Genomic DNA, 57,671 nt, shown 5'->3' on the forward strand with positions numbered 1-57,671 from the left:
CATCATGGAGAAATACTCTTTAAGGGAAAAGAAACATAAAACCATTAACGAAAACATGGATATAACAGGATTAAATAAAGTCGCCAAACAAAATACCACGAACATTCCCCACCATGTTTTCACTCTTAGGGAAATCCCTGAGAAGTCTTTTCCCCTTTGATTTCTTTTGATTTGTAAGAACAATACGTTGACAAGGACCAATCCTATAAAAATAATAAATAAAGTCCAAATGGCCGAATCCATTTTCATCCCCCTTCTCAAATGACCGTATTCAAACGGTGCATTTATTGTATAATTAAGCATATGGGAAATTCTACTACTTTAAAAGAGGGAATGAGCTATGGAGAGTAAATATATTTTTATTTTACTGACGGATACAGGAACCCTGTTTACAAAGTCCATCAAAAAGTACACGAAAGCCCCATACAATCATGCGTCCATTTCCTTCGACCGTGAACTGACCGAGTTATACAGCTTTGGTCGGAAACATCCTAACAACCCCATAAATGGAGGATTTGTCAAAGAGGATATCTTTCATGGTACATACAGCAAATACCCACATACCACTTGCGTGATTTATCAATTGGAGGTAACGGATAGGGATATTGAAAAAATGAAGCGGGTATTAAACGTCTTTAAAAGGAGCCGCAAAAAATTCCTCTATAACATCCTAGGGGTATTCGGTGTATCCATGAATGAACCAGTTGAATTCAGCAACTCCTACTTTTGTTCCCAGTTCGTAGCAGAGATTCTTCAACGTTCCGGTATCAAACTTTGGGATAAGCTGCCTGCGCTGATCACTCCGGAAGATTTCAGAAAGTACCCCCAATTCCACCTGGTCTATGAAGGAAAGTTGTTCGATTACGAGCCGGTCAAACAAAAAAGGGCAAAATAAAATCCCCCTCGGATTTGTTCGAGAGGGATCGTTCTTTTAGGACTCATCCACAGTTTGAAGAAGGTTGAATAGAAAATCATAAATAAGCTCGTAAACCGTAAGCATGGTCTGACTTTCATCAAAATCACGGTGGTCATTCAAAGTGAAATTCAAGTCCCATAACCCATCTTCTCCATTAAACAACAGATCATAAGATGATTCACCTTCAAGAGACCCGTCTAAATAACTCTCTATCTGACTCCGATACTTCTTTTGCAGTTTTAACCCCAACATCGCATCATACGTACCAAATACGTCATCCACTTCCACAGAAACGGCGTCCACTCCAATCAAAGCGAACCATTTGGATTCAAGGTAAATGAACTCGTTTTTATGTTCTTTCAAATAAGTCATGTGCTGACCCAGAAAGTCATCAGATTCTTCCCCGATCAGTTCTTCGGTTTCTTTATCACAACGCTCGATATATGCATCCCGAAAACGTGAATCCGCTTCCGGGACGGCAACCTCGTCAGCATCCAGTAAACCGTGATTCAACACATAGTCTCTCTCTTGTTTAAACAGGTGAACAGGAATGTCTGATCCTTTCATTTCATCAATATACTGCTGTACTCTTTTCTGTAACATTCAATTCCCTCCACATGGATTACTTCTATATTTCCTTTATGTACTACTCTAACTCCAAGTATACAGGACAATGATCACTTCCGTGAATATCCGAGTGAATTTCGGCTTTTGCTATAGAAGGGGCTAATTGTTCGGAGACGATAAAGTAATCAATCCTCCAGCCGATATTTCGTTCACGTACTTTACTCATATAAGACCACCAACTGAAAGCGTCATCCTTTTCAGGGTATAGATAACGAAAACTATCGACAAAGCCTTCCTTTAGCAACAGTCCCATTTTCCCCCTTTCTTCATCGGTGAAACCTGAATTTCCACGGTTTGACTTATCATTTTTCAGATCAATTTCCGTATGCGCAACATTTAAGTCCCCACATAGAATGACCGGTTTATGAAGATTCAAATCCGCGAGATAGTCTCTCAAGGCATCCTCCCATTCAAGACGTTCCTTGATCCTCGAAAGATCTCTTTTCGAGTTAGGTGTATAGACATTCACCAAGTAAAAAGAACCATATTCACATGTAATGATTCTCCCTTCAGGTTCCATATGATTTTGATTGAAACCATACGAGACTGTCATAGGTTTCTTTTTAGTGAACACGGCAGTGCCTGAATATCCCTTCCGTAATGCATAATTCCAATATTGGTGGTACCCCTTTAAATCCAAGGAGATTTGCCCTTCTTGAAGCTTGGTTTCCTGAAGACAGAAAATATCTGCATCTATGCTGTGAAAATAATCTAAAAACCCTTTTTTCACACACGCTCTAATTCCGTTTACATTCCATGATACTAATTTCATAGTAATCTATTTAACTCCTTTATACATAACTTTCATCCCTTATTATCCTACCATAAAATCAATACACGTTATTCATTATACTGATATAACATACCGTTTTACCCAATACTATTTCAATATAACTATGGTCTTCCGTTGAAACTTTTGCATAATAAAAACCATGCTTCCGCATGGTTTTTATCGTTTATACTGATTTATTTCAATGGATTAGAATGTTAATGTGACATCTGCGTCCTTTGCGAATTCAAGGAATGTGACTGCTCCACCCACTTCGATTCCATCCACAAATGCTTCTTTATCCAAGCCCATTACATCCATCGTCATTTGGCAACCAATAAAGGAAACCCCCATCTCTTGTGCCATTTCCACTAACTCGGGAATACCGGGTACATTGGCCTTGGCAAATCCCTCTTGGAAGTGTTCTTTTCCTTCGGGCATCGGAAGCTGTTTGTGACCTTCTTTATGGATAAGATTTAATCCTTCAAATGTAAAGAAAATGGCTACTTCCTGATCGGTGGCTGCCGCCGCAGTTGCAATATTAAATACTTTATACGCATCAAATAATCCACCGTTACTTGCGATGATCGCTACTTTTTTACTCATTTTCCATTCCTCCAGATTTCGGTTTTATTCTTCCTATTTTTGTTGTGACCCATGTGGTTTCAATAAAGAAGATTATTTCGTAGGACCTTCCCAAGACATCATTCCACCGGTCATATTAATGACATTGAACCCCTGACTCTCAAGAAATTGTGAAGCTTGTCCACTTCTTCCTCCAGAGCGGCATACCATGATATATTCTTTCGTCTTATCTAACTCACCCATACGACTTTCAATCGAACCCAACGGAATATGTTTAGCAGCCGGAATCATTCCTGAAGCGACTTCTTCATCTTCACGAACGTCTATTATGTTTAAAGATTGATTGCCTTCAGTTACTAATTCTTCAACTTGTTTGGCGGTTAATTCTTTCATAATGATTCCTCCCAATTCTCTGATATGAATAACTGTATGTACATATAATATACCTGCATGGGTATTTTGTCAACCAAATAAAAACGTGATGACATAATGATCACCACGCATGGCCCTTTCCTCTACACACTACTTCTTTATATACTCACTTATTTCCTGAAAAATCTCTTCTCTAATCATATTCACCTTTGCAAAGTCCATGGCCCCTATATAGATGGATTCGAGTTGTTCACGAAGCTTCTTAGCTTCTTTTAGATATGAGATTGCTTCATTCATTTTATCCTTATAAGCTTTTGTCGTCCGTTCGATATCGACAGCATATTTTTCATCTGTCCCCTCGGTAATGCACCTTTCATACATATCGATGATTTCGTCTGATTCACGATCGGGAAAATATTCATGTGGTGCTGTGCTATCAAATATAGCGATCCCTTTTTCTCTGATGATCAGCATATCAAGACTATTGGGGTCAAATCCGCAATGATAAACTTCTACGTCAAATCCTTTCTCTTCTGCAGCAGAAGCAATTTTCTTTAACATCGTTGACTTTCCGGAACCTGCTCGCCCTTTGATAAAGTAGCGCTTCCCGACATCCTCCGTTAAATTCTGAATGTAGTCAACTGCCCCATCAGGAGTAGCGGCACCCAAGAACCGATGTTTGACTGTGGAGGATTTAGGAAGGCTGTTTTCTTCAAAAAAGAGTGAAGTTAACTCGTTTGTCAATTCATTGGCTTTTTCGAAGTCCATGTTCGCAATGTAGATGTCTTCAATGTCATCATGGGCACTCAGGGATGACGCAAAGGTATGATAAGCTTTCTGAAAGAGTGAGGCAATGTGATCATTTAAGGCAAGGATTTCTTCCTTGTGCCCGGTCAGTTCATCACGGTCCCATGCCACTCCTACATTCACATACTCTTCGATCACACCGGGTGCTTTTGGTTCAATAATATGAGGAGCTGTCCCATCTACAATCCCCACACCGAATTCAGGGAGGAGAACACCGTCGATTGATTGATTATCGGAAGCACAATGTAAATAGTCCACGTTTAACCCATTTTCTTCAAAACGTTTTCCAATCGTTTTCATCAATGAGGATTTACCTGTTCCAGGACCACCCTTTAAGATATATATCCGCTCTAATCCATCGAGTACTGAATCATATAGACTGTAGAATCCTTTTGCCGTATTCCCTCCAGCATAGTAATGACGAATCTTCCCTGTCATGAAATCACCCTTTCACATCATTTATTTAAACATATGAAGCGGGAGCTAAATAGGTGAATACCCACAACTAAAGCGGAAACGGCTTGAACAGAGGCGACCAGCATAAGATGAACATGCCGGAAAGGCGCCCTTTGCCTTTTTGGCATGTTCACCTTATGACCTCGAGCCTCTAGCCGCTGGAGCTGGATGAAACAAAAGCGGAAGCGGCTTGCACGTAAAAAAAAGCACTTCCACGAATGGAAATGCTCTTTTATATGATTATGCGTGAATCAATCATCTCCGTTTAGGAAATCCCCGATTCCACCAAGTATACTTCCCTCACCCGTCGAACGCCCTCCACCTGGAGCGTTTGCATAGATCCGTTCCGCTAACCGGCTGAACGGAAGAGACTGTATCCATACCGTACCCGGTCCACGGACAGTAGCAAAAAACAGACCCTCTCCACCAAGGAAAGCCGACTTGATTTTGCCGACATATTCAATGTTGTAGTCCACTTCTTTTGTCATTGCCACTAAACAACCCGTATCCACCCGCAGCACTTCCCCCGGCTGGAGCTCTCTTCTATAAATCGTCCCCCCTGCATGAAGAAAGGCTAAACCGTCCCCTTCAAGTTTCTGCATAATGAAACCTTCTCCACCAAAGAAGCCGGTTCCCAATTTCTTTTGAAAATCGATTCCGACAGACACTCCTTTAGCCGCACAAAGAAAGGCATCCTTTTGACAAATCACTTTACCGCCTAATTCACTTAAATCGACCGGAATGATTTTTCCCGGATAAGGAGCTGCGAAAGATACATGCTTTTTTCCCATTCCCTCATTGGTGAAGACGGTCATGAATAAGCTTTCCCCTGTCAATATACGTTTTCCTGCTCCCACAAGCTTCCCAAGAAAACCTCCAGTCCCGCCTCCTTGAGAGCCATCACCAAAGATTGTTTCCATACCGATACCATCTTCCATCATCATCATACCACCAGCTTCAGCCACTGCACTTTCTCCCGGATCTAATTCTATCTCGACAAATTGCATATCATCCCCGTGCAATTTGTATTCTATTTCATGTGAATTCATTCCTTTTTCCTCCTCTATAAACATGCATATTTACCTATTCTTCAAGAGGGAGGGATTTCCCTTCTCAAATCCCATTTTCATAATAATTAGAAATCATGAAGAAAACCCCTTTGCGCATATGATCGCAAAGGGGGTTTCAATAATCACTTTTACGGTCGGGGAATATTCTTACCATAAAAGATTTCATCCATTTCCATTTTTAGTTTGTCTGTAATTTCTTCGACCTCATTCTCTTCCAGTCTGTCCTTTGTATAGCCAAATAAGTAATTGTTCAAATCAAATTCTTTCAATTTACATTTTGTGTGGAAAATGTTTTGAGGATAGACATTCACATCGATCATGTCATACTCATCCTTAATTTCTTCCGGAATATAATTCTGAATGGAATTGATGTCATGGTCGATGAATAGTTTCCTTCCATTAATATCCCTGGTGAATCCTCTTACGCGATAATCCATTGTCATGATATCGGTGTCGAAGGAGTGAATTAAATAATTCAATGCCTTCAGGGGAGAAATTTCCCCGCATGTAGAAACATCGATATCTGCCCTGAATGTAGAGATCCCTTCATGTGGATGATACTCCGGGTAGGTATGGACCGTAATATGGCTTTTATCAAGATGCATCGTCACAGTTGAAGGCAAAGGACCGGGTGATTCATCAAAATGCTCCGTCGGCACTTCGACAATCGGCCCTTCCGATACCAGGATGGTGACACTTGCCCCCTGTGGAACATAGTCCTGTTTCGATACGTTCAGTACATGTGCCCCGATGATATCCGAAACATGGGTGAGGATTTTCGTCAATCTATCGGCGTTGTATTGCTCATCAATGTATTCAATATAGGCTTCCCGTTCTTCACGGGTCTTTGTATAACAGATATCATACATATTAAAACTCAACGACTTCGTTAAGTTATTGAATTCATGCAGTTGAATCCGTTCTTCATGAGATAATTTCATTGCTATTTTCCCCCTTTATGTAAATGGTGAAGATACCCTATTTAATTATCTTACCCAGAGCCATCCAAACTAAAACAGGCAGAACTGATTGAAAATGGTGTAGAATGGGTACTGAGCAAAGAGAGTAGCCTTTCTCTTTTTACTTCTATATTATTTTGGATACAATGGAAGGTAGAATGGAGTGTTAGCATTTGAGACGATTATTTATACTTATCATGATTATTGTGGTTGCCTATATATCAAAACCCGTCTGGGAAGAGAAAGTGGAAGCGTCAGGTTTTGACACTGTCCTCTCCAAAATCGAAGAAATGAAGAACAACCCTAAGGTTCAGGATGCCTTTGATCAACTCTATCAGGAAGTGAACCTGCTCCTGGTAAAGCTGGACGAGTCGTTCCGTGACCTCGAGAACACCTCTGATACGAAGAAAGAAGACCCTGTGGAGAAGCCGGCTTTAACAGTCCCAAGCGATCAAACGTTTTCTATCTATAATATTGAACTCGGGGATTCCAAAAAAAGTGTCGAGGAAGAAGTCGGCGATGCCAAGAGAAAATCCAGCAATGAATACGGGGTTTCATGGTATGCCTATCATGAAAATTACCGGAACTTCTTCATGGTCTCCTATGATCAAAACCAACAGGTTAATGGACTGTTCACCAATCAAGATCTTCTCTCCTCTGATTCAGGGATCAAGATGGGCGTTTCCAAAGAGGTGGTACAGAATGAACTGGGTGAGCCACTGACCAATATCCGGAAAGGACTGACATTATATCAGTTGCAAAATAATGGGGAACAGGATGTGTACCAGATCGATGGGAGCTATGTGACGATCTTTTATGATAAGCATGAAAATGATACCGTCACCGCCATCCAGATCATCGAGGGGAACCTGGAAGCGAATAAGAAAAACTTCTATACCAAGGCAAGCTCTGAATTGAAAGAAGGGTTTGAATTCCAACTGTTCGACCTTACGAATGCCACCCGTGTAGAGAAAGGACTGAATGTCCTTTCATGGGACAGTCTAGTGAGGGATACAGCACGTAAACATAGTCTGGATATGGCGGAACAGGACTATTTCAGTCACACGAACCTTGATGGTCAGTCACCATTTGATCGCATGGAAGAAGATCAGGTAGCCTTTCGCACTGCTGGGGAAAACCTCGCCTACGGTCAGTTAAGTTCGATCTTCGCCCACGAAGGACTGATGAATTCCAAAGGTCACAGAGAAAATATCCTCCAGCCACACTACGAACATTTAGGTATAGGGGTAGCCTTTAACGAAAAGTCCCAGCCTTATTATACAGAGAATTTTTATAGTAACTGACAATATCTCCAGCGCCTTGCCGCCCATGGCCGCTGGAATTTCATGAAAACCAAAAAAACAAGCGGGTGCTTTCTCCCGCTTGTTTTTTTGGTTTATTAAATGTGCACTGTAAGGATCATGACTTGGATGGAGGAATCTCACATCCGTTTTCATCACATGCCATTCCATCCGTTCCAAGGGGCTGAAGAGCTGAAGGTTCATTTTCCTCTTCCCACACCTTTTGTATGGAATTCAAAAATACATCACTTGGTTGAGCACCTGAAATGGCATACTTACGATTGATAACAAAGAACGGCACACCTTGGACACCGATTTGCCTCGCCTCTTCCTCATCCCGGCGAACCTCTTCTGAGAAATCACTGCCTTCAAGGACGGAAACCGTCTCCGCTTCATCCAGTCCAGCCTGTTTCGCTAATTCCACGAGCGTTTCTTTGTCACCAATATGTTTAGAAAGAGTAAAGTGGGCATATAACAGGATTTCAGTCATCTCTGCTTCTTTCCCTGCTGTTTTCGCATATTTAGTCAGGCGGTGGGCATCAAACGTATTAGTCGGTATGCTTGAGTCAAACCGGAAATCAAGTCCCACAGAAGCTGCTTGCCGGCTCATGCCATCGGTCATGTTTTTAGCTTCCTCAAGAGATGTTCCGTACTTTTTGGAAAGGAGTTCTTGAATACTATATTCTGTGTTGACCGGAGCGCCGGGATCGAGTTCAAAGCTTTTAAATTCAATTTGAACAGTATCCCTCTGAGGGAAATGCTCCAGAGCCTTCTCTAAATGACGTTTTCCTATATAGCAGAATGGACATACATAATCTGACCATACTTCAATTTTCAATCTTACCACCTCAATCATCGTTTTCAGTTCGTACTAGATCGTATCACATAACCTTTCATCTTACATATGATTTGCTCACGATTCACTAATATCGCGGTTTCCCCTTCGTCCTTCTTTTAACCCTCGCAGCATGACAGCGATCACAGATAGGAAAACCGAAGTTCGGAGGAAGTTTTTTTCCGCATTGCCTGCACGACTGTGTTAAACTGGTGACTTCCGTCCGCAGACTTTCATGAACGCCATCGGCAATTTCACTCCTGATCCGTTCCCAATAGTAAGCCTCAGTCTGTCTGCCCAATCGGTATAAAAATAAAAGATGAAGCCCGACAGCTTTATACGAAACTTCTTTTTGCTCTAAGTTCGTACTCTTCAACTGTGGTTCAGGCAGTTCTTCACCCTCTACAATCGCTTGCATGCACTGTAGCCACTGCTCCGTTAACTGTGTTTCCTTCTTGGAGAAAGGAAGATGAAGAAAGCCGTAAAGGTCATTTAATGAAAGTTTGGCCTCGATGTCGGTTCCCCGGATCAATTCATATAGTTCCCTTTCTTCAAAAAGGGTCGCTTTTTCCGTACCGAGTGGACTTTTGAACTTATCCCATAAAAAGAAGAACGTGTCCATGTCATGGTAATGTCTTTGAAAACGTTCAAACACACCACTCGTTGGGGCGATGGCAAATGTTTCGAGGGCTTGATCAGGCTTTTCGAGGAGCTGCTTCATCACCTTAATATCCTTTGAGAACGCAACTTTCCCCTCATTGTAAATTCCTTTTCTCCCTGCCCGGCCGGCAATTTGCTTAACTTCCTGTGAAGTCAGCCTTCTCCTCCTCGTCCCATCAAATTTATCCGTTTCCAGGAAGACGATTCTGCGTATCGGCAGGTTCAGTCCCATCCCGATTGCATCGGTCGCAACAATCATATTCGTTTTCCCATTAATGAACTGCATCATCTGCCTCTTCCTCGTTTCAGGAGGCATACTTCCGTAGATCATACTGACTTTATGTCCATTATTTTGTAGTCTTGAAGCGGTATCCAACACTTTCTTCCTTGAAAAACAAACCACTGCGTCTCCTTTTTTAGCATGTCTCAATTGGAATTCTTTTGATTCGACTTCAAGGGGGATGTCTCTTTTGTAATGATGAATCTCGACGTTGCCTTCCCCGACCAATCCCATTAATAGATCCCGGACGTTTTCACTCCCGATGATATGGACCTCTTTGGCTCTTGCCTTCGTAATGGCACGATACCAGGAGAAGCCTCTATCCTGATCGGCAAGCATTTGGGCCTCATCGATCACGATCACTTCATATTCATCTTTTTCACGAAACATTTCAACCGTAGATGAAACATGGCGTGCAGAAGGAACTTCTTTCTCTTCTTCACCTGTTTTCAGATTACACGGGACGCCGTCTGCATTCAATGTATCGAATACTTCCAGAGCTAGTAAACGAAGGGGGGCCAAATACATACCGCTTCTGGCTTCTTTCATCCGGCTGATTGCATGATGCGTTTTCCCTGTATTGGTTTCACCGATATGGAGGATATAGTGGATATCACCTCTGAACGAAGGGCTGTATTCCCTTCCAAAGATTTCTTCCAGTATTCGTTCCTCTTCCTCTTGCTTCCGTTTTAATTCAGCAAGTTCAGCTGCTTTTCTTTCCTCGCGCTTCTTGAGATCTTTTTCATATAATGAAAGATGAACATCTGTATCAAAAGGAATTTCTGTCAGTCTGTATAAATCATCCATATACTCCTCTTGAATCATGCTGAAAAAGTTGGATTTCAGCGTCAGGAGAAAATGGTGACTGAGCCTGCTCAACCTTTCTTCTGTAAGTTCCTGGCCGTACACCGCCTCATATCCCTTCCTTAATTCTTCGGGCATAAGCTCGGATAAAGACCGATAAACCACCTGCTCTATGTGATAAAAGACAAAGCGTTCATAGGGATAGAAATAGGTTTCATATTCCCACACATGTCCATCCCAATGCTCACTCTTTTTGTGAATCGAACCTGTGAATTCCGTAAGAAAATCGGAAACGTTGACAAAGGAGTCCTTTGTATAGCGTCCTTCTTCTTCTAATTTCACTTCCAACATATACGGTTCGACCGATCGGAATTTGGTTTTGGTCCGGATATCACTCATCCATTTATTGGCGAATAAAAATCGCAATTCCACATACCAATGAGTCTCTAGCTTGTCTATTTGTTGGCTGATGAAAGAAAGAATCTTTTTTTGACTCTCTTTTTGAAGGACAGCCTTCTTTTTTTCTTCTTGATTCTTAACAAATGTCTTTCGGACCTCACGATGTCGTTCTGTCCAATCTTCTTCGGATATAGGATGATCCTGTATCCAGTTTAAAATATGGAAAGGTTGATACTCTCTGATTTCATTCCGGAACAATTTGTTGATCAATTTTTTATCCGTACCTTCAATATCGTACCCTTTATCTCGCAAAAATGCTTTTTTATGACTCCGCAAGACATCATTCGTTACTTTATTAAGCCAAATATTCAGCCATATTTGATGAAAGAAAGCACTCCTTTCCTTCAAATAATCCTGAAATGAAGGACATTTTTCGTGTTTCTCCAGGAAAAGTGTCATATCCTCCTCGATTTTTCGTTTCGTTTCCTCTATTGCTTCTTCTCGAAGTATGTGAAGCTTTTGCATGGTAAGACCCCTTTTTATCGTAATACAGATTCCGCTACTATTTATTTTATAGTGTATGTATTTCTTCTCCATCTAACAAATCACTTGCTCAAATAAGTCATTATATCACATATGCAAATCTTCTATCATGACTAATTGGGAGTTCGGGTGTAGGTTGACGCGAATCAATTTTCACTTCTTTCAATGGCTTCTCCTACGGCAATCGTTAAATCCCTGGTAAGTTCGGCAACCATTTTATCGAATGCATGTTGAAGCACCTTTGCAACAGGGCTTGTGGATACAATGGATAAGCTTCCTGTCATTCTTGTTAAACAGGTGTCTACTTCATCCGCTTTGAAAAATCCTGAACCCGTGAACCTTTGATTTACGCCCTTTAACGTGAACTTCACTTCAGATGGTTCCTTCCAATCTGTAATTCTCACATTCACATGGATCTTTTTTGTCACCATCCCATAATGAACGGTGAATTTCCACGTTGATTGATTATTGGAATAAATAGTATGCTCCTTGTAGCCGGGCACCAGTGGAGCCCAAGCATTCATATCACGAATAAAAGTCCATACATCTGATCGCGATGCATGGACATTCACTTGATGTATTCCATTCCCCATAAGTCATCTCCCCTTTATATAATGAGATCATTGCCTCATTCACCTCATTTTTCCCGTATATGTTGCCGGGACTTTGATGAATAGTATGAATGGGAATGGATCATTATGACTGGTGAACCTACTAAATAGAGAGGCACCGACAAATCGGAGCCTCTCTATTTGTTATTTGATGATGTTCCGGACAATGCGGGGCACTTCTTTCAGTGCCTTCACTTCATAATCCGGGACAACCTTTTGTGGTGTTTGCCCCCGTCGATTAATCCATATCGTTTTGATACCGATCCTTGAAGCCCCCAGGATATCCGTGTTTAAGTTATCTCCAACCATAATCACTTCATCCTTATGAAGCTTCAGCCTCTCTAATGCATGATGGAACATGGCAGGATCCGGTTTTCCTTTACCGATATCCCCAGAGATGATGATTTCTTTGAAATAAGGGAGAAGTTCAGGAGTTTTATCGAGCTTTGTATTTTGTAAATGAGGGGAACCATTCGTTAATAATAACAGTTGGTAGTTTTCCTTCATTTCATTTAAAACCAGGAACGTATCTTCATATACATATGGTCTTTGTTTTCGTTCTTGTCGAAATTTCTCGGATAATTCTTCACCAAATACGGAATCCGTGATACCCATAGAATTCAATCCCCTGGTCCATGATTCTTTGCGGTAGGAAGGGACGGTTTCTTTCATCTTCAGGAAATTCTCATCATGTTCATCGAGGAAATCCCCCCAAAGGCCTTCAAAAGGGTTAATTCCAATATCCTGCGTGAACTCATATGTATCATATGTGGCATACAGCTCCCTGGCTGCTTCCCTGACGCTTGACTCCAGAGCTTCTGGATCGGTCCCCGCCTTCTGGTGTGCATAGTGGCACGTTGCTTTGAAGGCTTCTTCAATGCTTTTCGAATCCCATAGTAAAGTGTCATCTAAATCAAACAGGATGGCTTTGATCACTCTCATCTCTCCCTTAGCGTATTCAACTTATCATTTAGATTACTAGCTAAATGTGAAATAGTAAACCAGAAGGATAAAATAATTTATTGCGTTATTTTCAAAAGTAATAGGGAATATAACTAAAAACAGAGTAAAACGAGGTGAAATCAATATGTGGATCGTTTATGCAAGCATTGCCTTATTTGTCATTTCCCTGATTATGCTGGGTGTATCATTGATGAGGACCCTCAAGACCACACGTCCCATTGTGAATGAAATGAATCAAAGGGTAGCCACTATTCAATCGAGGATGGAAAAAATCTCTTCAGAATCAACTCAGCTACAGGAAACCCAGGGAGAGATTCAACATGATATCGAATATAAAAAGTCCACTTTTACAGATACCATCCAAGAGGTAAAACGTACGCCTGAAGTATTAAAAGAATTTGTTAAGAGTATGAAAAGATAGTGTTCTGTCACCTTGCTTGATGCAGGGTGATTTTTATTCCACATAAAGTTTACATAATATTATTATGATTGATAGAGTTCCTTTCCTCCCCCCACGTATTCATGATACAATCGACTACATTCGTTACGAGGAGGAAAAGCTGTGAAAAAATGGGCATTTGTTTCAGACTTCGATGGAACCATTTCAAAAAAAGATTTCTACCATCTCGTCATGGAGAAATATTTTCATGAAGGAGAGGCCTTATTTACCAAATGGAAGGCTGGTGAAATGAAGGACATCGATTTTTTGTCTACCGTCTTTTCATCGATTCATCAAGACGAAACTCAAATCATTGAGGATATCCATTCATTAGAAATCGATGAACATGTCACTGCCTTCATCCGTAAAGTCCAGGCTCAAGGAGGGGATTTCTATATCCTCAGTGCGGGAACGGATTATTATATCCACCATATTCTTCAAAAATACGGAATCACGGATGTGAATGTTTTCTCAAATGAAGGCTATTATATGGAAAAGAATGTACACATGAAGATCGATCCGGATCATCCCCATTACTCAGAGCGTTATGGGATTGACAAGTCCACAGTGATTTCTGAGCTTAAAGAAGAGTATGAGACGATTTACTTTGCCGGTGATAGCGAGCCGGATAGCCACCCGGCTGAAGTGGCGGATGTCACCTTTGCCATGGAAGCACTGCAGGGGATCCTTGAGGAACGCGGGACCCCATTTATTAAAGTAAATGATTTCTATGACATAGACCGTCATTTAACAGATAGAGGTGTATTAAAGTAAACCACTTTGCACTTTTATTTCATGCATGATACACTTAATCTGCCTCTCCCGGACATTCGCTTGTTGCGGGACACTTAACCATGTACGGACGGGAGGGGCCTCGATATACTAAAAACAAAGACTGAGTCCATCATTTTTGGATTCAGTCTTTTTTAGGTTGAATAGTGTTCTTGTTATGGTGATGCTGGCATTTAACGCAATAAAATAAAAAAGCCAGCCCCCGATTGGGAACTGACTTGAGATACTAAGGTTTGAGCCACAGTTGCCGTAATGTGATATAAGAAAGTTTTAAACCACCACTCCTCAAAGTGGGTGTTTGCAGAAGGTTTCCTGTCGTCCTCAGTCGTGGAGGCTTGACATTCCAACTTCGATGTAAAACTCCCTATTACAGTTTAAAGGTTAAAACTTCGTTATGATTACGAACAACGCAGCCTGTATTAGTATGATACAACATCAATTAAATTATTTCAACTGTTGTTTTTCTTCTAGTTGATTCAGAGTGATGCGAACGAAGCAAGGTCCGTCCCTCAACAATTATGCATCAAATACTTCGACTTTCTCCATTACGTCGCCGTTTTTCATTGATTTGGCGATGTCGATCCCTGAAGTCACTTTTCCGAAGACAGTATGAACGCCGTTAAGGTGAGGCTGTGGCTCATGTACGATGAAGAATTGGCTGCCTCCTGTATCTTTACCGGCATGGGCCATTGATAAAGAACCTTCTTCATGCTTATGCGGATTCCCTTCTGTTTCACATTTGATTGTGTAACCAGGACCACCCATACCGTTACCGTTCGGGCATCCTCCTTGGCTTACGAAACCAGGGATGACACGGTGAAAGCTTAAACCGTTGTAAAAACCTTCGTTTGCCAATTTTTCGAAGTTTGCCACTGTTCCAGGTGCTTCATTTGGAAATAAATCAAATTCAATTTTTTCACCTGTTTGGAATTGTATGTATCCTTTTTTCGCCATATTAAACAGCTCCTTTTTTATTATAGGTCAATCAATATAATATCATTGAACATTTCTCATGTCACTTTAAAGGTTAGCCTGTACCCTATCCTTTTTATTTTTCCTTACAGCGTAACTGGTTGTCATGAAGCTCCCGGGGGTGTGAATAAGCTATATAGAAGTCATTTATCATTATAGGGAGTGGACCATATGATTGAAAACTTATTAAGCGGCATTTCCATTGATCCTCAAGTCACCGTGCTCGTTCCCGTGTTATGGGTACTTGGGTATGCTTTGAAGCGGACCCCCCATATCCCGGACTGGCTCATCATCTGGATTCTTTTACTGGTGGGTGTTGGAGCGAGCGGATGGACGTTAGGATTTGACTTTAACGGGATCGCAAATGGATTTATCGCAACGGGGGCTGCCATCACCACCCATCAATCAGTCAAACAGACCTTTTTCGAAAGGGTGAATGATCGAAATAAGAGAGACAAGAAGAAATAAAGAAAAAAAGACTGGCCTACAGGGAACGATCAGAGTTCCCCCGGCCAGTCCTTTTTCATCATTTAGCCAGCGTGTCAATGAATTCTCTCATATAATCAGGCAGATCAGGTGGTCTTCGACTGGAAACGATATGGCCGTCTGTCACGACCGGTTCATTCATCCAGATAGCCCCTGCATTTTCCATGTCGTCCTTTATTCCAGGTGTGCTTGTGACTTTTACACCCTGAAGAATCTTCGCTGAAATCAAGACCCATCCTGCATGGCAGATTTGGCCGATTGGTTTCTTACGTTCATCCATGGATTTCACCATGGCAATGACCTCTTCATACCGACGAAGCTTATCCGGGGACCAGCCTCCCGGAACAAGAATGGCATCATAATTTTCCGGATTTATGTCTTTAAATGCATATTCAGAAACAATCGGCACTCCATATTTGCCGATATACTCCTCATTGGCCTTTTCTCCGACAATATGAACCGTCGCTCCCTCTTCCCTCAAACGCAGGACCGGATACCATAGTTCCAGGTCCTCGAAGTCTGCACTGACCAATTGGATGATTTTTTTTCCGACTAACTTCATTTTGATTCCCTCCTCTATTATGTACACGATTATTGTCTAAGGAATCAACCCATATTGCAACCGATAACCTTAATTGTATGGACTATATTTCTTTATCGCGTTAATGATGGTCTTCGTTTGGAAATAGGAGACAAAGAAGGCAACCACGGTCATTATGGTACCAAATATGTATATCAATCTGGAAAATTGCCTGAATGAATTTTTTTTCAAGATAATCACCATACTTTCAGTAAATTTATGCATGCTCACCTATTATTCCCATATTGGATTGAAATATAAAGGGAAACAGACAATGTTTTCAAGCATATAGTGCAGCCCACTAGAATCCTGACTTTTTCGGAAAAATTCAAAAAACACCCCATAAAAGTTAGATTGGTTTCTAACTTTTATGGGGCAGTTCATTTCCTGAAACGTTTTATATTAAGCTTCCAATAGTTTGATTAATGCTTGAGTGCCACTATTTTCTTCGCCTTCTGCAGCAAGCTGCTCATATAATGAGAGAGCAAGTTCAAGACCGGGTGTCCGGAGTTCCATCTCTTTAGCTGAATGCAGGGCAATCTTAAGGTCCTTGATAAAATGTTTAACGTAAAACCCTGGAGCATAATCCTGCTCGATCATGCGGGGAACCAGGTTACTGAGGGACCAGCTGCCCGCTGCCCCTGATGTAATGCTTTTCAGTACAGTGTCTGGATCCAAGCCAGATTTCTTTGCGTAAAGTAATGCTTCACTTACTCCCATCATGTTCGAAGCAATGGTGATTTGGTTACACATCTTTGTATGCTGACCCGCTCCTGGTTTTCCTTGATAGACAACATTCGTACCCAGGAGTTCCAAAAGTGGTTTTGCCAGATTGAACGTGTTTTCTTCCCCTCCCACCATAATGGAAAGCCTGGCTTCTTTAGCTCCGATATCCCCTCCCGAAACGGGAGCATCCAATGTCGATATGCCCTTCTCCTTCCCCGATTTAAAGATTGCATCTGCGAGTGCCGGTGAAGAAGTGGTCATATCAATGGCAACCGATCCCTGTCTTAAATGGTGCAGTATACCGTCCTCACCAAGGTACAGTTCTTCAACATCTGAAGGGTATCCTACAATCGTGATTACGAGATCTGAAGCTTCAGCAAGATCCTTTGGTGTGTCTGCCCATTTTGCACCACGATCTATGAGATCCGAGGCTTTATGTTTTGTGCGGTTATAAATAACCAGCGGAAATCCTGCCTCCAGAATATGACCAGCCATACTTTTCCCCATTACTCCTGTTCCAATAAATCCGATGACCGTCTCTTTCGTCAGTCTTTTCATTCCATCCACCCTCTCTTTGTCTACCATCCATGTTTATTTTCATCCATATTGAGAGGATTGTCCACTCCTTCATTATTTTGGCACCCCTTCCCTATGTTTAAATTCATGTGCGTCGGGAATACAAAGAACATACTAAATAAACGAATCACTTGAATGGAGGAGAATGAATATGAAAGTAAATAAAACGTTACTTGTTGGTGCAACCGTTACGGCTGGTTCACTTGGATGGATTCTATCATCGAAAGAAAAGCGTAATCAGCTGCACAATGTGAAAGAAGGATTGGTTACGAAGTTTAAAAAGAAAAGAAAAGAAGATCTACCTGTTGATAAAGGCGGAAATCCGGATCCTTCAAATATTGAAGACAACTCCATGGTAAGTGAAGGAGCCATGACATCCGTTCAATACTACAATGAACAAAAACAGGATTAAAATAAGCTGAACGCAGGGATTTATCCTTTTGCGTTCAGCTTATTTAATTTAATGAAAAGAAATAAACAGTCACAAGTAAAAGAACGATGGTGGCCACTACTGTCATCATTTTGATAAAGACATCTGCTGACACGAATGTTTGTGTATTGATGTGTCTTCTTGTCCTGTAATAATTGATGGTAGAGCCAATGATGATGGCAAACCCGATGAAAATCGAAATCACACTTATTCCGGCGGCAATCCGGTCTTGAACAGGGTTCCCTTGAAGGGAATTAAAATGTAAACTTGTCGTTAAAAATCCAATTCCGATTATGGCAATGGCTGTACGGATCCAAGCCAAGAACGTCCGTTCATTAGCCAGGTGCTGCTGTATATATTTTGATTCATTTATCTCATTCATGTTGTTCACTTCCTCAATTATACCATTGCAGCAAACATCCCATTATGTTAGGATGTTTGCCTTCTTTACTTATGACGTATGAATCTCATCAGCGCACGGCACATCTATTTGGGCCTGTTTCCATTTCACGTTTTTCATCTTCATCAGGATTGATTTTACCCATATTCGTTTCACGGATTTTCTCATAGCTGTTTGGTTGAGGAGGGAGGTTTTCTGTGACTGTTTTTCTGAATTCCTCTTCATCCTCTATGTTCAATCCATGATTCTCATCATATAAGTCTCTCAGACGATGTGAGATTGAACCGTCATCATTCATTTCATCTATCGTCATATAGTGGGCTGGCAGGACAATCAAGTCATCGTTAAGGTTTTTATATCTTGAATACAATGTTTCCCGCAAGTCCCCTACCCAGTCCTCTGCTTTACCGGCTAAATCAGGTCTACCAATGGAATCAATAAAGAGAATGTCCCCAGTGAGTAAATAATGCCGATCGACAATAAAAGAGGTACTTCCGATCGTATGCCCTGGTGAGTATACCGCTTCGATCATTGTATCACCCACCTTGATGCCCGTTTCATCTTTGACTTCTTTATAGGTATACTGTACTTCTTCTGCATCTTTCGGTGGCAAATAATATGGTGCATCAAATTCGTTACTTAAGGATCGGCCACCGGAAATGTGATCTGCATGGAGATGGGTATCCAGTACTGCTTTTACTGATAGATCGTGATGTTGAATGAACTTCTTATAAGGCTCTATCAGGCGGCTTGGATCAATGAAAGCAACCTCGCCTTTGGATACAATCGCATAAGATAAGCACCCTTTCCCTATCCGTATGAATTGATAAAGGACACCCCCAGACACATCACCGATTTTTACAGGTTCAAGGTATTCGCTCCATGCCTGCATACCACCTTCAACTGAATAGATATTATTCATTCCTGCACCGGCAAGCATCTCAGCCGTTTTAGTCGAAGAATTCCCTTTTGCACAAATGACATAAATGGCTTCATTGTCTGGTAAAATGGATTGAACCGATTCAAGATTATCCTTCAACTCTGAAAAGGGTTTGTTGATGATCTTCACGTTTTTCCCTTCCACTTTCCAATCGTCAAATGCGTCCTTGGGACGAACATCCAAAATGAACATTCTATCTCCATTCATGATTTTTTGGGTGAGTTCCCCTGCTGTCAAATTCTTTACTGAAGTTGTCATAACCTATTTCCTCCCTTAGATTTATTATTTCTCTTCATATTTACATTATCCTAAAATCCGACTTTTAAACCTATAGGGGTATTCATTTTCGGGAAAAACGCAATTTAAGGAATCGAGGAAAAGGCTTACTCAACTTTTCCATCCCATGCAAGCATGCCGCCTTCCATGTTGGTGACCTCATAGCCGTGATAAGCAAGAAACTTCACGGCACGGCTGCTTCTGCCCCCTGATTGACAGACTATGATGTACTCTTTTTTCTTATCCAATTCATTCATACGAAATTCCAGCAGACCTAAAGGAATATTGGTACTCGTAGGGATTTTCCCATTCAGCACTTCAGCCGGCTCCCGTACGTCGATGATATTAACTTGTTCCCCCGCCGATAATCTCCGCTTCACTTCATTGCTCAGGATCGTTTTCATATTAAAATTCCTCTCTCTCCATAATGGTTTTCATCACACTTAATGGGACCAGGAATTCATTCCTCCCTTTACGTTCGTTACAGAGGTGAATCCTTTCTTTTTAAGAATTTTGCATGCATTTGCACTCCTCATACCACTTTGACAAATGACAATGATTTCTTTGTCTTTGTTTAGAGTGTCAGCGGTTTGATGTAACGATTGTAACGGCATATTTTTAAATTGTTTAATATGACCGTGATTGTATTCCCCAGGTGAACGTACATCGATGAATTGCCTGTTCTTATCTCGTAAAGTCGTTTTCAATTCACTTGTAGATATTTGCTTGATATTCTTACCTGGTTTCTTGATCAATACATACACATAAATAAGTATGATTAACATAATTAATCCGAAAAATTCCAACATAAGCACCTCATTTCTTGATAAGCATGGACAATGTCCACTTGCTTCCTACGTCTATATTATACCCATATAGGTATTTAGTCAAGGAAGATAATTATAATTATTTAATATGTTTAATTGCACGAAAACAATTAAAAAGGCAAGGACAATAGTGTTTAGTAAAAAAGAAAATCAAAACGGTCATTCAAAATTTCTTCAAAATAGAAATCGTTCGGATTAATCATTTGGATTAGTGAGTAGTGGTTGATTTCCGCTGCAGGTGCTCGCTTTCCGCGGGGCGTGAGTTGAGCCTCCTCGGGCTTTGCCCTGCGGGGTCTCAACTTTCCCGCGTTTCCCGCAGGAGTCGAGCACCTTCCGCTCCAATCAACTTACCAAGCATAGGTGTCTCACTATAACAATATAATGTAAATTGCTACACCATCATATATATCAATTCTAATTTTATTAGTTACAGTGAACGATTACTGTTAAATTATACAAATACCCTTTCATACCTGACGTGAATGACTCATTCTGCTCAGAACCCCTCAAACTGAGTAGACATTTGGAAACTATAGTCTGTATAACTTTGGTGATATGGTGCTTTATTATTATTGTTGTTAAAGCATATTTAGTGTTTAAACAAGATCTAGCTATTGATTGGAGTGCAAGACGAAGACTCCTACGGGAAAAGCGGAATAGGTAAGACCCCGCAGGAGCGAAAGCGACGAGGAGGCTTGCCTTCCGCCCGAGGAAAGCGAAGTCTTGCACGGAAATCAATAGCGGCGTAACAAGCGATACTAACTAATTGTTTGATTGTTTGTCTTTAGAGGAACTGGATATAGTTATGACCCAGCCTCATTAAGTTGGACATGAACAATAAAAAAAACCGGCTCAATAAGATGAGTCGGTTTAATCACTTTACCAATAATAATAGTAGCGTTTATGGGGACCTTTAAACGGGGTGTTCACGAGCTGTCCCCCGAGAAACCCTAAGCCCAATCCAATCAATCCTGCTCCGATTGGGTTTATACCATACCCATAACCACCCGCCGGACCATAGGGGACAGGACCAAAGCCCGCCTGCGGGTATCCTTGCGGCGGATAACCCTGTGGACCGTAAACTTGCGGTGTGGCATAAGGTCCTTGAAAATAGGGTGTGTTTTGAGCCCCCACAGGACCATATCCCTGTGCCCCGCTGAGATAATCCCCTCCGTTCCCAAGGTTAGGGAAAGAGCCTGAGTTAAAAAAAGGCATTAAATTCTTTCTGTATATGGTACTCCTCTCATACATGTTCGTCACTCCTCTTTATTAGCCTATTATGAAAAGGAAAAAGGGGAAGGGCAAATGCCCTTGTTTTCGGAAAAGTATAGGACAAAGCGGCAAAAGTTCAACCTCTAAGTTTTCCATGTTAAAATGTTGGAAGAAATACAAATCAAAAAAATCTGGAATCTCACAAATAATTCACTATTTATCTCTATAATAAAATTTGATGCAATTCTTATGTCATAAGGCTGGGTGTGAAGATGATGAAAAAATGGAATGTACTGATTGTAGATGATGAACCGGAAATGAGACAGCTGATCTCATTGTATTTAAACAAGGAGAATTATTTCTGTATTGAAGCCGAAAACGGTTTGGCTGCTCTTGATCAATTGAATAAAACACATGTCGATCTGATGATCGTGGATATAATGATGCCGTTCATGGATGGTTTCCGATTGCTGGAAGAAGTAAGGGATCATAGTCAAATCCCCTTTATCTTCCTATCTGCCAAGGGGGATGACCTGGACAAGGTAAAGGGGCTTAAACTTGGTAGTGATGATTATATGGTTAAACCTTTCAACGCTGATGAGCTTGTGGCGCGCATTGAAACCATTCTAAGAAGATCATATGGTGTACAGACACGTTCCATGGTCGAAAGGTTTGGGCCTGTTACATTTAATTTGGCATCCAGGACCGTGTCCGTCGGTGATCATTCTCCCCGTTTGACTTTAAAAGAATATGAACTTTTCTTATTTCTCGCACGGAATCAGGGACGAGTTTATAAAAGGGATCAACTTCTGGATCAAGTTTGGGGAAGAGATTACGAAGGAAGTGATCGAACGGTTGATACCCATATAAAAACATTGCGGCTGAAATTAAAAAATTACGGGCCGTTGATCGAGACGGTATGGGGACTTGGTTATAAATATGAGGGATCTCTTTGAAAAACGTAAACCTGACCCTCAATAAAAAAGTCTCTATCCTGTTGTTAAGCAGTCTATTTTTAACGATTGTCTTTTCGTTTCTCTTCATTCACTATCTCTACAAAGACCTCTATATAGGGACCGTGAAGGATTCACTCCTTTATCAGGGGCAGAGGACCGCTGCCCACTATCATTATGGGGATGTAAGCGGAAATATCAAGGACAAGATCCTCTGGTATAACGTCATCTCTCCCTATGAAGTTTCGGTTGTGGAGAACCTTGATGAATTAGGGAAGAGCTTCCCTTTTCTAATTGATCAAAAGCCCCTCATCAACCGCATGGATAGAAAAGAATTGGCGAAGGGCAATCATGTCATGAAAGAAGGATATGTAGACGAATTCAATCGGAAAGTGATAGGAGCCGTCTTTCCACTTATGAATGAGGATAAGTTAATGGGATATTTGTTTATTTATATCCCTCTTGCTGAAATGACGGAAGTGTTCAGCAAAGGTATCCCCATTTTAATATTGGCAGGGGTCATGTTTTATTTCGTGCTTTTTTTGATCATTCAGTCTTCACTGGACTCCTTGTTCAAACCTGTCAGGGAAATGCAAAGGTTCTCTAATCAAGTAGCCAACGGAAACTTTACGGAGCGGCTGGAGGTCACCACAAAAGATGAAATGGCTGAACTGGCACTCACGTTCAACAGTATGGTTGACTCTTTGCAGCACCAGGAGGATCGTAAGAGACAGTTCCTTTCGAATGTCGCCCATGAACTAAGGACTCCCCTCACGTACATCGGAGGGTATGCAAAAGCGTTGACCGACCGGGTACAAACAAATCCGGAAGAAATAGAAAAAAGCCTACACCTGATTCAAAAAGAGTCGGTGCGTATGCAGAAATTAATTACGGAACTCCTTGAATTGAATAAATTGGAAGATGTTGCATTTTCATTGGATATTGAACCGATGGTGCTGTCCCAATTCATTATGGACTCTTTAACACTGATCCGTCCACAAGCAGAATTGAAGCATATAGATATTAAACATACTTTAAATGAGGAATCGATCATTAACGGAGATCCAAACCGAGTGATGCAGGTGTTTTACAATATTTTGGACAATGCCCTGAAATATTCCCCGGAACGGACCTCTATCTCCATCCACTCCTATGAGAAAGATGGTAAGGCGGTTGTGAAGATTAAGGATCATGGGATTGGCATTCCGGGCGACTCATTATCCCAAATAGGTGAACGATTCTACAGATCTGATCTGTCAAGGCAAAGGAACACCGGTGGATATGGACTTGGTTTATCCATCGCCAAGGAAATCATGCATAAGCATAAAGGTTCCTTCTCCATCGAAAGTGAAGAAGGCAAAGGAACGACGGTATATCTAACGTTTCCTTTACTGGAATTATAAAAGACTGAGTCGAATGACTCAGTCTTTTATCTTTGCATTATCCAAATAAATTTTTGATTGATTTAAAGAAATTCCCAATTGCCTCTAATAACCCGGTAAAGAAATCTGACACTTTCTGTCCAAAACCCTCATCGTTGACAATTTCCTTAATGGTCGTTTGGATATCTTTCGTTAAGTCATCCAGCTGCTGTTGAACATTATCAAAATTTATATCAAGGGATCTCATCTTTTCAAATAGATCAATCAACAACTGACGATCCTCTGGACTTAGTTCTATGTTCAATGATTGGAGCTTGTCTTCGACGATCTTCTCGACTTCCTCTTTCGTCGCAGGATCTTGTTCAGCAATTTCCTTTTTGATCTCGGTTAACAATTTACTGACTTCTTCCTTATCAATACCTGACTCTTTCGCGAGTTCAGTAGCAACGGATAATTCTTCATTGGCCACTTCCATCCGAACCGTATCAAGCTTCTCTCCACTCACATCATACGCTTTATAAATACCTACTAAAGCGGAATGACCGCTCACCTTAACCGGGGAGGCAACATCCACTACTGCATTTTCGACTCCCGCTGTTAATAGTGCATTTGAATACATGGAATTCGTAACCTCGGTAATATTCTCCGGAGTCACAATATTAACCTTTAATCCTTCACCCTTTTCCTTACGGGTGATCATGGCTGAAGAGAACATGCGGGCGTTCCTGTTTTCTCCGTCAATATATTTTACAAGATCCTCACCAGTGGCCGTAAACTCCTCCACTTCAGTTCCCTCATCCATACCCAATTGTTTTTGAACCTCTTTTTTTTGCTGGCTGGAGAGTGTTTCTCCATATACAACGATGGGCAGTCCGAATTTTTCATTAATGCTTGCTTTATCATTATCCGCAGCCGATGCCGGTTGAAGTCCGCTAACCATTAATGAACATAGTAAGATGATTCCAATAATCTTTTTCATGTGTATTCTCCCTTTTTTCATGATGGATAAAATCTTAGAACACATTCATTCTTACATTGTACCGCTACTCATGAATACGTTCATCCATCCAGAGTCTTATTTCTATCTATTCATTAGACGAAAGAGACCTTCAGAAAGTTACAAGGCCCATTGATACATTACCACAAAAAAAAGCTTAGCTCCATGTACCACGATTCTTCTTCTGTAAGAAGAGTCACGGTATACAGTGCTAAGCAGCATTCTAAAGGATATCTATCCAGATCTTAATAGCCGTTCCTAAAATCAATAGTGCTAATATCATTTGTAGAATCTTGGTGTTCATTTTCTTCCCTGCCATCGCTCCAAGTGGAGAGGCAATCAGACTTGCCACTACCATGATCATGGCTGGCAGGTAATCCACTTGCCCGGTGGTGATTTTCCCCACAGTCGACCCGATGGAAGAAATCAACGTAATGGCAAGAGAGGAAGCAATCGTCATTCTCGTCGGTATTTTCAGCACAACAAGCATGATGGGAACTAATAGAAAGGCACCTGCTGCACCTACAATACCTGCACCCACTCCCACGATGAGGGCTAGTATGGCAGCGAGCCATTTATTAAAAGAAACATCTTCCAGCTTCACATCATCTATCCCTTTTTTAGGAATGAACATCATGATGGCTGCAATGAGAGCAAGAATTCCATACACGATGTTAATTCCCGCTTCACTCATGAATTTTGAGCCATACCCACCGATGAAACTACCGATTAATATACTTACCCCCATATACGTAATGAGTGATTTATTCAGGTAGCCCCCTTTTCGGTATGCCCACACTCCGCCAAGCGTCGCAAAGAATACTTGAACGGCACTGATGCCGGAAACTTCATGAGCGGAAAATGTAGCTACTCCCAACAAAGGCGGAATATATAAAAGCATTGGATATTTAATGATACTTCCTCCGATTCCAACCATTCCTGATATATAAGAACCGACGAAGCCGATTAGAAATATAGTTAAAATAAATGCCAAATCCATTTTGAGCCCTCCTCTTCTAATAAAATGGGAACCGCTCATGCAAGTTCCCATTGGAATATTTATATCATCGTCAATTATCGAACAGCACAGCGATTTGGTCCGATTTCCATCTCCCGCTGCTTTTCTTCATCCGGCGTCACTTTTCCCATATTGGTTTCACGTATTTCCTGATAAGCATTCGGTTGGGGAGGCAGATTTTCAGACACAAGACTTCTGAATTCATCTTCGCTCTCAATGTTCAGTCCATGATTCTTGGCATATAATGTGCCAAGTTTCTCACCTACAGAACCGTCCTCATTTAATTCTTCAATAATCATGAAGTGAGCGGGTAAAACGGTCAGATCCATGGAAAGATCTTTGTAGCGTTTGTACAGACTTTCTCGTAAGTCCCCTACCCAGTCTTCTGCTTTTCCGGCAAGATCAGGGCGTCCGATACTATCAATAAACAAAATGTCACCTGATAATAGATATTTCTCATCAATCACGAATGAGGTAGAACCAATTGTATGTCCTGGTGAGTATAGAGCATTAATATCGATGGTTGTATTTCCGATCTGTACTTTATTTCCATCTTCCAGTGCCGCATATTCAAATGTTACCTCTTCAGCATCTTTGGATGGTAACCAATACTTTGCTCCGGTTCTTTCTGCAATGGTACGGCCACCAGAAATATGATCCGCATGTAAGTGTGTATCGAATACATTAGTGATCTTTACATTTTTTGCTTTAGCGAAATCGATGAACACATCGGCCATACGTGTGGCATCTACAATCGCGGCTTCACCATTTGATACGACCATATAGGAAAGACAGCCTTTACCCAGACGCACAAATTGATAAAGCTCTCCATCATTCGATAGGTCCCCTACCTTAACCGGCTCTAAATGTTCACTCCAAGCCTTCATGCCACCCTCCAGATAAGACACGTCCTTCCCCTCATCTGAAAGCATTTCTGCAACCATGATGGAAGAGCCTTCTTTAGCACAAACCACAAGAATATCTTTATCTTCAGGCAGCTTACCCAAGATTTCTTCCACGCCGTCTAAAAGGTCGAAATAAGGAATATTCAAATATTCAAAGTTTTCACCTTCGATTTTCCAATCTTCAAATGCTTCCACGTTACGAACATCTAAGATGAATAATTCTTCTTTTTTCATTACTTTTTGTGCTACTTCTTTTGAATTCATTGGTTTTACAGCCATTATTTAACCCTCCTGAAAAATGAATTATTTAATATCCGACTCCAAGTCCCCAGACCAATCGCTCATACCCGGAACCACATTGAATACATTCGCAAATCCTTTTTCATCTAATAGTTGAGCTGCCATGTCACTTCTGTTTCCTGTACGGCATACAACATAAACTTCTTTGTCTTTATTCAATTCATTCACACGGTTTTCAAGTTCGCCTAGGGGTATCGAAACAGCCCCCGGTATATGATTAAAGGCGTATTCCGCTTTTTCGCGGACATCCAGAACGATCACATTTTCATCGCTTAATTTCCCTGCCAGTGTGGCGTTGTCTGTAACAGCCTCGTGTTTACGCTCAACTGTCTCTTCACCGCTTGATTTTCGGACGAAATGCTTAAGGACGTCCCCCTCTTCGATGGTACCTAGATAATCATGGCCGGAACTCTTTGCCCATGCTTGAAGATCCGCCTTTGATCCTTTATCGGTAGCCTGAATTTCAATCACCTGTCCTGCTTCCAGGTTATTCATCGCTTTTTTTGTTTTTACAATCGGCATCGGACAAGCGAGTCCTTTTGCATCCAATACGAAGTTCGATTCAAGATTATTCATATAGAAACCTCCATTTACCTCATAGGGTATATTTGTTTTCAAAAAAAATTAAATGAATAAATTCACGTTTCCATTTTCGGCATCTGCCAAATAAGCTGCTACCCCAGCGTATTCGATTTCTTCCAATAATTCATCCTTGTGTAACCCCAACAGATCCATGGTCATGGTACATGCAACCAATTTAATTTCCTGTTCTCTTGCCATATCGATCAAATCAGGCAGAGGCATGGCATTATGCTTTTTCATGACACCTTTGATCATTTTTGGACCCATGCCCATAAAGTTCATGTTTGACAACCCCATTTTATCAGCTCCACGAGGCATCATTTTTCCAAACATTTTTTCCATGAATCCTTTTTTAACGGGTAACATTTCTTCTTTTCTCAAAGCATTCAATCCCCAGAACGTATGGAAGATCGTTACTTCATGATCATATGCTGCAGCACCGTTGGCAATGATATAGGCTGCCATCGCTTTATCGTAATCGCCACTAAATAGAATAATATTGGTTGTTTTTCTCTCTGACATTGTGTCCCCTCCTATTTACTACAGGGGGTATATTCCCCCTCAAAAAAATTTAGCCTTTTTTTATCCAAAATGTAAATACATCATTTTCTTCATTCGAATCGAGTAATTCATGTCCTGTAGACTTAGCCCATGCTGTAAGATCACTTTTTGCACCTTTATCTGTTGTTTGAACCTCCAGGATTTGGCCGGATTCGATTTCTTTAATAGCCTTTCGGGTTTTTACGATTGGCATCGGACAAGCGAGTCCCTTTGCATCTAATACTTTATCTGCGTTCATGTGTGTTTCCTCCTCGTTTTTTAAATACCCACAAGGGTATAATATACATTATAAAAAAAGATGTCAACCTTTTTCGTTATCGACTTTTCACTAATAGATTTACCGCTTCTTTCACGAGTGCTTCTGTACTTTCCCCGGATTCATGGGAGTCTGTTACACACTCAACAAGATTCATACTGACAATCAAACCTACGGATCGGTCAAGAGCTGTTTTGGCTGCGGAAAGCTGCGTGATGACGTCTTTACAATCTTCCCCTTGCTCCATCATTCTTACAATACCCCGGAGCTGCCCTTCCACACGTTTGATTCGATTCTTAATTTGTGCATTGTATTCCATCAAGACACCTCCTGTTGGCTTGTTGTTTTCTTGCTACATTCACTATAATATACCCTACTAGGTATTAAGTCAAGAGGGAGAACCACATTTTTTTCAAAATGATCATTATTAGGCAGGGGCATATAAGACTGATTACAATCATTCCGTGCCATCAGTCTTATTTCTCCTGTAAGGGAAACTGATTAGATCAGATAAAACGTGGTTTGTCTTTTCGCCATATATTCCAGTCGGTGCTGGATGAATGCAACCGGCTCCTCCAGATATATGGGGATGATTTGATCCCACTCAGGAATATATTGTTCTATATTGAACTCCAGTGCATAACAGGTATTGGCGGTGAGGGGCAGATTGCCTTTGATGGGAATATCACTTTGCTGATCATATAAGCCGATTAAAGCACCGGCTTCATGACAGTGATTTCCCAGTGGATGTGAATACAGCATCGCCTCGATTTCTTCCTCTCTTGCCTTTTTCATTGCTCTTTGAAATACTTCATTCCCCGTTCTTCCGACTTTCATTTCCCCGGTTATGATATCCTCGAACCTTAAAGCGGTTTGGAATGCAGATTGAAGTCCTTCAGGAGCTTGCTCCTCACCCGGATGAAGGACATATGCAAGCTGTTGGGTATCCGTTGCGAGGCCCAGATATCGAATACCAAAATCCAGATGCACGATATCTCCAAAACGAATAATCTCTCCCTCTAATCGATCCATCACCGAACCCATTCTTTGCAGATCCACAGTAGGATAAAAGGAGGTATCCAAACCAGCGTCCAATACCCGTTGTCGTATCCAGTCAACAACATCTTCTGTAGTGGTGATCCCAGGGTGAATCACTCTCCGGGATAACGCTTCTTCCGCTATCATCCTCCCAAGCTCGGCAATTGCAGGGTATGCCACTAATTCCTTGGTGGTTCTGATCGATAGCCAATCCACAATGACATGTTGAGCAGATACAAATTTATGTGAGTGCTCATCTAACAGCATGCTCAGCTGCTGATAACAGGAATGACTCAAACCATCCGCAGCGGCAAATGTCGATGAATAATTCAATGCGATCGAATCAGGATTGTACTCATCCACAAGACGTTTAAGGCATTCCCATTGATCACACTCTTCCGGATTCCATGCTCTTTCATAAAACGGTTCAAAATTCGGATTGGGATGCAAAACCCATTTTTTTAGGTGCTGGCCATCATCCAAATAAAATACAAGGATGGTCAATCTTCTCGAACCGTCAACTGAGGTAGGGTATAGACTCTTCAGGACAGGATCTTCGTTATATTCCCTTCCTGCCGTGATCCACATGTCTACCTTGTGTTTTTTCATTAAAGCAGGTAACAGGGTATTCAGACGATGAAACAGCCAGCGATTTTGTGTTTCTTCCCTCTTTTTTAAGGGGAGAATGGCAGATAGATATTTATTCTCACTTTCCATGTGAACGACTCCCTTATTTTATGGATCATTACACTTTCGACAAAATCATCTATTTTCCCTTCCCAACGCAAAAATGACCATTGAAGAACTTCCCCAATGGTCACGCTCACTAATTATGTATACCTCCCGAATCAGTAGATTCTCTCTTCTTTGTAAATGGATTTCTGAAGATGGGATGCAAATCCTTCCAGATGAGAAAGCGTACAGATATCTTCTTCTAATAGAGGGACTTCGTATAGTGATTGGTCTGTGAATCTTTCCTGCATCATACGCAAGTAGACTTTTTCCTGTTCTCTTCTTTTCTGCAAGAACTCTCCATCCGCTTGATTCGGCAGGATTTTATTCACAATCAGCCCGCCAATATTAAGTGAATGAGAGGACATCAATTCAATCGCTTTTTCTGTTTCAAGAATCGGCAGTCTTTCTGGTATAAGAACGAAAATAAAACCTGTTTTTTTTCGATCAAGCAGAATCTCTCTTACTTTCGAAAACTTTTCCCGGCGTTTTTGGAGGATATCGTAAATGGGGTCCTCAACCGGTTCACCATCATTCAAAAGCTGTGAATAATTTTTATTTGTCTTCTTTCTTCTCTCAAGCATTCCATCCATCCAGACTCCCATTAATTCCGGTAGAGATAATAGTCGGATCGTGTGTCCTGTAGGGGCTGTGTCGAAAATGATTTTATCATATTCATTTCCTTCTTCCAGGATGATCGAAACGATCCGATCAAATAAGGCAGCTTCTTCAGCCCCTGGTGCTGAAGAAGCCATATCAATTTGCCGGTGGACTTCACTCACCATATTTGACTTTACCATCCCTTTAAGATTCCCTTTCACCCCGTTGATGTATTGACGTGTTTCCGCATCTGGATCAATTTCGATCCCCCATAGATCGTCCGATAACGGAGTCGCATACCCGTTAATTTCCCTGTGAAATATATCCCCAAGGTTATGAGCGGGATCTGTTGAGACGATCAGCGTTTTCTTCCCCATCTTTGCAAACATGACGGCCAGTGCAGATGCCGTAGTCGATTTTCCGACTCCTCCTTTGCCCCCCACAAATAGAATGGATTGATTCAGTAAATCATTCATGAATTCCCCTCCTTTCATTTTAGCAGCATCTGATTCCATCCAGTGGAGAATGTTCCATCCCCATTCGTAAATGCCAATCATGAAATTTTTCGATCATATATGGATAGAGTTCCAGCGTGTAATAAAATACAGGATTAGGTATCCCGATCATATCCGAATAGAGCAGCAATAAGAATAAATCCTCTTCGTCCCTCAACTCCCTGGCGATTTCCGTTTTGTGGGGAAGACGGATCATATCATCATATAATTTCATTACCCTTTTAAATTTGTCCATCATGGTTGTATCCAAGTGAACCCTCCTTCCTACTAAAAAGGGGACCCCGATTCGAGTCCCCTGACTTCCATGCTTACACCGAGAACTGAGAAGGATCATCACCTTTTTTAGACAGGGAAGATGCTGCTGTGATGAGAATCCACAGGGTAAAGATCAAGATGATGCTTCCAAAAATGAAAAGGAGCATATTCCCTTCCGATTCCCCGGCACCTGACCATTCAAAGACAACCTGATTGATCATGGCCCAAAGCGTCATAAACATCAGAAACAACATCGGGATCAATGTAGCCAGGTAATTTCTCCCCTGTCGCTTGAGCCAAATGGTAATCAGAAGTAGACTGATTCCTGCCAACAACTGATTCGAGGTTCCAAACAAAGGCCATAGGAGATATCCACCTGATCCGAATCCTTTAGGGCCCTGAGGCAATAATGTCAAAGCCGCACTTGAAACCACTGCAATCGTAGTCGCAACGTGTGCGTTCGTTAATGAAAGTACTTTGTACTCCTCACCCAATTCAGAGATGATGTATCGCATCAGACGGACGGATGAATCCAGGGTTGTGGCTGCGAAACTTACAATGATGACGGAAACGATCGTTGCGGCAATATCCGCCGGAATCCCCACTCCTGTCGCAAGTTGTCCAGCACCTTTAATGAATACGCCCAATCCCGCTCCACTTGCTGCTGCAAATCCACTGTAGGTCGCTTGGAATTCTTCCACATTAGGGAAAAATGTAATACAGGCAATGATGGCAATCAGGGCAAGTGCCCCTTCCCCTACCGCTCCTAAATAACCGACGAAGCGGGCATCTGTTTCCTTGTTCAGCTGCTTTGAGGAGGTACCTGATGACACCAGTCCGTGGAAACCTGAAATCGCACCGCACGCAATCGTAATAAATAATAAAGGGAACCATGATACATCTGCAGATCCATTTGTCATCGGTGCAGTGATCTCTGGATTAGTGAACAGCAGACCGAGATACAGCAATCCAAGACCCACGATCAGTTGATGTGAATTAATATAATCACGAGGCTGTAATAGTTTCCATACGGGAAGAATGGAAGCTATGTACACGTAAATCATCAGAATAACGATCCACACAAGGAAAGCCATGCTCGTGGAGCTTAAACCGAATAATGAAGTCGCTTCCTGCCCACCGAAATATCGGACCAGATCGATTTGCAGAAAATCTACCCGGCTTGCGATGACCGCTGATGCATACATGACACCGAGAGCCACGATTGATGGCAATAACATGCTCCCATTACGTTTGTATACGGAATATCCGATCCAGACAGCCAGTGGAATTTGGATAAACACCGATAATACACTTGCTGGGAACGTAATGAATAAATTGGCAATGACCCAGGCAAAAACCGCATTCACCATTAACACCAGAATTAAAATAATGAATAAAAAAAGTACTTTTGCCCTCTTTCCAATCAACTTATTTGCTAATGAGCCAACGGATTGTCCTTTATTTCGAACCGACAGCACCAAAGTCCCGAAATCATGGACACCTGCTGCAAACACGGTACCGAAAATGACCCAAAGAAAAGCGGGAAGCCATCCCCAATACACGGCTATAGCAGGTCCTACGATAGGAGCAGCACCTGCAACGGAAGTGAAATGGTGACCCCAAAGAACAAATTTATTCGTCGGCACGAAGTCGACTCCGTCTTTATACTGGTGAGAGGGTGTCACGTAATTCGGGTCGAGCCTGTACACTCTCTCCGCAATAAGAGTTGAATAATATCTATACCCTACCAGAAACACGATACCCCCTATGACCGCTAACCAAATTCCTCCCATCAAATTCCTCCTTTATCCAATAGATTTTACATACATTAAATGTCTGAATTTTTTGAATGTATGCGCTTACTACATTTTACATTGGGTTTTTATGGATTTCAATAAGAACTTAGTACTCTTTGTCACGACATTCATTACTCCTGCATCCATTAAAACATTCAAAAAAGGACCGATTCATTTGGAGAATCGGTCCTTTTTTTGGAATCATCGAACGAATATACTATCTTCATCTGTGGGATCCACGGCTTGGGGTATATCCACCGTTGTCCTTAAAATGGTTTGTTCCGTGTCAGTCGTCTTAGGGTGTCGGGCATTTGTAGGGAATTCAAATGGAATCCTTTTTTCCTCCCCAGCCTTAATTGTCCCTATGCTGTCCAGTGTGATCGTATTTAAATCCTTCTCATGATAAGAAAAATCACTATCCTGTTTATCTTGTTCATACTTTAGGAGAAGTAATAGTTGAACTTCGTTTACCGGCTGATCGGCCATTCCCCCTTTTAAGACGACATCCCCCTTGATGTGGTCGCCGGGTGAAATCTCTGTCGTGTGCACGATGGTATCCACCTTCACATGACCTATACCGATACTAGATAAAAACTTATTTAACATTGATCCTAACCCCCTCATTCTGGTTCTACTCCATCTAATACTAGCAATTCCCCTGCCGATTCGTCCACTCTTACATATTCTTCTAATACACTGCAAAGAATATAAGAGAATCTTCAGGAAGGAGGAAATAAATATGAAAAAGATAGTGGTTTCAATTGCAGCAGCCTTCATCATCAGCCTTGGATTCAGTTCCATCGTCTCTGCAGAAGGTCAAGGTCAGGCGCCTGGACAAAAGGTGAATCTGACAGAAGACCAAAAAGCAGAGCTTGGTAAATTGCACGAACAGATGTATTCAACGAAAAAAGAACTTGTGAAGAAATACGTGGAGTACGGTGTCTTTACAAAAGAACAAGGCGATAAAGTGCTGAACATGATGGAAGCAAAACATCAAAAGCTAAAAGAAAATGGTTATATGATGAGATGGCATCCTCATCCTCATCATGGAAAACAACTTGATCACAAAGAATAAAGGTGGAAATAGGGCAAGTCCTGCCCTATTCCGTTTCCTGAACCACCCACAGGAATTGATTGGCTAAAATTGAGCCTTAAGTATCCGGGACACTTCCCCTATGTCTTCCATAGAGACATCATAATGAGTCGTGAAGCGGACAAGGGTCGGTCCAAACGTCACGGCCAATATTCCTTTTCTCTCTAATTCTTCTACAAACTGTGCTGCTTTCATCCCTGTGCCCGATACTTCAGCCACTACAATATTAGTATCCACTTCATTGATGATTTCAATCCCGTTACATGTTTGAAAGGTTTCTTTGAGGATTCTTGCTTTCTCATGATCTTCTGACAAACGTCCTCTCATCTTGTTCAAGGCAATCAATCCTGGAGCTGCAATCACCCCGGCTTGTCTAAGTCCCCCACCCAGACGTTTTCTCCACTTTCTAGCCTTCTTAATAAAGTGTTTGTCACCTGCAATGATTGAACCTACCGGTGCACCCAAGCCTTTCGATAAACAAATTTGAACGGTATCACAGTGATCCGTGAACTCCTTTACGTCACGACCACTGGCGGCAACGGCATTAAAGAGCCTGGCTCCATCAATATGTACCGGAATGGAGTGCTTCCTGGCAATGGTATGAATGGCTTGCATGTTTTCCGGTGAAACGATTGCCCCTCCCGCACGGTTATGGGTATTTTCCAGACAAATCAAACCCGTTTCAGGAAAATGCTGATCTTCCGTACGAATTGCAGCTTCTATTTCACCAGGATCCATTTCTCCATTGGTCCCTTTAATCGTCCTGGTTTGAACGCCTGCGAAAGCCGCAACTGCTCCTGATTCGTAGTAAAAGATATGCGAATCCGTTTCTAATAGAATTTCATTTCCCGGTCTGGTATGGGTCAATACCGCAATCTGGTTCCCCTGGGTCCCGCTTGTGACGAATAATGCTTCCTCTTTCCCAAGAATACTGGCTGCTTCCTTTTCAAGCCTTAGGATAGTAGGGTCTTCACCATACACATCATCCCCCACTTCAGCCTCATAAGCTGCCCTTCTCATTTCCTCCGTTGGTTTTGTTACCGTATCACTTCGTAAATCAATCACAATGACCATCCTCCTTTATCACTTTTACTAGATTTATTATAACAAAGGATATTTATAGGTGAATCATTGTGAAATAAAACCATTCAAATAACCAAAATACCTCCTTTCTACCCATGAAAAAATATAATTATAGGAATATTCCAAATCTTCCGGCTTCATTTATGTTATTATGTTCAATATTCTGGTTCATAGGTTGGAAATTTATATCCTTCAAGAGGAGAAGAATCATATGAAGATTGGTTCTAAGATCCGTTTCCACAGACTCAAACAAAAGTTAACTCAAGAAAATCTATCTAAAGGCATCATTTCAATATCTTATCTATCGAAACTCGAAAATAACCAAGTGACACCATCAGATGATATCGTCCATTTACTATGCGAGCGCCTAGGGTTAAATCATCCAGTTGATCGCCCTAACCAGTTGAATGAGCTTCTTGAAAAGTGGAATCATGCTTTGCTTTGGAATAAAGAGGATGAAGCACGTTCCACTCACAAGCTCATCCAAAGGGATCTTGATCAAACCGATGATCTATCGTCCCATTTTTTTTATAAAATCCTCTGCTTCCGGGTTCAATTATTAAGGGGCGATCTAACGGAAGCTTTCAGTCATTTGAGCCATATTCAAACGAATTATAAGGACCTATCCGACAAGCATAAATTTTACTTTCATAAGTATAAAGGAAATTACTACTATCTAATGAAGGAATACGAAAAAGCCAAAGATGAGTTGAAAGAAGCCGAAACTTACTTTGTGCTTGGAAATGTTGTAAATGAAGAAGAAAGGGCAGATTTATTTTATCTATTCAGTTTAGTCCTGACACGTTTACACATGTATCGTTTAGCGATTTACTACGGTGAAAAAGCCCTCTCCATTTTTCAGGGGGTTTACTACCAGAAACGGTGCGCAGAGGTGCATTTATTGTTGGGCATCTGCTATCGGAGAATCCGGAATGGTGAGGACGCCGTAAAGCATTATGAATGGGCTAACTTCATCTCTCAGTCCATTCAGTATACGTCATTGCATTCCAAAATCGAGCAAAATTTCGGATACCTTAAATCTTTCATGAATAAAAGCGATGAAGCCATCCAGCATTTTGTGAGAAGCATTGAATTAAAGGAATCTGACGACGAAGGAAAACTCTATTCGATTCTTTCACTTGTCAAAGAGCATTATAAACTGAATCAACGTTCAGAAGTTCAATTCTGGTTATCAAAAGGATTGGAGCTTTGTTCAAAAGAAAGATATCCCGATAAATTTTATCAATTATCTTATTATCAATTTGCACTGAATGAATTTCCTAATGGATTTGAGTATTTTATGAAGGAGTATGCACTGGCTTACTTTAAGAAAAACGGTTCTCTTCTATTATATGCTGAGTATTCTAAATTCCTTGGCCAATATTATCAAAGAATTAGAAAATACAAACTTGCTGCATTCCATCTAAATGAAGCCAATATCATTTATGAAGAAATGCTGCCTTTATAAGGAGGTGGTTAAAAAATGAAAAAGCTGAGAAAATTATTGATCATCACCAGCCTCACCGCCATGGCCCTTTCCGGCGTGATCGTCATCAACTCAAATGAAGAAGAATTCCCGCCGTTCTCAACTAAACTATAAACATTTTAGGATTGGTCCAGTTATGGACCGGTCCTTTTTATATTAAAACATGATCTTTATCAATGAAATTTTCTGAAAAAAGAGATATAGTTATGTTTGAGTACATATACAAGGGGGATTCACAAATGAATGAAGCATTTGAGAGAAATTTAGGACGATATGCAGATCTGATCGTAGAAGTCGGATTGAATCTGCAAAAGGGACAGGAACTGATGATATCAGCACCTATAACATCATATGAGTTTGTCCGCCTGATAACAGAAAAAGCATACGAAGCAGGAGCACTGAATGTGTTAACGGATTTCTATGATGATGAATTGAAAAAGATCCGCCTGGAGAAATCTGCCGAAGAAGGCTTGAAAGCGTTCCCTGAATGGAAGGCAAAAGGATACATTGAGATGGCAGAGAACAATGTGGCATTATTGAACTTAGCTGCCCCGAATCCTTCTCTATTAAGGGACTCAGACCCTACGCGTGTCGCTATGTTGAACAAAACTTCTGCAGAAGCGATGAAAGACTTTTCAGCTTATATCGGAGGCGGAAAGATCAGCTGGTTGATCGCTGCGATACCAACAGTGGAATGGGCTCAGACCGTTTTTCCCGATCTTTCTCAAGAAGACGCTTTTACCAAACTGTGGGAGAACATCTTTTACACCACCAGAACGGATCAGGAAAATACTGTCGAATTATGGGAATCGCATATCGAAAACCTTAATAAAAACGCCGATCGTTTAAACAAGGGGAACTATAAAAAGCTTCATTATAAAGGACCTGGAACAGACCTGACCATCGAATTCCACCCTAAAACCAAATGGATCAGTGCCCAATTCACCAATGATAAAGGGATTCCATTCGTCCCGAACCTCCCGACGGAAGAAGTGTTTTCAATTCCAGATAAATATGGCGTGAACGGTGTTGTTTCGAGTACAAAGCCTCTTAATTATAGCGGCACCCTTATCAAGAATTTCTCGTTGACCTTCAAGGAAGGGAAAGTCATTGATTACACGGCTGAAGAAGGCTATGAAACGTTAAAGAACTTACTCGAAACGGATGAAGGTGCATCTTATTTGGGTGAGGTTGCATTGGTACCTCACGATTCCCCAATTTCCAATACGAATATCGTTTTCAATAACACTCTTTTTGATGAAAATGCTTCGTGTCATATTGCATTGGGCAGGGCTCTTTCTGTATGTGTAGAGGATGGTAAGACGATGACGCGTGAACAGTTACAGGAGATTGGATTTAACGAAAGCATGATTCATGTGGACTTCATGATCGGCTCATCACAATTGGATATCGACGGTGAAAAGGCGGATGGCACGATTGAACCAATTTTCAAAGCTGGAGATTGGGTTTAATTTTTACTATTAATGGCAAAATAACGTTGGAGGCTTAAATGTTCATTTAAGCCTTTTTCTTATGGTCCTTGCTTTTCCTGACTAGAGAAAATGAATAAATAGAAACATAGTACCAAGTGAGGTAAAAATTACATATAATATGACAAATAAATTTCTTTTTTAACATATTCAATACTTCACGAATCCCTTACAATAGAAGTATACCTTTTTAAAGGAGCGATTTTCTTGTCAATAAAGTCAAAACGATCATTTTTCTGGAGCGGGCTCTTTATCGTTGCCTTCTTCACTTTATATACTATTTTCCGGACGACGAATGTCCAATCAAGTGAAAAACCTTTAACCGCCGAGGAGAAATATCCAACCGTCTTCGTGCACGGATACAAAGGTACATATAATTCCTTCAGGACCATGTTGGACCGTTTTGAGAATAGACATGGATGGGGTCAAAAAACGCTGGAAATATCCGTATCAGATTCCGGCAGTATAAGATACAAAGGGGCTCTCCCTAAAAACCCGAGTTCTCCCCCACTTGTTCAAGTCATTTTTGAAGACAATCGGGCTTCCTTGGATAAACAGGCGATTTGGCTAGAAAATGCCATGAAGCTGCTGCATCACCAATTCAATGTTTCTACTGTCAATATTGTCGCCCACTCTATGGGTGGCCTTGCTTCAACCCAATATTTAGAGAATACCAGTAAAGAATCGTTTGTTCCAAAAACCCATAAATTCATTACGATTGCCACTCCATTTCAGGGAGTCACGAAAGAGTCTTATGGGCAAATCAATACCGGTGCAGCTGTGATTGATTTAAAGCCTGGCTCTCGCGCGTTGAAAAAAATGTATCTCAATCGTCATTTGATTCCTTCTGAAATACAAGTGCTTTCCATCGCTGGTTCAGGTGATGATGTGGTAAATGTACAGAGTGCACTGGAGAGTCGATCATTTTTTGAAAGAAATCCTTTTCAGTCCAAAATTGTATATGATCCAACGATTTCTCATAGCGGATTACATGAAACGATGAAAGTGGATCGTCTTGTAGGAGATTACTTATGGAGTAAATAATTCAAACACCTTCCCCTCTTCGGACCTGAGGGGATTTTTTTATGCAGTTGCGTAAACGCCCGTAACGTTCTATACTACACAAGACTAAACCAATAGGTTAGGATGAGTGGAATGACGAAAGAAAAAATCGTAAAAGCAAGCCCCAAATACATACAACTATTTCTAAAAGGGTTTCCTCTTTTAAATAATGAAAATGTCACGACTTCGATTGAAGATGCCGAGGACGGTGACATCCTGAAGCTTGTAGATACCGATGGTCGCTTTATTGCAAAAGGGTACTACGGACTCCAGAATAAAGGGATTGGCTGGCTTCTGAGCTGGAAAGAACATGAAGATATAGACAAGGAGTTCATTTATAAAAAGATCCAGGCTGCCATTCATCAACGTCTCCACTTCTACTATAGTGAAGATACGACGGCATTCAGGTTGTTCAATGGTGAAGGCGATGGTTTCGGGGGTGTAACCATTGACTACTTTGATGGATATTATCTCATTCAGTGGTATTCAAGGGGTGCCTATTCTTTTCATGAAGAAGTGGTGGAATCGATACGGGCATTAACCGAATATAAAGGTATTTACCAGAAGAAAAGGTTCGCACAGGCAGGGAAATACGTTGAAGAAGACGATTTTGTCGAAGGTACACGCCCTTCCTTCCCTCTCCTCGTGAAAGAAAACGGCGTACAATTTGCCATCTATTTAAATGACGGAGCGATGGTCGGAGTATTTCTCGATCAACGCGAAGTAAGGAAAAGAATTCGTGACGCATACTCAGAAGGCAAGAGGGTATTGAATACCTTCTCTTACACCGGTGCATTCTCTGTGTATGCTGCTCTCGGCGGTGCCTCTCACACCACCAGTGTGGACCTTGCAAATCGCAGTTTAAGCAAAACGATTGAACAATTCAGCATAAACGGAATCGATTATGAGGCTCAAGACATCATTGTGGAAGATGTCTTCAAGTACTTCAAATATGCTGTTAAAAAACAGCTTTCATTCGATATGGTGATATTAGACCCACCAAGCTTTGCCCGTTCCAAAAAACACACATTCAGTGCTGCAAAGGATTATAAGGATTTGTTGAAAGAAGCGATAGCCATCACTGAAAAGAACGGGATCATCGTGGCTTCCACAAACTGCAGCACCTTCAATATGAAAAAATTCAAAGGTTTTATTGATGCAGCATTCAAGGAAACCGACGGGAAATATAAGATACTCGAAGAATACACTCTTCCTGAAGATTTTAAAACCCTCAGTCAATACAAGCAGAGTGACTACTTAAAAGTCGTTTTTATCCGCAAACTATAAAGGAAAGGGACGGACCTTCCAAGGTCCGTCCCTACCGATTAAGAATAAATGACAGAATACTCTGTCATTATTTCCTCGGAAACCGCAAGAAGCGACATATACACGGTGTTTCTTGATGAAAGTTATCGAATAAGGAGGATTTATGATGAATAAAGCTGTTTTTCTTGACCGTGATGGGGTAATCAACGAGGTGAAAACCAATAGAGTCCGCTTTGTGAACCGGCCGGATCAATTTTATTTCCTGAAAGGAGCCCCCGAAGCCATAAAGGCTTTATCCCAATCCGGATTCCTTCTTTTTGTCGTTACAAATCAAGGTGGTGTTGGATTAGGCTATCTTTCCCATGATGAGCTTGAGTCCATCCATGATTATATGGTACATGAAATCAAACAAGCAGGCGGTTTCATTCAGGAAGTTTCCTGCTGCACTCACAAACCCCATGCGGGTTGTTCATGCAGAAAGCCCGAACCCGGGATGCTTTTTGAACTGGCAGAAAAATACAGGATTGATCTTGCTGGATCATTCATGATCGGGAATCGTGATGTAGACATAGAAGCAGGCAACAAAGCTGGATGCACCACGATTTTACTAAATGGCAACTCTTCCCCATCGTATAACGCTGACTACATATTTCCAGATTTATTGAGCGCTTCGACATTCATCCTCAACACGAAGGGATCTTAATGATCGTTCCCTTATCATCAATTCGAACATTTAGTTATTGCACCTGCTGACTCCACCTATTAAACTGAATGAGTGATTATTTTTTAACGTAAGAAGTAGTGGAAAGTCAGGTTGTAAGACTTTCAATGAAGGAGTGTGATGAGATGAACCTGCTCGGTAAAGGGATCACCCGATGGTATAAATGGATCATTGTACTTTGGGTGATGATAGCGGGAATATTCGCTTATTTTGCAACAGACTTACCCACCATACTAGGCGGTGATGGTTTTAGGACAGACGGACAGTTTGAAAAAGTGAATGATGAATTGACCGATTCGTTTGATTTTCCCGAATCATCGATTTTGCTTCTTATGGAAAAGCAGGATTCCCAATCTGCAGATGGGTTCCAGGCATCGATTAAGAAAACGATTGAGAGCATAGAAAACTTGGGTGTCACCTCTTCTATACAATCACCGTTACAAGATGAAAAATTAGTGAAAGACGACGTGGCTTACGCCGTTTTATCCTTCGATGAGTCTGATATCACCAACGAAACAAAAAAAGTTAAAGCACTAATAAAAGAAAATCCAGGTCAATCATTGACCGGGGCTTCCATTATTAGTTCAGATATTAATAAGGCCAGTCAGGATGATCTGAAACGGGCCGAATTGATAGGATTACCTTTCGCTCTCCTTGTCCTGTTATTTGCATTCGGCTCGGTTGTTGCTTCGCTTGTTCCCATCATCATTGGAGTGGTGACGGTCGTGACGGCATTCGGGATTCTCGCTCTGATTGGCGGTAGCATGGAATTATCGGTTTTCCTGCTGAATGTAGTCCCAATGATTGGTCTTGCCCTGAGCATTGACTTCTCTCTATTGTTCATTAACCGCTACCGTGAAGAACTGGCTACGAGATCCATACCGGAAGCAATCCATACCACTATTCAAACGGCAGGAAAATCAATCATTTTCTCTGCATTATGTGTTTTCATCGGTTTAGGAGCCATGATGCTTATTGAAATCGATATATTCCAGACGATTGCCATCGGAGGCATGGTTGTCGTCATGCTTGCAGTGGTATCTGCATTATCTCTCCTCCCTTCCGTTCTTCTACTCCTCGGTAAGTCTATAAATAAATGGACGCTGATTAAACAGAAGAAGAATGACCAGGGGAAATGGAGGATATTTGCCGGGTTTATCATGAAAAGGCCCGTGATGCTTGCCCTCCTCGCCCTAATTGTCTTAGTGATCGGCATTTTGCCTGTCCGCTCTATGAATCTGGCCATTCCTGATACGGAGGCATTACCTGTTACATTTGAATCCCGTCAGGCGATGGATACCATTCAGGAGGAGTTTAAGACAGATCAGGGCAGTACGGTTTATGTGATTGCCAAACGGGAGAATGGCTGGAAGACCAAAGATGGATTGGAGGATTTGAATGACCTCCTTTCAGAATTCAATAAGGAATCAGCTGTGACTTCAGTGGACTCTATCTTCAAAGCCACCAATATCGACTCTCCGAAAAAATTATTCGGTGCCATTCAGCAGCCGGAATCCAAGAAGATGATTGATCCTGCACTGGATCGTTTTATCCAGGGAGACAAGGCGCTGATTCCAGTTCACTTATCGTTGGATTCATCATCATCCGCTGCTCAGGAACTGGTGAACAAATGGAGTCAAAAAGAATGGTCCCACCCCCTCCAGTTCGGGGGAAAGGTGAAATTCAATCAGGAAATCTTTGATGAAATCTATCAAAAAGTAGGATTATGCCTTGGCATCATTTTAGGTTCTACCTACCTAATTCTGATGATTGCATTCCGCTCCATCATCATTCCATTGAAGGCCATTTTGATGAACATCATCAGTCTGACATCGACATTCGGAATTTTAGTATGGATTTTCCAGGGAGGCCACTTTGGAATCCCTGAATCGGATATTGCCCTTGTGCTTCCGGTACTGGTATTCAGCCTTGTGTTTGGCCTTAGCATGGACTATGAGGTATTCCTCATTTCCAGGATCCATGAAATTTATCAAGAAACCGGTGACAACACACGTTCCACCATTGACGGACTTACTTCAACAAGTAAGATCATCACCTCGGCAGCTCTTATCATGATTGTCATAACGGGGGCTTTCGCTTTTACTGGTGTGATGCCTGTCAAACAGATCGGGGTTGGGATTGCCATCGCCATTTTCATTGATGCAACCATCGTCAGAATGGTACTGGTCCCTTCGTTAATGAAGCTACTTGGAGACTGGAACTGGTGGATGCCTTTCATGAAGAAGGAAAAACAGGTTGTAAAAGCCCATAAAGCCTCTTGACCCGGGATTTATTTAAACTGCTGCTGATAGAGAACCAAATCGAATGTTGAACAAGACACCCTGATATCGGGGTGTCTTGTTATGTATGACGGCCTGTTTTATCGTTTTCAAATTAGGGGATTCTATGGTAAAGTACTATGGAACCAGCACGAACGGGAGGTATTTGATGAACCAGCAGGAATTACTACATATTATTCGAGATCACTATCCATTTGATGTCCTATCAGCGGAACAGTTGGATTATATTATTTCCGGTTCAACATACACAACTTTCAAGAAAGGGGAGTTTCTCTTTCATGAAGATGAAACGGTGGAAGAACTGGATATTTACTTCCTTGTCTCCGGACTTGCCAAAAATGTCCTCCATCGTTCCAGCGGAAAGCAATATTCACTCCGCTTCTATTACCCTGGTGACTTGATTGGTATCATGATCATGCTTACGAGCGGACAAATGACTTTTTCAGTCCAGGCAATAGAAGATTGTACGGTATTCCGGATTCAGAAAGACCGGATTTTAGAAATCATGACCAAAAACAATGATTTTTCAAAAATCATATTTGAAAGCATCGGCAATCGGATGAAGACCCTTTACGATGAAATCAAGGTAAAGTCAGCCACTGAGACCGATGATGAAAACATCAATCTGTTCCGCACAAAAGTTCATACTCTCATGGACAGCCCTACTTTCATCAATGGAAATGCTACCATCATAGACGCAGCCAAAAAGATGAAAGAACATGACACATATGGGTTAGTCGTGGTGGATCAGAATAAAAAAATGCTTGGCATCCTTACGCAGCGGGAAATCCTGTCTTATCTAACCAATCCATGTAACGCTGAAAAGGTGAAAGACTGGATGAAGGAAAAGCCTTTTTGGATCAGGGATGAGTCCTTCGCTTATGAAGCCCTCTCCTACTTTAAACATGAAGAAGTGGATTTCGTCCCTATCATTCGCAATGATGTAGTGGTTGGAATTCTAACCAGTACATCATTTCTCAATATTCAGGATTCGAATTATCTGGATCTTTCTTATAAAATTCAAAAGGCCGTGTCAAATGATGAACTGGTTGAACTGGCTACGGTGAAGAGCGAGACGTTCCAACAGTTCATTCAAGACCTTCTTGGACAGGACAGCTTTGGATTCGATATTTGTGAAGTGATATCAAACTACAATGATCGGCTCCACCGGAAAATCATTCAATTGAGCGAAAAGGAAATGAGGCAGGAAGGTTACGGTTCTGCTCCGATCAATTATTGTTTCATTGTCATGGGCAGTCAGGGACGCAGTGAACAGGGATTCCATACCGACCAGGATAATGGGATCATCCTTGATGATTATAATCATTTATCTGACCTGAAAAAAGTTGATCTCTATTTTCAGGCCTTCACCGAGAAGCTTAATTTAAAGCTTGCTGCATGTGGTTTCCCTGAATGTACAGGCGGGATCATGGCCAAGGAACAAAAATGGAAGAGGTCGTATACGGACTGGAAAAAGGCCATTGATGAGTGGCTCCACGAAATGGATGCACAGGAAATCCAGAACATCACGATGTTCTATGACTTCCGTCCAATTTACGGAGACTATTCCATCGCAGAAGAGATCCGGAATTACCTGACTGAAAAATCGAAACGATCCCTGAATATGCAGCAACTCTTACGAAAAGATGCCCTTCGTTTCAAACTCCCCGTTGGTCCATTGGGCCGGGTGAACTTGAAGCCGAAAAACCATCTATTTAATATCAAAAAGTCAGGACTCTTACAAATCGTCAATATGATCCGGATTCATTCGGTAAAGTATGGGATAAAAGAAGTGAACACCATCAAAAGGGTACAGGCATTGAAAAAGTTACAAGCCTTTCACCCAAGGGATGCCGAAAACGTTAAAACGGCCATGCATATCCTCCTTTCCTTGAGAACGCAACAGAATCTGCGTGAACTTAGTGAGGGAAAGCCTTTAAGTAATGACATCGATGTCCGCACCCTTTCGAAAGAGGATCGCCAAAAATTAAAAGAATCCATCCAAATTGCCAACCGACTGCAGCAAGTGATGGAAATCAGTTTCAATAGGAACCGGGTGGTTTAATGGATAATATAGGTATTAATGTAGGCTACCGGATACTGAAGTATTATTTATGGCAGCGATTCATCTTCCGCCATCAAGTGAAGCGGGAAAAAGAAAAGCTTTCCTATCATAAACTTTCCCGTGGCCTTAAACAATTTGAAGAAGAAAAACCGACTCTTCAAAAGAAGCATCTCTTCCATTGCACCTTTACGATTTTCGACCTTGAAACCACTGGTTTTTTTCCTGAAGTTGGAGATGAAATCATTTCGATAGGAGCTGTAAAGCTGAAAGAAGGAAAAGTTCAAAGGGACGAGACATTCTATCAGGTGATCGACCCTCTTCAAACAGTGTCCAGGGAAACGAAGAGGTTTACGGGACTAAGACGTAAAGATTTTTTAAATGGTGTGACGCTGCCTATAGGGTTGGAACGTTTTTTGGAGTTCAGTAAAGGGACGATTCTGGTGGCACATCCCGCGAGCTTCGACATTAACTTTCTTCAAAAAAGGATAAATAAGTGGGAACTGCCTTCTTTCGATCCAGAATTTGTCGATTCCTTTTCATTGGCCAATAGCTTACTTGGCAGAGATGACTGCTATTTGGATGTTCTTATAAAGAAATTCGATATTCAAGACCGGACACGCCACCATGCTTTAAATGATGCGATCATGACGGCCGAGATTTTCGAACGACTTTTGACATTATGTTATCAACAAGAAGTTCATACAATACGAGGATTGCATGAATTCCTGCTTCAGGATTCAGGCTGACAGTCGAAAGAATATAAAAAACGCATGAGGAGTAGACCTCATGCGTTTTTACATATTATCGAATTTGTCCGGTTCCATGCATCATATACTTCACTGTGGTTAGCGCCGGAAGACCCATCGGTCCCCTTGCATGGAGCTTCTGAGTTGAAATGCCAATTTCAGCACCGAATCCTAATGCTCCTCCATCTGTGAAACGTGTGGAAGCATTGTGATATAAAGCAGCAGCATCAACCAGCATCATGAACTTTTTCGCCGTTTCATTGTTTTCCGTCACAATCGCTTCTGAATGTTTGGTACCGTATTGTTCAATATGATCCACGGCTTCATCAAGTGAAGACACCACTTTCACGGCAATATCAAGACTTAAATATTCGTTTGCCCAATCTTCTTCACCTGCAAGTTTAGCATCTTTGATCACTTCAACCACTTTTTCGTCCCCATGAATGGAAACGTTATGCTCTTTCAGTTTTTCAACAAAGGCATCCTTGTGTTCATCAAACCAATTCTCATGGAGAATGACGGTTTCAGCCGCATTACAAACCGCCGGACGATCCGTTTTGGCATTTATGATGATGTTTAATGCTTTTTCCAGTTCAGCTTCCTTGTCGATGTAAATATGACAATTCCCTACACCTGTCTCGAGGACAGGAACCGTTGCGTTATTGACGACAGCGTTGATCAATGCGCCGCCACCACGCGGAATCAGCACATCAATATGTTCTTTCATTGTGAATAATTCACTTGTCGCCTCACGATCTGTTGTGTTGATGAATTGCACGGCATCTTTTGGAATATCTGTTTGTTCCAACGCCTCATGCATTACATCCACAATGGCTTTATTTGACGTAATGGCATTCGATCCACCTTTCAGGATGATAGCATTACCTGATTTTAATGCAAGACCTGTAGCGTCCACCGTCACGTTTGGGCGGGCTTCATAAATCATTCCGATGACACCGAGCGGAACGGTCACTTTTTGAACTTGCAGCTGATTTTCCAAGGTCCAATCAGAAACCACTTTACCAGTCGGATCTTCCAGGTCAGCCACTTGGCGAAGACCGTTTGCAAAGTCTTCAACGCGCTCTTTAGAAAGAGATAAGCGATCCATAAAGGCCTCTTCAAATCCTTTTTCCCGGCCTCTTTCAAGGTCTTTTTCGTTCTGTTTTAGAATGGAGCCGTAGTTTGCCTCTAGATGGTCGGCAAGAATATGAAGGGCTTTATTTTTTTGTTCCGTTGTCAGCATGCTTAAGGTTTTAGAAGCTTTTTTAGCCAATATCGCCTGTTTTTTCACATCGGTTTTTTCTACAGTTAAAGTCATCAAATACCTCCTGATTATTTTGAAAAGCTATATACTTAAATGAATCAATTACAGAATAATGTTCAACTAAACACCTACTGGAATGGGAACTTCTACATGGCATACGAGCTGATCAATTTCTACTGCGATTTCATCGGCTTTTATATTTGTAGGGTTCTTCAGTTGACCAGAGCGATAGTTGACCATTCCAAGACCGATTTCCTCGTTGCGGTTATCCAGGATACGTACGACTGCACCCTTATCAAAACGGCCTTTCACAGTATAAATATCATCGATCGTCAAACTTTCTTTCCGCTCTAAAATACGGTCTTTCGCATCTGCATCGATGGTGATTTCACCTTCTGGACCGGAATTGAACGCAATCCATTGCTTTTTGGAATCGAGATTGACCGAATCTTCCGTCGATTCAAAATAGGTTCCTTTAGCCGTATGCTGGACAGCATCATAAATGATGTTAGAATGTCCTGATTTACCCAGGAACGCAGGTATGCCTGATGCCATTGTAATCTTGAATGCATCGATCTTTGATCTCATGCCGCCGGTACCGACTGAGCTTCCCGGCTCTCCCGCCATGTCTTCAATATCTTCCGTGATTTCAGTCACACTCTCCAGCAGTTCAGCATCTGGATTTTTGCGGGGATCTGAATCATATAGCCCGTCTATATCTGATAGGATGATGAGTTGATCAGCATCCACGAGTGCTGCGACTTTAGCGGATAGTGTGTCATTATCTCCAAACTTCAAACGGTCAATCGTTACGGTATCATTTTCATTTACAATCGGAATAATCCCTCTTTCGAGCAGGACATTAATCGTATTTCTGGCATTGTTGTATCGATCTTCATCAGAAAAATCACTACGAGTGATCAGAATTTGAGAAGCCACATATCCATTTGAAATTAATAGATCAGAATACGCTTCGATCAATAGCCCTTGACCAATAGCTGCTGCGGCCTGTTTCTCAGGCAGTGAACTTGGGCGTGTCAAGCAACCCAATTTTCGATAACCTGCAGCAACTGCTCCTGATGAAACAAGCAAGACTTCATGACCGTCATCCTTTAAACGGACAACCTCATCCACAAGTCGCTCAAGCTTCCTGCGGCTCATTTCTCCATGTAAGCTTGTCAATGAACTACTTCCAATCTTAATCACGATACGTTTCTTATCTTGGGACATTCAATCACTCCTAGTAATAAGGTCCGTCCCTTGCCCCTCTTTCTATATGCAGGGACAGACCTGTATTTCATGTTTGGTTGGTAACATAATTTATATGAGGTGTTTGGATTCGTTGGGTTATTAGCTTGTGACTAATTCTTTGGACTGTAAGGATGAGCTGATTTCTTTCGAACGCTTTTCTGCTCCCTTAACAGCTTCTGAGATGGCTTTACCTCCACCGAACTGAGCTAATGCATCAAGTCCTGCAGCCGTAGTACCGTTTGGGGATGTTACATTTTCTCTGAGTTGAGTTGGTGATTCTTCTCGCTCCAGCATCATTTTGGCTGCTCCGAAAATGGTTTGAGCTCCGATTTTACGAGCCAATTTCGGGTCTAATCCTGCTTCAGCACCCGTCTTTTCGATATGTTCCATTAAATAGTAGAAGTAAGCTGGACCGCTCCCGGCAATTCCGGTGAAAATGTCCATCTGGCTTTCTTCGATGACGAATACTTCTCCGATGCTTGATAGTAACTCTTCTGCGTTCTCCATATCTTCTCTTGAAGTGAACCTTCCGGCACTGATAGCCGTTGCAGATTCCTTCAGCATACTTGACGTATTTGGCATGACACGGATGACAGGCTGACCTCCAGGTAACTGTTCTTCCATATGAGAAGTCGTAATCCCTGCCAGTACCGACATGATCACCGTATCGTTCCTGACAAGATGATTGATGGAATCTAATGCCTTATCGATATCCTTTGGCTTCATGGCAAGAATGAGAATATCTATTTCATCAAAGGGCAGATCGTCTTTCGTAATTGCTGTGATATCATATTTAGCTTTCATTTCTTGAAGTCTTCCATAATTGCTTCGATTCGAAACAATGATTTGCTCAGCTGGAATCTTGCCACTCTGTACTGTCCCTGAAATCATAGCTTCAGCCATATTACCTGCACCAAGAAATGCTATCGTTTTATTATTTAACAATCATATCCGCTCCCGTTCCTTATTTTATAGTACGTTTTTCTCAAAACACTTTTTTCGTTTTTAGTTGTACATTTAATGTAATAATCAAGAAAAAATAATTAAGATAATAGTTGTTTCAGGTCGCCAAAAACCTTGATTGGCGTGTGTTTTGTTCACAACGTTAATAATCGTAACATGCTGAGGAATGATATCAAGGGCATTATAGGAAGTAGTAAGGAATTAGCCGAAATAGCTAGTGGAAGCGTTATCATTACCGTTTATGTTATTCAGATTCCTTCTGAAGGCCCTAGATTGGCTGAGAAAGCGTATAATCAGAATTTATACTGTAAGGATATGAATCGGAGTAGATTGATTTTTTGGCCCTGCCCCCTGTCAGCGCAGTTCGGAGAGCACGTCCCAACAAGTCCATTCTAAATACAAAAAATCCCGTTAAGCTTTTAAAGGCTTAACGGGATTTTCAGATTTATTCGTTTGCAGTGTCATCTGGGCTTTTTCCACTCAGGAAGTCTTTTAATGCTCGAATATTTTCTTCGAAGTCTATTTCGAGAACGGATCCCACTCCGCTGTAACTTCCATTTGTATATGAACCTTCTACAGGCAAGGTTAGCTTGTCCATGTCACTGGTGTTGCTGAGCAGGATATCTTTCGCGATTGAGATTTGATCCAGTTTACTCATATTCGTCTGAATATATGGCTGAATGGATCCTGCCATTTTCGGAAGCTTTGTTACGCCTCCGATGGATAAGGCTTCCTCTTTAAGGGCCGCAATCACTTTTTGCTGTCTTTCAACCCTTCCGAAGTCACCATTTTCATCATGACGGAATCTGGCATAGCCGAGTAATTCCTTTCCGTTGAGGTTTTGGACACCAGGTTCGAGGGAAACACCGATGTTTTCTGACATGGCCTTTTCAACATCCATTTCAATTCCTTCTGGTGCAAGGATGTCGACTGACTGTTCAAAACCTTTAAAATCAACAATCATGTAGTATTGAATATCAAGATCAAAGTTCTGCTTGATTGTCTTTCGAAGCAATTCCGGTCCGCCTAAATAAAAAGCGGTATTTAGCTTATAGTTTTTATATCCAGGGATTTCAGCATATATATCCCTCATAAACGAAACGAGTTTGGTTTCATTCGTTTTTGGATCGATTTGCGCGAGCATCATGGTATCTGTCCTTGATTTCTTCTCGCCCCTGCTATCGACTCCCAATAACAAAACGTTAACCTTCCCGTTTTCATCTTTTACTCCATTAAATTTATAATCTTCCTGCATCTGGTCTTCACCAGCCATTTTATAACCACTGTAAAATTGAAAAGCAGCGTAACCGATCAAACTGAAAATAAGGATTAATAATACCAAAATCACTTTTCTACCACGTTTTTTCCTCTTGGTCTTTCGATCTAGTCGTGACTCCATTTCTTCACCTACTTTTATGACATTCATGATGAACCGATGATAATATGAAATAGTACTCTATGCAATTGAAATTGACAATCACAGAATACTGGATAAACTAACACTTTTCTCCATACCGGTCCACCCCGAGAATATAGTTTACCACAAATATCTATAAAAGTATTTAATTGTTCCCATCAAATAAGGTCAAAGATTGGAAATGTCCACCGGTAAGTTTCCTTATATTCTGTTCTTCTTCCTTATTGTACGAAATGATAAATGAAGTGGCGGGCCCGCTTGATTTATCCAAGTCTTGCGTGGAGTCTACATCTCCCCTTTTCAACGGTTTCCCTATAAGCAGAGACAGTTCATGACGCACACCTTTGGAACCTACAGGTAATATATCGACTATGGAAGGATGGTGAATGCAGAGATGAAATAGACCCAATGGGGCTATGGATGATCTGTGTATCAGTACTTCTTCCCCCACTAAAGGAATGCCGATAAGAGCATATGAAAGATCTTTTTGGGGAAGAAAGTGTCGCTCCTTCCTTCTCATACCGATACAGGTTACGCCGAGTGCAGACTGGTTTAGATCGAAATTGGATTCTGAACTTCCCGTTAGGGGAATATCCCCCATATCTAGTTCACTCAAACCCAACCGCACTCCCGAGGCATACTTCTCCCACACGGTGTCACCTGTGAAGTTCATTAATTGAACGGCCATGAGGCGGGCACCGGCTGATAAACATTCCATCACCGCGACTCGAAAACCGAAATATCCCACCACCTCAGGATCAACCTGCACGGCGTCATCGGGCTTATTTCCGATTCCACCGCTGCAGTCAGAGGCAATGATCAGTTCATCTTTATCAGTGATGGAGATGGACAGCGCATCATGATTTCCAATCATTCTAATTCACCCCTTGGTAATTTGGAAGCTAGAGGAGGATAAAGAAAGTGAGCCATTGTTAAATTGATGAAGCTCCCTACTAATAAAGAAGGAATGATTGTGATGTAAAAAGAAGAACTCAGGATAAAAACAAAGGGCAAAGCTGCCAATACACCATTCCCTACCAGAAAAAGCGCAGCTGCCAATACACGATGCCCACATGAAAATACATAGCCGAAAAGCCAGACAAGGAGAGCCATTTCCACGGCAATGAGAAAATGGAGCGGACCGAGGGGGAAACCTGCATACAGGCTTGAAAGTATATGTCCTCCCCCTGCCACCAGCGCTCCCTTCCTTCCATTGTATAAAGAAGCGATTAATAATGCAGGCATACTGTCAAGGGCGATGGTCCCGATGATCGCCGGAATCTTCACCATCCCTCCAATGGCAGCAAAAGCCAAAAACAATGATAGTAACAAAATGGACTTTAAACTACTACTCATTGTGTTTCTGAATTTTACATGTAGAGAATACGTTGGCACTCCGGAGGTATTCAACGTCTTTGACACTACTTCTGTGATTGATCACGCGTGCCAGAGCAAAGAAGTAGTCTGATAATCGATTGATGTATTGCAACGAAACTACCGGAAAGTCGGGGTCTGCCTTTGAAAGGGTAACCATGCATCTCTCTGCCCTTCTCGCAACGGTCCGTGCAATATGAATACTCGCAGAAGCTTTTACACCACCCGGCAGTATGAATTTTTCAAGAGGTGGAGCTTCTCTGACCAAATCGTCTATTTTTTCTTCCAAAGCGAGGACGGAATCCATTTGAAGCTTGCTCCCTCTCTTTTTTGAGACATTGGATAAATCTCCCCCGCAGTCAAAGAGTTCATGCTGAATTGTAACTAAGTCCTTTACGATATCGTCAAAGCGCTCATGATTTAATTCACAAATAGCCTGACCAACGAAACTATTGACTTCATCCAGTGTCCCGTATGCTTCCACCCTGATATCGTCCTTATCGACCCTACCCCCGATTAAACTTGTCTGTCCTTTGTCTCCTGTTCTTGTGTATAGTTGCATTATTATTTCCTCCCTTACCCTTTTATTGATGTAGCCATGCCATACCAAACAAGCCATACCTTATGCGACTTTTGGGCAAGGTCCTGATAAACCCAGCCCGTCACATCTCTCCATTCCCTTGAAATGTGATCGATAGGTACAATTCCTTTCCCTATTTCTGATCCGATCCAGATCACTTTTCGTTCTGGATGTTCTTCTTCCCACTTCTTCAACTCCTCCATCCGTTGGAAGAATTCTTTCCTAACGTCGCGATCCCCACATAAAAGGGCAGATCGAACAGCATACTCAAGCCCCTCCAACACGAGGATGGGCTTTGATGGATGGACTTCTTCCATACCTTCTGTAAATAACCGGACCCATTCTGTGTCGCTTCTCTTCAAACGAAAATGCTTTCTTACCCATTGGCCCTTGCCATTAAAGGAACCTCCTGTAATGAAGTACAATTCTGGTCCCTCCAATCCTCTTCTGTTCTCCAACCCAATTCGTATCCGTTTCCGTGGTAGACCTCCCAATCCCAAAAAGATCTATGATCACTTTTGGGGGATAGAGAAGTTAACAGGTGCCGAATGACTCCACCATGGGTTATGACTGAGTACCGATTCCCATTAAGTGACTCGATTTGTCCTTTGATTTGCTCCCAGGCAACTTCGACTCGTTTTATAAATTGATGTATCCCTTCCCCTCCTGGAGGAGATTTAGAGGGATCGGTTAACCAATACTGATACTCTTCATTTCCCTTCAAATCCTCGTAGGTCAAGCCTTCCCATTCTCCAAAATGTAATTCTCTTAATAGAGGAGATGAAATGATAGAGGCTTCAGGAAACAAAAAATGCGAGGTTTCCAAACATCGGTTTAGGTCGCTTGAAAAACATCCCTCATATGGCTTGTAGGATCGCTTTATTTGTTTAAGCTTATCGATTCCTTTTCGTGATAAGCTCGGGTTCGACCAACCGATGTATTTCCCTCTCTCATTTGCATCTGTTAAACCATGTCGAATAAAAACAATAGCCATATAGTCATCCATAAAATCGACTCCACCCCTTCTACACTTGCTCCGACTGTGTCGCCAGTCATGCCTCCAAACCACTTTATGCTCTTCGAGTGAATAAACAGGCAAAATCCGACCGTTACAATCGTGAAGGCAGCATAAAGAAAAAGGCTATTCAGGAAGACGCCTACCACTATGATCCCTATCAAAGAGGCCAGCATCCACAAAACATCGTTCCATTTCGTATCTTTACTGAAGCTATACCCCATACCGGATTTATGGGCAGCGGGGATAAGAATGAGACTCACTCCCATGACGATACGGCTGAAAATGGGGATCGACAGCAGAACCAAACAAATCGTAGCAGTATCAGAATAGTGGACGGATTCATATATAAATAAAAAGCGGGATGAGAGCAATACCACTAGAGATAGGGCACCAAATGCACCGATACGCGGGTCTTTCATGATCTCTAAACGCTTCTTTAGATCCCGGTAGGAAAAGTAGGCGTCGCTTGCATCCATATAACCGTCCAAATGAATTCCACCGGTAAGGAGGATGGGCATCACCCAAATATAAAATGATAATGCCAATGAGCTCATGGGTGTAAAGGATGCCAGTAACACATAACCACTTGCGAGAAACATTCCGATCAATAAACCCAATAAAGGAAATGTGCGTACCATCCATCTCATTTCACTTTTTCCAAGCGAGAATTCTTTTCGCACTGGAAGTACTGTAAAAAACTGTATATTAAGGAGTAGACTCTTTACTAATCTCATTTCATTGAAATCCCTTTCTTCATAACCGGAATTCCAACCATCATATCGATCGCTATATACGACTTCTCCACCAATCTTCTATGTAATCTTCCCAGCGTCCTTTGGAATTGGAGTATTTCGTCTGTTTTCGGTGGAATATCATGAAATAATTCATTACTTACAACAAGTAATGCTTTTACTCTATCTGCTAATTGAATGACAGATTCATAGATACTATCCTCTACATACCTTCCGCCCTCCATATCCCCATTGAACAATTCGTTTGTCAGGAGAGTCGTGAGACAATCTAATAGAACAATGGCATTGGATGGTATAGTATCGACGATATCACCGATAGCCAGTGGCCTTTCAATGGTCGTCCACTTTTCATGAGAAGATCGGCGATCCAGTCGGTGTTTTAAAATCCTGTTTTCCATTTCCCGGTCCGTACTCACTCCACACGCAAGATAGATCAAGATCTCATTCGATGTTTTCAGTTCCGATGCAAGCTTTTCTGCATAGGAACTTTTCCCGCATCTAACCCCTCCGGTTATAAAAAAAAGTCTTCCCATGCGAAAATGTGCCTCCTTACGATGAAAGCCCTCTTTTTAACCCATATAACGTTGGATGGCTTTTTTTGTTACTTCATAGACTCCTTTGCCGATCAACTTACCTATCGGAGTGATCGGTCCTGCAAATGGTTCGAGCTCCCCTTTTTGACTGGAAGCAATCAGAATGCTGTCTGTAGGCGTTCCGGTTGCAAGGTTTCCGTTTCTTTTGTCCCTTACTTCCATATCATTCAGTGCTTTTACCTTTGCCTCCGTGGAAGTGACGAGGGCTTCGATATAGGCCTCATCAGATAAATTCCCATTAATGAAAACCCAGGTATTGATCGTACCCGGTTTAGAATCAATATCATATTGAAAGCTCGTTGATACATCCATGGCATTTCCGACACCGGCGGTCACGATGACGAAAACCGATTTCCCCATCATCTCAAAACGCTCACATATCATGTTAGACAAATCGAGAGCCGTCATCATACCGACAGATAAAGACGGATCCAGTTCTTTCGTAATGAGAAACTCCTTCATATCTTGTTTGTAATCCCGGCAGTCATAATCAACGGGTACCCGTCGGTTCATGAAGTGAGAGTACCAACCAATTCCCGCTCCGATAATACCCGAGGACATACACTTCAACGGGAAAGGGGCAGAATAAAGGATGCAATCTTCGTTCAATGTCATATACCTTTCATCTAATAGCAGGTTTTCAGTGAGGGATCCTTCAGGCACGATTACCATTTGAGGTTTGGCCACCAAAGGATGAGCCTGTTTCTGGACCTTTGTTTGATAGACTTTTTCGATATGTTCTTCTTTCAACACTTCTTCCGGATGATGGAGAAGTTTCGTTGTGCCCTGGTCCAGTAAGAGTAAACGGTCACAGTATAGGCTCGCTAAATTCAAATCGTGAAAAATGGCCACGACCGTTAATGTCCCCTGATCTGTTTGACTTTTAATCAAATCCAATAGGGACTTCTGGTAGGAAAGATCAAGATGATTAGTGGGCTCATCCAGAAGGAGGATGTGAGGTTCCTGGGCTAGAGCCTGTGCCAGGAACACCCGTTGTCGCTCACCACCTGACAATTCATGCAGGTATCGGTTCTGAAACGCAGAAATTCCCGTCTGCTCCATCACTTTGTCCACCATCTCTTTGTCCCGGTCGGTCGTACCCTTAAAGAAACCTTTCTGGTGAGCATATCTTCCAAGCATCACAGTCTCCCTCACTTGATACGAAAATGCTTCAGTCGATATCTGGGGCAATACCGCGACATGGGTAGCCAATTCTCTCGAAGAAAACTGATGAAGCGGCTTCCCTTTCAAAGTAATCACTCCATCCATTAAAGGAAGGAGACCCGTCATGGCTTTCAGTAACGTCGTTTTACCACTTCCATTTGGGCCAAGTATTCCAAAGAACTCTCCCTTGTCAATATGAAAATTCATGTCTTCCACGATCTTTTGATCGCCGTATCCTACTGACACCCCGTTTACATCGATCATGATGAAAGACCCCTTTTCTTTAAAAGAATATAAGCAAACATCGGTGCGCCGATCAAGGCGGTGATCACTCCAATCGGAAGTTCGGTCGGAGCGATGATCGTTCTGGAAAGCAGGTCGGCGAGAACAAGGAACCCTCCTCCTACAAGGATTGATAGGGGAAGGAGATGCTTATGATCATGTCCGATCATTCTTCGTAGAAAATGAGGAACCACAAGG

At 41.7% G+C, this 57,671-nt stretch carries 63 protein-coding genes and 1 other RNA gene (2 of these 64 cut by a window edge); 17 read left to right on the forward strand and 47 right to left on the reverse strand.

The window, feature by feature from the left end; all coding sequences use genetic code 11:
- A protein-coding gene (locus M1J35_RS14720) for a phosphatidate cytidylyltransferase (RefSeq protein ID WP_224519908.1) crosses the window boundary here: on the reverse strand, positions 1-243 show its beginning. It extends 672 nt beyond the left edge of the window; the window shows 243 of its 915 coding nt (coding positions 1-243); its start codon is at positions 241-243; the stop codon falls past the left edge of the window.
- A 97-nt stretch (positions 244-340) separates the two neighbouring features.
- Here M1J35_RS14720 and M1J35_RS14725 point away from each other — a divergent pair, with 97 nt between their 5' ends.
- Entirely contained in the window at positions 341-895 is a 555-nt protein-coding gene (locus M1J35_RS14725) for a hypothetical protein (RefSeq protein WP_254651590.1), read from the forward strand.
- 36 nt (positions 896-931) lie between these two features.
- On the opposite strand, the gene M1J35_RS14730 is transcribed toward M1J35_RS14725, so the two are convergent.
- From M1J35_RS14730 to speD, 7 genes are all read right to left on the reverse strand, one after another.
- Positions 932-1,519, reverse strand: a complete 588-nt coding sequence (locus M1J35_RS14730) for a branched-chain amino acid aminotransferase (protein WP_254651591.1) — start codon at positions 1,517-1,519, stop codon at positions 932-934.
- A gap of 43 nt (positions 1,520-1,562) precedes the next feature.
- On the reverse strand, positions 1,563-2,315 hold the full coding sequence (locus M1J35_RS14735; protein ID WP_224519905.1) for an exodeoxyribonuclease III: 753 nt from the start codon (positions 2,313-2,315) through the stop codon (positions 1,563-1,565).
- A 207-nt stretch (positions 2,316-2,522) separates the two neighbouring features.
- Positions 2,523-2,918 (reverse strand): DsrE/DsrF/DrsH-like family protein, encoded by a 396-nt coding sequence (locus M1J35_RS14740; protein WP_224519904.1) that lies wholly within the window; start codon positions 2,916-2,918, stop codon positions 2,523-2,525.
- Positions 2,919-2,990: 72 nt separating this feature from the next.
- On the reverse strand, positions 2,991-3,290 hold the full coding sequence (locus M1J35_RS14745; protein WP_224519903.1) for a rhodanese-like domain-containing protein: 300 nt from the start codon (positions 3,288-3,290) through the stop codon (positions 2,991-2,993).
- A gap of 129 nt (positions 3,291-3,419) precedes the next feature.
- Positions 3,420-4,514: a PRK06851 family protein gene (locus M1J35_RS14750; RefSeq protein WP_254651592.1), complete on the reverse strand. Its 1,095-nt coding sequence runs from the start codon at positions 4,512-4,514 to the stop codon at positions 3,420-3,422.
- Positions 4,515-4,783: 269 nt separating this feature from the next.
- Positions 4,784-5,581 carry a TIGR00266 family protein gene (locus tag M1J35_RS14755; protein ID WP_224519901.1) on the reverse strand — a complete coding sequence of 266 codons (798 nt, stop codon included), beginning with the start codon at positions 5,579-5,581 and terminating at the stop codon, positions 4,784-4,786.
- 149 nt (positions 5,582-5,730) lie between these two features.
- On the reverse strand, positions 5,731-6,543 hold the full coding sequence (gene speD, locus M1J35_RS14760) for an adenosylmethionine decarboxylase (protein WP_254651593.1): 813 nt from the start codon (positions 6,541-6,543) through the stop codon (positions 5,731-5,733).
- Positions 6,544-6,734: 191 nt separating this feature from the next.
- Here speD and M1J35_RS14765 point away from each other — a divergent pair, with 191 nt between their 5' ends.
- On the forward strand, positions 6,735-7,865 hold the full coding sequence (locus M1J35_RS14765) for a CAP domain-containing protein (RefSeq protein WP_254651594.1): 1,131 nt from the start codon (positions 6,735-6,737) through the stop codon (positions 7,863-7,865).
- Positions 7,866-7,980: 115 nt separating this feature from the next.
- On the opposite strand, the gene M1J35_RS14770 is transcribed toward M1J35_RS14765, so the two are convergent.
- From M1J35_RS14770 to M1J35_RS14785, 4 genes are all read right to left on the reverse strand, one after another.
- A complete protein-coding gene (locus M1J35_RS14770; protein ID WP_224519895.1) occupies positions 7,981-8,700 on the reverse strand; it encodes a DsbA family oxidoreductase in 720 nt (239 codons plus the stop codon).
- Positions 8,701-8,785: 85 nt separating this feature from the next.
- Entirely contained in the window at positions 8,786-11,365 is a 2,580-nt protein-coding gene (locus M1J35_RS14775) for a helicase-related protein (protein WP_254651595.1), read from the reverse strand.
- Positions 11,366-11,529: 164 nt separating this feature from the next.
- Positions 11,530-11,976 (reverse strand): SRPBCC family protein, encoded by a 447-nt coding sequence (locus tag M1J35_RS14780; RefSeq protein WP_224519892.1) that lies wholly within the window; start codon positions 11,974-11,976, stop codon positions 11,530-11,532.
- 162 nt (positions 11,977-12,138) lie between these two features.
- Positions 12,139-12,930 (reverse strand): HAD family hydrolase, encoded by a 792-nt coding sequence (locus M1J35_RS14785; protein ID WP_229592796.1) that lies wholly within the window; start codon positions 12,928-12,930, stop codon positions 12,139-12,141.
- A 151-nt stretch (positions 12,931-13,081) separates the two neighbouring features.
- On the opposite strand from M1J35_RS14785, the gene M1J35_RS14790 reads away from it, so the two are divergent.
- Positions 13,082-13,378 (forward strand): DUF948 domain-containing protein, encoded by a 297-nt coding sequence (locus M1J35_RS14790; RefSeq protein ID WP_224519888.1) that lies wholly within the window; start codon positions 13,082-13,084, stop codon positions 13,376-13,378.
- A gap of 141 nt (positions 13,379-13,519) precedes the next feature.
- Positions 13,520-14,170 carry an MtnX-like HAD-IB family phosphatase gene (locus M1J35_RS14795; RefSeq protein WP_254651596.1) on the forward strand — a complete coding sequence of 217 codons (651 nt, stop codon included), beginning with the start codon at positions 13,520-13,522 and terminating at the stop codon, positions 14,168-14,170.
- A gap of 249 nt (positions 14,171-14,419) precedes the next feature.
- Here M1J35_RS14795 and ssrS read toward each other — a convergent pair.
- Positions 14,420-14,607: non-coding RNA, 6S RNA (ssrS, locus tag M1J35_RS14800), on the reverse strand.
- A gap of 97 nt (positions 14,608-14,704) precedes the next feature.
- Positions 14,705-15,142: a peptidylprolyl isomerase gene (locus M1J35_RS14805; RefSeq protein WP_034759086.1), complete on the reverse strand. Its 438-nt coding sequence runs from the start codon at positions 15,140-15,142 to the stop codon at positions 14,705-14,707.
- A 189-nt stretch (positions 15,143-15,331) separates the two neighbouring features.
- Between M1J35_RS14805 and M1J35_RS14810 the strand changes: the two genes are divergently transcribed.
- Positions 15,332-15,628: a phage holin family protein gene (locus M1J35_RS14810; RefSeq protein WP_051758260.1), complete on the forward strand. Its 297-nt coding sequence runs from the start codon at positions 15,332-15,334 to the stop codon at positions 15,626-15,628.
- 58 nt (positions 15,629-15,686) lie between these two features.
- Here the strand turns inward: M1J35_RS14810 and M1J35_RS14815 are convergent, their stop codons facing one another.
- Together M1J35_RS14815 and M1J35_RS14820 are read right to left on the reverse strand one after the other, a co-directional pair.
- Complete coding sequence (locus M1J35_RS14815; RefSeq protein WP_224519884.1) at positions 15,687-16,208, reverse strand: type 1 glutamine amidotransferase domain-containing protein; 522 nt, start codon at positions 16,206-16,208, stop codon at positions 15,687-15,689.
- Positions 16,209-16,628: 420 nt separating this feature from the next.
- Positions 16,629-17,537, reverse strand: a complete 909-nt coding sequence (locus M1J35_RS14820; protein ID WP_254651597.1) for an NAD(P)-dependent oxidoreductase — start codon at positions 17,535-17,537, stop codon at positions 16,629-16,631.
- A 142-nt stretch (positions 17,538-17,679) separates the two neighbouring features.
- Here M1J35_RS14820 and M1J35_RS14825 point away from each other — a divergent pair, with 142 nt between their 5' ends.
- Positions 17,680-17,940, forward strand: a complete 261-nt coding sequence (locus tag M1J35_RS14825) for a hypothetical protein (protein WP_224519881.1) — start codon at positions 17,680-17,682, stop codon at positions 17,938-17,940.
- 43 nt (positions 17,941-17,983) lie between these two features.
- On the opposite strand, the gene M1J35_RS14830 is transcribed toward M1J35_RS14825, so the two are convergent.
- The 5 genes from M1J35_RS14830 to M1J35_RS14850 form a co-directional block, all read right to left on the reverse strand.
- Positions 17,984-18,340, reverse strand: coding sequence for a YidH family protein (locus M1J35_RS14830; protein WP_034759077.1), 357 nt, complete (start codon positions 18,338-18,340; stop codon positions 17,984-17,986).
- Positions 18,341-18,428: 88 nt separating this feature from the next.
- Positions 18,429-19,556, reverse strand: a complete 1,128-nt coding sequence (locus M1J35_RS14835) for an MBL fold metallo-hydrolase (protein WP_254651598.1) — start codon at positions 19,554-19,556, stop codon at positions 18,429-18,431.
- Between the two features lie 125 nt (positions 19,557-19,681).
- Entirely contained in the window at positions 19,682-19,978 is a 297-nt protein-coding gene (locus M1J35_RS14840; RefSeq protein ID WP_254651599.1) for a rhodanese-like domain-containing protein, read from the reverse strand.
- A 39-nt stretch (positions 19,979-20,017) separates the two neighbouring features.
- Positions 20,018-20,359, reverse strand: a complete 342-nt coding sequence (locus M1J35_RS14845) for a rhodanese-like domain-containing protein (RefSeq protein ID WP_254651600.1) — start codon at positions 20,357-20,359, stop codon at positions 20,018-20,020.
- A 921-nt stretch (positions 20,360-21,280) separates the two neighbouring features.
- Complete coding sequence (locus tag M1J35_RS14850; RefSeq protein ID WP_061811291.1) at positions 21,281-21,652, reverse strand: hypothetical protein; 372 nt, start codon at positions 21,650-21,652, stop codon at positions 21,281-21,283.
- A gap of 236 nt (positions 21,653-21,888) precedes the next feature.
- Here M1J35_RS14850 and M1J35_RS14855 point away from each other — a divergent pair, with 236 nt between their 5' ends.
- Both M1J35_RS14855 and M1J35_RS14860 read left to right on the forward strand, forming a co-directional pair.
- Complete coding sequence (locus tag M1J35_RS14855; RefSeq protein ID WP_254653770.1) at positions 21,889-22,569, forward strand: response regulator transcription factor; 681 nt, start codon at positions 21,889-21,891, stop codon at positions 22,567-22,569.
- Entirely contained in the window at positions 22,566-23,969 is a 1,404-nt protein-coding gene (locus M1J35_RS14860) for a sensor histidine kinase (RefSeq protein WP_254651601.1), read from the forward strand. The genes M1J35_RS14855 and M1J35_RS14860 overlap by 4 nt, the downstream gene beginning before the upstream one ends.
- A 37-nt stretch (positions 23,970-24,006) precedes the next feature.
- On the opposite strand, the gene M1J35_RS14865 is transcribed toward M1J35_RS14860, so the two are convergent.
- The 12 genes from M1J35_RS14865 to M1J35_RS14920 all read right to left on the reverse strand — a co-directional run bounded on the left by M1J35_RS14865 (position 24,007) and on the right by M1J35_RS14920 (position 34,109).
- On the reverse strand, positions 24,007-24,927 hold the full coding sequence (locus M1J35_RS14865) for a DUF1002 domain-containing protein (protein WP_224519872.1): 921 nt from the start codon (positions 24,925-24,927) through the stop codon (positions 24,007-24,009).
- Between the two features lie 241 nt (positions 24,928-25,168).
- Positions 25,169-25,945: a sulfite exporter TauE/SafE family protein gene (locus M1J35_RS14870; protein WP_034759056.1), complete on the reverse strand. Its 777-nt coding sequence runs from the start codon at positions 25,943-25,945 to the stop codon at positions 25,169-25,171.
- A gap of 74 nt (positions 25,946-26,019) precedes the next feature.
- Positions 26,020-27,147: an MBL fold metallo-hydrolase gene (locus M1J35_RS14875; protein WP_254651602.1), complete on the reverse strand. Its 1,128-nt coding sequence runs from the start codon at positions 27,145-27,147 to the stop codon at positions 26,020-26,022.
- 24 nt (positions 27,148-27,171) lie between these two features.
- A complete protein-coding gene (locus M1J35_RS14880; protein WP_229592770.1) occupies positions 27,172-27,744 on the reverse strand; it encodes a sulfurtransferase TusA family protein in 573 nt (190 codons plus the stop codon).
- A gap of 48 nt (positions 27,745-27,792) precedes the next feature.
- Positions 27,793-28,272 (reverse strand): DsrE/DsrF/DrsH-like family protein, encoded by a 480-nt coding sequence (locus M1J35_RS14885; RefSeq protein ID WP_254651603.1) that lies wholly within the window; start codon positions 28,270-28,272, stop codon positions 27,793-27,795.
- Between the two features lie 49 nt (positions 28,273-28,321).
- Complete coding sequence (locus M1J35_RS14890; RefSeq protein ID WP_034759045.1) at positions 28,322-28,549, reverse strand: sulfurtransferase TusA family protein; 228 nt, start codon at positions 28,547-28,549, stop codon at positions 28,322-28,324.
- A 76-nt stretch (positions 28,550-28,625) separates the two neighbouring features.
- Positions 28,626-28,886, reverse strand: coding sequence for a metal-sensitive transcriptional regulator (locus tag M1J35_RS14895; RefSeq protein ID WP_079531819.1), 261 nt, complete (start codon positions 28,884-28,886; stop codon positions 28,626-28,628).
- Positions 28,887-29,068: 182 nt separating this feature from the next.
- A complete protein-coding gene (locus M1J35_RS14900; RefSeq protein ID WP_254651604.1) occupies positions 29,069-30,322 on the reverse strand; it encodes a M24 family metallopeptidase in 1,254 nt (417 codons plus the stop codon).
- Positions 30,323-30,453: 131 nt separating this feature from the next.
- On the reverse strand, positions 30,454-31,413 hold the full coding sequence (locus tag M1J35_RS14905) for an ArsA family ATPase (RefSeq protein ID WP_254651605.1): 960 nt from the start codon (positions 31,411-31,413) through the stop codon (positions 30,454-30,456).
- Positions 31,414-31,432: 19 nt separating this feature from the next.
- Positions 31,433-31,690 carry a cory-CC-star protein gene (locus M1J35_RS14910; RefSeq protein WP_034760674.1) on the reverse strand — a complete coding sequence of 86 codons (258 nt, stop codon included), beginning with the start codon at positions 31,688-31,690 and terminating at the stop codon, positions 31,433-31,435.
- A gap of 70 nt (positions 31,691-31,760) precedes the next feature.
- Positions 31,761-33,500: a carbon starvation CstA family protein gene (locus tag M1J35_RS14915; RefSeq protein WP_034759035.1), complete on the reverse strand. Its 1,740-nt coding sequence runs from the start codon at positions 33,498-33,500 to the stop codon at positions 31,761-31,763.
- A gap of 204 nt (positions 33,501-33,704) precedes the next feature.
- Positions 33,705-34,109 (reverse strand): sporulation protein, encoded by a 405-nt coding sequence (locus M1J35_RS14920; RefSeq protein ID WP_224519862.1) that lies wholly within the window; start codon positions 34,107-34,109, stop codon positions 33,705-33,707.
- A 133-nt stretch (positions 34,110-34,242) separates the two neighbouring features.
- Between M1J35_RS14920 and M1J35_RS14925 the strand changes: the two genes are divergently transcribed.
- Complete coding sequence (locus M1J35_RS14925) at positions 34,243-34,578, forward strand: YckD family protein (RefSeq protein WP_254651606.1); 336 nt, start codon at positions 34,243-34,245, stop codon at positions 34,576-34,578.
- Positions 34,579-34,641: 63 nt separating this feature from the next.
- Here the strand turns inward: M1J35_RS14925 and M1J35_RS14930 are convergent, their stop codons facing one another.
- On the reverse strand, positions 34,642-35,661 hold the full coding sequence (locus M1J35_RS14930; protein WP_254651607.1) for a threonine aldolase family protein: 1,020 nt from the start codon (positions 35,659-35,661) through the stop codon (positions 34,642-34,644).
- A gap of 229 nt (positions 35,662-35,890) precedes the next feature.
- Here M1J35_RS14930 and M1J35_RS14935 point away from each other — a divergent pair, with 229 nt between their 5' ends.
- The 8 genes from M1J35_RS14935 to M1J35_RS14970 all read left to right on the forward strand — a co-directional run bounded on the left by M1J35_RS14935 (position 35,891) and on the right by M1J35_RS14970 (position 46,815).
- A complete protein-coding gene (locus M1J35_RS14935) occupies positions 35,891-37,147 on the forward strand; it encodes a helix-turn-helix transcriptional regulator (RefSeq protein ID WP_254651608.1) in 1,257 nt (418 codons plus the stop codon).
- 257 nt (positions 37,148-37,404) lie between these two features.
- A complete protein-coding gene (locus tag M1J35_RS14940) occupies positions 37,405-38,637 on the forward strand; it encodes an aminopeptidase (RefSeq protein ID WP_254651609.1) in 1,233 nt (410 codons plus the stop codon).
- 225 nt (positions 38,638-38,862) lie between these two features.
- Positions 38,863-39,699 (forward strand): alpha/beta hydrolase, encoded by an 837-nt coding sequence (locus M1J35_RS14945; RefSeq protein ID WP_224519854.1) that lies wholly within the window; start codon positions 38,863-38,865, stop codon positions 39,697-39,699.
- Positions 39,700-39,810: 111 nt separating this feature from the next.
- Positions 39,811-41,004 carry a class I SAM-dependent rRNA methyltransferase gene (locus M1J35_RS14950; protein ID WP_254651610.1) on the forward strand — a complete coding sequence of 398 codons (1,194 nt, stop codon included), beginning with the start codon at positions 39,811-39,813 and terminating at the stop codon, positions 41,002-41,004.
- A 145-nt stretch (positions 41,005-41,149) separates the two neighbouring features.
- Complete coding sequence (locus M1J35_RS14955; protein WP_254653771.1) at positions 41,150-41,686, forward strand: D-glycero-alpha-D-manno-heptose-1,7-bisphosphate 7-phosphatase; 537 nt, start codon at positions 41,150-41,152, stop codon at positions 41,684-41,686.
- Positions 41,687-41,811: 125 nt separating this feature from the next.
- A complete protein-coding gene (locus tag M1J35_RS14960; protein ID WP_254651611.1) occupies positions 41,812-43,986 on the forward strand; it encodes an MMPL family transporter in 2,175 nt (724 codons plus the stop codon).
- A 166-nt stretch (positions 43,987-44,152) separates the two neighbouring features.
- Positions 44,153-46,069: a DUF294 nucleotidyltransferase-like domain-containing protein gene (locus tag M1J35_RS14965; RefSeq protein ID WP_254651612.1), complete on the forward strand. Its 1,917-nt coding sequence runs from the start codon at positions 44,153-44,155 to the stop codon at positions 46,067-46,069.
- Positions 46,069-46,815: a 3'-5' exonuclease gene (locus M1J35_RS14970; protein ID WP_229592742.1), complete on the forward strand. Its 747-nt coding sequence runs from the start codon at positions 46,069-46,071 to the stop codon at positions 46,813-46,815. Before M1J35_RS14965 ends, M1J35_RS14970 begins: the two co-directional genes overlap by 1 nt.
- A gap of 55 nt (positions 46,816-46,870) precedes the next feature.
- Here M1J35_RS14970 and M1J35_RS14975 read toward each other — a convergent pair whose 3' ends face one another.
- The 13 genes from M1J35_RS14975 to M1J35_RS15030 form a co-directional block, all read right to left on the reverse strand.
- Entirely contained in the window at positions 46,871-48,133 is a 1,263-nt protein-coding gene (locus M1J35_RS14975) for a glutamate-5-semialdehyde dehydrogenase (RefSeq protein WP_254651613.1), read from the reverse strand.
- Positions 48,134-48,199: 66 nt separating this feature from the next.
- Positions 48,200-49,309, reverse strand: a complete 1,110-nt coding sequence (proB, locus tag M1J35_RS14980; RefSeq protein ID WP_079531829.1) for a glutamate 5-kinase — start codon at positions 49,307-49,309, stop codon at positions 48,200-48,202.
- Positions 49,310-49,429: 120 nt separating this feature from the next.
- On the reverse strand, positions 49,430-50,275 hold the full coding sequence (proC, locus tag M1J35_RS14985) for a pyrroline-5-carboxylate reductase (protein ID WP_159362086.1): 846 nt from the start codon (positions 50,273-50,275) through the stop codon (positions 49,430-49,432).
- A 463-nt stretch (positions 50,276-50,738) separates the two neighbouring features.
- On the reverse strand, positions 50,739-51,692 hold the full coding sequence (locus M1J35_RS14990; RefSeq protein WP_224519845.1) for an LCP family protein: 954 nt from the start codon (positions 51,690-51,692) through the stop codon (positions 50,739-50,741).
- Positions 51,693-51,855: 163 nt separating this feature from the next.
- Positions 51,856-52,584, reverse strand: a complete 729-nt coding sequence (locus M1J35_RS14995; RefSeq protein WP_254651614.1) for an ATP-binding protein — start codon at positions 52,582-52,584, stop codon at positions 51,856-51,858.
- Positions 52,581-53,066, reverse strand: a complete 486-nt coding sequence (locus tag M1J35_RS15000) for an ECF transporter S component (RefSeq protein ID WP_254651615.1) — start codon at positions 53,064-53,066, stop codon at positions 52,581-52,583. Before M1J35_RS15000 ends, M1J35_RS14995 begins: the two co-directional genes overlap by 4 nt.
- Positions 53,059-53,646 carry a cob(I)yrinic acid a,c-diamide adenosyltransferase gene (locus M1J35_RS15005; RefSeq protein ID WP_254651616.1) on the reverse strand — a complete coding sequence of 196 codons (588 nt, stop codon included), beginning with the start codon at positions 53,644-53,646 and terminating at the stop codon, positions 53,059-53,061. Before M1J35_RS15005 ends, M1J35_RS15000 begins: the two co-directional genes overlap by 8 nt.
- A 14-nt stretch (positions 53,647-53,660) precedes the next feature.
- Positions 53,661-54,089 (reverse strand): bifunctional adenosylcobinamide kinase/adenosylcobinamide-phosphate guanylyltransferase, encoded by a 429-nt coding sequence (locus M1J35_RS15010; RefSeq protein ID WP_224519839.1) that lies wholly within the window; start codon positions 54,087-54,089, stop codon positions 53,661-53,663.
- Positions 54,041-54,670: a histidine phosphatase family protein gene (locus tag M1J35_RS22855; RefSeq protein ID WP_371928678.1), complete on the reverse strand. Its 630-nt coding sequence runs from the start codon at positions 54,668-54,670 to the stop codon at positions 54,041-54,043. Before M1J35_RS22855 ends, M1J35_RS15010 begins: the two co-directional genes overlap by 49 nt.
- The gene (gene cobS / locus M1J35_RS15015) at positions 54,628-55,416 is read right to left on the reverse strand and encodes an adenosylcobinamide-GDP ribazoletransferase (RefSeq protein WP_254651617.1); all 789 of its coding nucleotides are present in this window, start codon (positions 55,414-55,416) and stop codon (positions 54,628-54,630) included. Before cobS ends, M1J35_RS22855 begins: the two co-directional genes overlap by 43 nt.
- Positions 55,413-55,967, reverse strand: coding sequence for a bifunctional adenosylcobinamide kinase/adenosylcobinamide-phosphate guanylyltransferase (locus M1J35_RS15020; RefSeq protein WP_254651618.1), 555 nt, complete (start codon positions 55,965-55,967; stop codon positions 55,413-55,415). Before M1J35_RS15020 ends, cobS begins: the two co-directional genes overlap by 4 nt.
- Positions 55,968-56,003: 36 nt before the next feature.
- Positions 56,004-57,455: an adenosylcobinamide amidohydrolase gene (locus M1J35_RS15025; protein WP_254651619.1), complete on the reverse strand. Its 1,452-nt coding sequence runs from the start codon at positions 57,453-57,455 to the stop codon at positions 56,004-56,006.
- Positions 57,452-57,671, reverse strand: partial view of a FecCD family ABC transporter permease gene (locus M1J35_RS15030; RefSeq protein WP_254651620.1) — the final stretch only. 839 nt of this gene lie beyond the right edge of the window; the window shows 220 of its 1,059 coding nt (coding positions 840-1,059); its start codon lies off the right edge, out of view; its stop codon occupies positions 57,452-57,454. Before M1J35_RS15030 ends, M1J35_RS15025 begins: the two co-directional genes overlap by 4 nt.

The sequence above is a fragment of the Rossellomorea sp. KS-H15a genome (genome assembly GCF_024195245.1).
GTDB lineage: Bacteria > Bacillota > Bacilli > Bacillales > Bacillaceae_B > Rossellomorea > Rossellomorea vietnamensis.

Bases quoted from the DNA above. Each gene is read 5' to 3' on its own strand.
- cobS (WP_254651617.1), bottom strand. From the start codon at position 55,416: ATGAGATTAGTAAAGAGTCTACTCCTTAATATACAGTTTTTTACAGTA.
- M1J35_RS14840 (WP_254651599.1), bottom strand. From the start codon at position 19,978: ATGAAAACGATCCTGAGCAATGAAGTGAAGCGGAGATTATCGGCGGGG.
- M1J35_RS14920 (WP_224519862.1), bottom strand. From the start codon at position 34,109: ATGTTAAATAAGTTTTTATCTAGTATCGGTATAGGTCATGTGAAGGTG.
- M1J35_RS14925 (WP_254651606.1), top strand. From the start codon at position 34,243: ATGAAAAAGATAGTGGTTTCAATTGCAGCAGCCTTCATCATCAGCCTT.
- M1J35_RS14825 (WP_224519881.1), top strand. From the start codon at position 17,680: ATGAAAGTAAATAAAACGTTACTTGTTGGTGCAACCGTTACGGCTGGT.
- M1J35_RS22855 (WP_371928678.1), bottom strand. From the start codon at position 54,670: ATGGATGACTATATGGCTATTGTTTTTATTCGACATGGTTTAACAGAT.
- M1J35_RS14780 (WP_224519892.1), bottom strand. From the start codon at position 11,976: ATGGGGAATGGAATACATCAAGTGAATGTCCATGCATCGCGATCAGAT.
- M1J35_RS15020 (WP_254651618.1), bottom strand. From the start codon at position 55,967: ATGGGAAGACTTTTTTTTATAACCGGAGGGGTTAGATGCGGGAAAAGT.
- M1J35_RS14880 (WP_229592770.1), bottom strand. From the start codon at position 27,744: ATGAATAATCTTGAATCGAACTTCGTATTGGATGCAAAAGGACTCGCT.
- M1J35_RS14870 (WP_034759056.1), bottom strand. From the start codon at position 25,945: ATGGATTTGGCATTTATTTTAACTATATTTCTAATCGGCTTCGTCGGT.
- M1J35_RS14940 (WP_254651609.1), top strand. From the start codon at position 37,405: ATGAATGAAGCATTTGAGAGAAATTTAGGACGATATGCAGATCTGATC.
- M1J35_RS14885 (WP_254651603.1), bottom strand. From the start codon at position 28,272: ATGTCAGAGAGAAAAACAACCAATATTATTCTATTTAGTGGCGATTAC.
- M1J35_RS14955 (WP_254653771.1), top strand. From the start codon at position 41,150: ATGAATAAAGCTGTTTTTCTTGACCGTGATGGGGTAATCAACGAGGTG.
- M1J35_RS14790 (WP_224519888.1), top strand. From the start codon at position 13,082: ATGTGGATCGTTTATGCAAGCATTGCCTTATTTGTCATTTCCCTGATT.
- speD (WP_254651593.1), bottom strand. From the start codon at position 6,543: ATGAAATTATCTCATGAAGAACGGATTCAACTGCATGAATTCAATAAC.
- M1J35_RS14755 (WP_224519901.1), bottom strand. From the start codon at position 5,581: ATGAATTCACATGAAATAGAATACAAATTGCACGGGGATGATATGCAA.
- M1J35_RS14830 (WP_034759077.1), bottom strand. From the start codon at position 18,340: ATGAATGAGATAAATGAATCAAAATATATACAGCAGCACCTGGCTAAT.
- M1J35_RS14750 (WP_254651592.1), bottom strand. From the start codon at position 4,514: ATGACAGGGAAGATTCGTCATTACTATGCTGGAGGGAATACGGCAAAA.
- M1J35_RS14845 (WP_254651600.1), bottom strand. From the start codon at position 20,359: ATGTTAATCATACTTATTTATGTGTATGTATTGATCAAGAAACCAGGT.
- M1J35_RS14775 (WP_254651595.1), bottom strand. From the start codon at position 11,365: ATGCAAAAGCTTCACATACTTCGAGAAGAAGCAATAGAGGAAACGAAA.
- M1J35_RS14965 (WP_254651612.1), top strand. From the start codon at position 44,153: ATGAACCAGCAGGAATTACTACATATTATTCGAGATCACTATCCATTT.
- proB (WP_079531829.1), bottom strand. From the start codon at position 49,309: ATGTCCCAAGATAAGAAACGTATCGTGATTAAGATTGGAAGTAGTTCA.
- M1J35_RS14735 (WP_224519905.1), bottom strand. From the start codon at position 2,315: ATGAAATTAGTATCATGGAATGTAAACGGAATTAGAGCGTGTGTGAAA.
- M1J35_RS14900 (WP_254651604.1), bottom strand. From the start codon at position 30,322: ATGGAAAGTGAGAATAAATATCTATCTGCCATTCTCCCCTTAAAAAAG.
- M1J35_RS15005 (WP_254651616.1), bottom strand. From the start codon at position 53,646: ATGCAACTATACACAAGAACAGGAGACAAAGGACAGACAAGTTTAATC.
- M1J35_RS14905 (WP_254651605.1), bottom strand. From the start codon at position 31,413: ATGAATGATTTACTGAATCAATCCATTCTATTTGTGGGGGGCAAAGGA.
- M1J35_RS14995 (WP_254651614.1), bottom strand. From the start codon at position 52,584: ATGATTGGAAATCATGATGCGCTGTCCATCTCCATCACTGATAAAGAT.
- M1J35_RS14740 (WP_224519904.1), bottom strand. From the start codon at position 2,918: ATGAGTAAAAAAGTAGCGATCATCGCAAGTAACGGTGGATTATTTGAT.
- M1J35_RS14910 (WP_034760674.1), bottom strand. From the start codon at position 31,690: ATGATGGACAAATTTAAAAGGGTAATGAAATTATATGATGATATGATC.
- M1J35_RS14725 (WP_254651590.1), top strand. From the start codon at position 341: ATGGAGAGTAAATATATTTTTATTTTACTGACGGATACAGGAACCCTG.
- M1J35_RS14835 (WP_254651598.1), bottom strand. From the start codon at position 19,556: ATGACAACTTCAGTAAAGAATTTGACAGCAGGGGAACTCACCCAAAAA.
- M1J35_RS14990 (WP_224519845.1), bottom strand. From the start codon at position 51,692: ATGGAGTCACGACTAGATCGAAAGACCAAGAGGAAAAAACGTGGTAGA.
- M1J35_RS14850 (WP_061811291.1), bottom strand. From the start codon at position 21,652: ATGTATGAGAGGAGTACCATATACAGAAAGAATTTAATGCCTTTTTTT.
- M1J35_RS14915 (WP_034759035.1), bottom strand. From the start codon at position 33,500: ATGGGAGGAATTTGGTTAGCGGTCATAGGGGGTATCGTGTTTCTGGTA.
- M1J35_RS14745 (WP_224519903.1), bottom strand. From the start codon at position 3,290: ATGAAAGAATTAACCGCCAAACAAGTTGAAGAATTAGTAACTGAAGGC.
- M1J35_RS14890 (WP_034759045.1), bottom strand. From the start codon at position 28,549: ATGAACGCAGATAAAGTATTAGATGCAAAGGGACTCGCTTGTCCGATG.
- M1J35_RS14855 (WP_254653770.1), top strand. From the start codon at position 21,889: ATGAAAAAATGGAATGTACTGATTGTAGATGATGAACCGGAAATGAGA.
- M1J35_RS14875 (WP_254651602.1), bottom strand. From the start codon at position 27,147: ATGGCTGTAAAACCAATGAATTCAAAAGAAGTAGCACAAAAAGTAATG.
- M1J35_RS14730 (WP_254651591.1), bottom strand. From the start codon at position 1,519: ATGTTACAGAAAAGAGTACAGCAGTATATTGATGAAATGAAAGGATCA.
- M1J35_RS14935 (WP_254651608.1), top strand. From the start codon at position 35,891: ATGAAGATTGGTTCTAAGATCCGTTTCCACAGACTCAAACAAAAGTTA.
- M1J35_RS14815 (WP_224519884.1), bottom strand. From the start codon at position 16,208: ATGAAGTTAGTCGGAAAAAAAATCATCCAATTGGTCAGTGCAGACTTC.
- M1J35_RS14950 (WP_254651610.1), top strand. From the start codon at position 39,811: ATGACGAAAGAAAAAATCGTAAAAGCAAGCCCCAAATACATACAACTA.
- M1J35_RS14805 (WP_034759086.1), bottom strand. From the start codon at position 15,142: ATGGCGAAAAAAGGATACATACAATTCCAAACAGGTGAAAAAATTGAA.
- M1J35_RS14820 (WP_254651597.1), bottom strand. From the start codon at position 17,537: ATGGTAGACAAAGAGAGGGTGGATGGAATGAAAAGACTGACGAAAGAG.
- M1J35_RS14970 (WP_229592742.1), top strand. From the start codon at position 46,069: ATGGATAATATAGGTATTAATGTAGGCTACCGGATACTGAAGTATTAT.
- M1J35_RS14960 (WP_254651611.1), top strand. From the start codon at position 41,812: ATGAAGGAGTGTGATGAGATGAACCTGCTCGGTAAAGGGATCACCCGA.
- M1J35_RS15025 (WP_254651619.1), bottom strand. From the start codon at position 57,455: ATGATCGATGTAAACGGGGTGTCAGTAGGATACGGCGATCAAAAGATC.
- M1J35_RS14865 (WP_224519872.1), bottom strand. From the start codon at position 24,927: ATGAAAAAGATTATTGGAATCATCTTACTATGTTCATTAATGGTTAGC.
- M1J35_RS14895 (WP_079531819.1), bottom strand. From the start codon at position 28,886: ATGGAATACAATGCACAAATTAAGAATCGAATCAAACGTGTGGAAGGG.
- M1J35_RS15000 (WP_254651615.1), bottom strand. From the start codon at position 53,066: ATGAGTAGTAGTTTAAAGTCCATTTTGTTACTATCATTGTTTTTGGCT.
- M1J35_RS14810 (WP_051758260.1), top strand. From the start codon at position 15,332: ATGATTGAAAACTTATTAAGCGGCATTTCCATTGATCCTCAAGTCACC.
- M1J35_RS14975 (WP_254651613.1), bottom strand. From the start codon at position 48,133: ATGACTTTAACTGTAGAAAAAACCGATGTGAAAAAACAGGCGATATTG.